Raw genomic sequence first — 55,411 nt, forward strand, 5'->3', positions numbered from 1 at the left:
GGGTTCTGCTGTTTCAGGATGTGGTCGCGGTGTTGTTGCTGACCCTGGTGCCGGTGTTCGCCGGCAGCAGCGAACAGGCCTGGTACTGGGCGCTGCCGCTGACGCTGGTGAAGACCGTGGTGCTGTTTTTCGGTCTGCTGCTGGCCAGCCGCTGGTTGTTGCCACGGTTGTTTCATGAAGTGGCGGCCTCGCGCTCGGCGGAATTGTTCGTCCTGCTGGCGCTGGTGATTGTGCTGCTGACCGCCTGGCTGACGCACCTGCTGGGCCTGTCCCCTGCCCTCGGCGCTTTTCTGGCCGGCATGCTGCTGGGCGAGAGCCACTATCGCCATCAGATCGAGGCCGATATCCGGCCGTTTCGCGACATCCTGCTCGGGGTGTTTTTCGTCAGCATCGGCATGCTGATCGATCTGCAATTGTTCGTCAGCCACAGCCTGTTGATTCTCGGCCTGACCCTCGGCCTGATGCTGATCAAAGGCACAATCGTCGCGCTTTTGGTGAAGTGGCGCGGCAGCGATCACGAAACTGCCTGGCGCAGCGGCCTGGCCCTGGCGCAAGGCGGGGAATTCTGCTTCGCGTTGATGGCGCAGATGCAGCAAAACCGCATGCTGCCTGACGAGCTGGGCGGTCTGCTGCTGGCGGCGACGTTCTGCTCGATGTTGCTGACCCCACTGTTGTTGCGCGGGGCACCGAAAATTGCCCTGCGCCTGCATCGCAAGCCGAATCAGGAGGCGCAACTCGAGGAGATCAGTGCGCTCAACGCCGACCTCGACCAGCATGTGGTGATTTGCGGCTACGGGCGGGTTGGCCAGTCCATCGGCCGTTTCATGCGCAATGCCAATCAACCTTACATCGCACTGGACAACGACCCGGTGCGAATCCAGGAAGCCTCCGTCAGCGAAAACAATGTGCATTACGGCGACTCGTCTCGCGCCGACTTGCTGATTGCCGTCGGACTGTTACGTGCGCGGCTGGTGGTGATCGCAGTGGATCAAAGCGAGGTTACCCTGCGAATCCTTGAAGAGGCACGCCGCCACAATGATCAGGTGCCGATTCTGGTGCGCACCCGCGACGATAGCCAACTGACGGAACTCAAAGCTGCCGGCGCCACCGAAGTGGTGCCGGAGCTATTGGAATCGAGCCTGATGCTCGGCTCTCACGCCTTGATCATGCTCGGTCTGCCAGCACGTCAGGTACAAGAGCGAGTCGATCAGGTGCGCAGTGACCGTTATCGTCTGCTGCACGGCTTGTACCGCGGCGCTGACGATGAGGAAACCTAATCCTGACTCACCGCGCCGATCTTGTGCAGCGACAGGTCGGCGCCGTAATACTCTTGTTCCTGACTCAGGCGCAGGCCGTGCAAGGCCTTGATCACGCCGTAGACGACAAGTCCGCCGATCAGCGCGACCACTACACCCAGCGCAGTGCCGATCAACTGACTGATCAGGCTGACACCGCCGAGCCCACCCAGCGCAGTCTGGCCGAAGATGCCGCAAGCAATCCCGCCCCACACCCCGCACAAACCGTGCAACGGCCACACACCGAGCACATCGTCGATGCGCCACTTGACCTGCGCGGCGGTAAAGCACCAGACAAACAGTGCACCGGCAATCGCGCCAGTCACCAGCGCACCCACCGGATGCATCAGGTCGGAACCGGCACAGATCGCCACCAGCCCGGCCAGCGGGCCGTTGTGCAGGAAGCCCGGGTCATTACGTCCGACAATCAACGCCGCCACCGTGCCGCCGACCATGGCCATCAGCGAGTTGACCGCCACCAGACCGCTGACGCCCTGCAAGGTCTGCGCGCTCATCACGTTGAAGCCGAACCAGCCGACAATCAGAATCCACGAGCCCAGCGCCAGAAACGGAATGCTCGACGGCGCGAACGCCACCAGCCGCCCTTCGCGGTAACGGCCGTTGCGCGGGCCGAGCAGCAATACCGCCGCCAGCGCCAGCCAGCCGCCCATGGCGTGCACCACCACCGATCCGGCGAAATCATGGAACGCCGCGCCAAAACGTGCCGTCAACCAGGCCTGCAGACCGAAGTTGCCGTTCCAGATCATGCCTTCGAAAAACGGGTAGATGAACGCCACGATCAGCGCCGTCGCACACAACTGAGGAACGAAGCGCGCGCGCTCGGCAATGCCGCCGGAGATGATCGCCGGAATCGCCGCAGCAAACGTCAGCAGGAAAAAAAACTTCACCAGACCGTAACCGTGATCGGCACTCAGCACCGCAGCCGGTTGCATGAAGGTCACCCCATAGGAGATCCAATAGCCTATAAAGAAATAGGCCAGCGTCGAAACGGCAAAGTCGCTGAGGATCTTCGCCAGTGCGTTGACCTGGTTTTTCTGGCGCACCGTGCCGACTTCGAGGAAGGCGAAACCGGCGTGCATCGCCAGCACCATCACCGCACCGATCAGAATGAACAACGTGTTGGAGCTGTGAACCAGCGTGTCCACAGCGCTTTGCAGATTTTCCATAAAGAGGCAGACCTGAAGGCTAAAAAGGCACCAAAGCGGTTCGCGCGAACAACTCATGCACCAAGTTGCGACCTGACGGCCTGCGCAGTGAAGCTGCGATGAACCGATTTGGCGCACAAGGTCGATGTCCTGACACGAACCAGGATTATTTGAGTTAAGGTTTTGCTGCATGTACGCCCGCCAACAGCGCACGACGGCAGCAGGACGCACCACGACATAGCAAAAGCTGTACCAGTCATTTGTACTGAACCTTCGCGCAAGGCTCATACTCGAACGCTTCAGACGTCACTTACGGAGATCCACCCATGGCCAGCATCAAGGCAAAGACTGCTCAAGAAATCCTGATGAACGACTTCCAGACCCTGGTCGCCGACACCGAACGGTTGCTCGAGCACACCGCGACTCTGGCGGGCGATCAGGCCGATGAGCTGCGCGAACAGATCCATGACAGCCTGCTGCGCGCCCGGGAAACCCTGAAACTGACCGAAGACACGCTGCGTGATCGTGGCCAGGCGGCGGTCACCGCCACCGAAGATTACGTATCGGCAAACCCTTGGCAGTCAGTGGGCATCGCCGCCGGCGTGGGCTTTCTGATTGGCCTGCTGGCCACTCGGCGCTGATCATGTCGATCGGCGAATCCGGCCTGGGGTCGGGCACCTCCTCTTCCACGCGGCGTCTGGGCGCCGCTGTTCTCGGCTTGCTGCACAGCCATGTCGAACTGTTCGGCATCGAATTGCAGGAGCAGAAAGCACGCACCGTCAGCCTGTTGCTGTTCGCAGGCCTGGCACTGGTGTTTGCCCTGCTGTTGCTGGTCGGTCTGTCGACGCTGGTACTGATCGTGTTCTGGGACACTTACCGTCTGGCAGCGATCATCGGTCTGTGCGTGTTCTACACCCTGGCGGCCGCTTTCTGCGGGTTGCGCCTCAAGGCAGCAGTCTTCGATGAATCCTCGCCCTTCCACGGTACGCTGGAAGAATTGGCCAACGATCGGGAGCGCCTGCTGCCATGAGCCTGCCTGAACTGCCACACAACAGCTCACGCCGGGAAATGCGCAAGGCGCTGATCCGCCTGCGCATGGAAATGCATCGCCAGGAAATCCGCCACGAAGCCGGGCAAGTGCTGCAACCCTTGCAGCGCATGCGCGGCATGACGCAAAGCCTGCAAGGCGGCTTCGGCATCAAGCACGCGCCGCTTTGGGGCGTGGCCGCCGTCACCCTGCTGGGTTTCATCACCGGCAAAGGCGCAAAAAGCGGCGGCGTCGGCGGGCTGACCCGGCTGATACGTCTGGGGACCAGCCTCGGGCCACTGATCAAACTGGTCATGCAGAGTTCGGGCAAACGCTAAGCCGGCGCATCTGGCTGCATTCTTGCAATATCCGCGGGATTGAACCTCTCCAACACGAGGTTCAATCCCGCGTGCCTACCCGGTCGGCGGGTTCATCCAGAACAAGAACGACTAAGGAGGCCCCGTGATCGACGGGCAACCGCTCGCCTGCTTTCAACCTTTCATCGATACCGCCACCGGGCGTATTGCAGGCGTCGAAGCACTGGGTCGCCTGCGCCAGCCTGACGGCCAACTGGCCTCGGTCGGGCCGTTGTTCGCCGACCCACGCACACCCGCCATCGCCCTGCGCCGCCTCGACCGGCAGATCCGCGACAACGCCCTGAGCCGACTGCATGAAGCCCCCGCCGAGTGGTTTCTCAGCCTGAACATGTCGCCGCGCTGGATCAGTCGCCTGCGCGCCGATCAACCGCTGCCCAGCCTCAAGCAGATGCTGCGCCACGGCGTCGATCCGCAACGCATCGTATTCGAGATCACTGAACTGGGCGGCAATGGTCAGCGCCTGGCCGAAGTGGTCGCGCGCTATCGCGAGGCCGGTGCACGCATCGCTATCGATGACTTCGGCGCCGGTTACTCGCAGCTCGATCGGGTGCTGGCCTTGCAGCCGGACATTCTCAAACTCGACATGCGCCTGTTTCAGGCTGCCGCACTGGGCGGGCCGAGCAGTGACGTGGTCAAGGCACTGGCGCAAATGGCCGAGAAGACCGGCTGCTGGATCATCGCCGAAGGCGTGGAAACCGAGGCCCAGCTCAATTTCGCCCTGGAATGCGGTTCGCGCTACGTTCAGGGTTTCCTGTTCGCTCGGGCGCAGGAAGCGTTCTATCCAACCGATGCCTTCGTGCAGCGCTTCGCCGAACTGCGCCAGCGTTACGTGCGGCAGAAACTGGCCGAACGCGGGCGCCTGATGCAGATGCGCCAGCAACTCGGCGAACTGATGGCGATCCTCCAGAGTTGGGCTCAGGCTCACGCCCCGCTCAGTGCGCTGCCGCAACTCGAAGCCTTCCCCTGGTTGCTGCGGTTCTACCAATGCGACCGTCACGGCACCCAACTCACGCCCAACCTCGAATGGCGCAACAACGGCTGGGTCGCCGATAACCGCTATCTGGGCCACAACTGGTCATGGCGTCCGTACTTTTATCATTTGCTCGCCGAGGGCTGGGAAGAGCGACGCCTGACCCTGTCCAGCACCTATCGCGATGCCACCAGCAACCAGTATTGCCTGACCGCCGGGCAGTTCTTCGATAACGGCGAGCGCCTGCTGCTGATCGATATCGATGCCGCAGGCCTGTAGTTCCGCTTGCAGGTGCGGGCCTGAACCGGGAAGCTAGGGCAACAGTCATCCCAGTCACCGACGGAGAGAACCAGCCTTGGATTGGCAGACCCTGCTCAACCGCGAACGCCTTGGAAAACCGCTGCACAGCCCGCAAGAGCTGGGCCGCAGCCCGTTCCACAAAGACCATGACCGCATCATCTTCTCCGGCGCCTTCCGCCGGTTGGGGCGCAAGACCCAGGTGCATCCGGTATCGAGTAACGACCACATCCACACCCGTCTGACCCACTCGCTGGAAGTCAGCTGCGTGGGCCGTTCGCTGGGCATGCGCGTCGGTGAAACCCTGCGCAGCGCCCTGCCCGACTGGTGCGACCCGAGCGATCTGGGCATGGTCGTGCAATCGGCCTGCCTGGCCCATGACATCGGCAACCCACCGTTCGGGCATTCCGGTGAAGACGCGATTCGTCACTGGTTCCAGCAAGCAGCCGGGCGTGGCTGGCTCGACGCAATGAGCGAAGCCGAGCGCGCTGACTTCCTCAATTTCGAGGGCAATGCGCAAGGTTTCCGCGTGCTGACTCAGCTTGAGTATCACCAGTTCGACGGCGGCACCCGCCTCACTTACGCGACCCTCGGCACCTATCTGAAGTATCCGTGGACCGCGCGCCACGCCGACTCGCTGGGCTACAAGAAACACAAGTTCGGCTGCTATCAGAGTGAGCTGCCGCTGCTGGAGCAGATCGCCCACAAGCTCGGCCTGCCGCAACTGGAAGACCAGCGCTGGGCGCGCCACCCATTGGTGTACCTGATGGAGGCCGCCGACGACATCTGCTATGCGCTGATCGACCTCGAAGACGGCCTGGAAATGGAGTTGCTGGAGTACGCGGAAGTCGAATCGCTGCTGCTCGGTCTGGTGGGAGACGATCTGCCGGAAACCTATCGCCAGCTCGGCCCGCAGGATTCGCGTCGACGCAAACTGGCAATTTTGCGCGGCAAGGCCATCGAGCACCTGACCAACGCCGCCGCCCGGGCATTCGTCGAGCAACAGGATGCGCTGCTGGCCGGCACGCTGCACGGCGACCTGGTGGAACACATGCACGGCCCGGCCAAACGCTGCGTACTGAACGCCAAGGACATCGCCCGCAAGAAGATCTTCCAGGACAAGCGCAAGACGCTGCATGAAATCGGCGCCTATACCACGCTGGAAATCCTCCTCAACGCATTCTGCGGCGCAGCGCTGGAGCAACATGGCGGTCGCACGCCATCGTTCAAGAGCCGCCGTATCCTCGACCTGCTGGGCAACAACGCGCCGGATCCCCATGGCCCGTTGCACACCTCGTTTCTGCGCATGATCGACTTTATCGCCGGGATGACCGACAGCTACGCCAGTGACATGGCGCTGGAAATGACCGGACGTTCCAGCCACTGACAGCAAACGTTGCTCAACCGGGTCGACAACTGCCCGGCTGAGCGATGCTCGATTGAACCGGTTCTTTGGTCTAAGGCGAATGGATCGACTGAAAGGTAAATCCGTTTAACAACCAACTGCGCAAACAAGAGCTTGTTTATTCAAGGCTCTACAAGCAACTTAAAACATTCAGATAAACAAAACAGCTCAACACTTCCTTACGCGACACAGAGTTTGATCGTAGTCAGTTTCCTTTTAGTGCGTAGGACTAATCCTATATTGCCGCAACAGCCACGGGAGTTCATGCGGCAGCTCATTTATCTGAGCTAAGGTGCGCCCTTTATTCGCGCACGTATGGGATTTGATTATGAACTCCGTTTTTATTGTCGATGATCACCCCGTCATCCGGCTTGCCGTTCGAATGCTGCTCGAGCATGAAGGTTACAAGGTCGTCGGCGAAATCGATAACGGGGTCGATGCCATGCAGATGGTCCGCGAATGCATGCCCGACCTGATCATCCTCGATATCAGCATACCCAAGCTCGACGGCCTGGAAGTTCTCGCCCGTTTCAACGCCATGGGCACCCCGCTCAAGACCCTGGTATTGACGGCGCAATGCCCGACGCTGTTCGGCATTCGCTGCATGCAGTCCGGCGCATCCGGTTATGTCTGCAAAGAGGAAGACTTGAGTGAACTGGTCAGTGCGATCAAGGCGGTACTTTCCGGTTACAACTATTTCCCCAGCCAGGCATTGAATCCGGTACGCATCGATGACGTACGTTATGCCGAACTGGAGTTATTCAAATCCGTCAATGACCGCGAGCTGATGGTCTTGCAATTATTTGCCCAGGGACGCACCAACAAGGAAATAGCCAAGGGCATGTTTCTCAGTAACAAGACAGTCAGTACCTACAAGAAGCGCCTGATGCAAAAACTCAAGGCCAGATCTCTGGTGGAACTGATCGAGATGGCCAAACGCAACGCGCTAGTGTGAGAGCCTGAATGCCCAGTCGTTTAAAGATCTATCTCGCCATATGTTGCGTCAGCCTGTGCCTGACGACTCAGGTGTCTGCCAGCTCCGTCACCGAGCAAGATTATGTGCTGCGCAGCCGCTCGGGCCACGAAGCGCCGTCCGTGTCCCTTGAACCCGCACAACGGCAATGGCTTGAGGCTCGCGGCGAACTGGTACTGGGCACTTCCGCACCGGACTATCCGCCGTTCGACATGACCGCCAGCGGTCGTGATTACGAAGGGTTCACTGCCGACTACGCCGGTCTGCTCGAACAGGCTGTCGGGTTGCCTATCCGGGTCAAGCGCTTTGCCTCGCGGGAAGCCGCCTTGCACGCGTTGATTGCAGGTCAGGTCGACATGCTCGGGACGGCCAACGGTTTCGAGGCCAGTAACGCGAACATCCTGCTTTCAACGCCTTACGCCATCGATCAGCCGGTCCTGGTTACCCGCGAAGGCGAGACCCGCTCACTGACTGAAGGCCTGGCCGGTCTGCGGCTGAGTATGGTCTATCACTATCTGCCCCAGGATGAGGTCAAGGCGCAGTATCCCAAAGCCATCCTGACGTCCTATCCCTCCTATCAAAACGCAATCAACGCGGTAGCTTTCGATCAGGCTGACGTGTTTCTGGGTGACACCATTTCCACCCACTACATGATCAACAAGGGCTATCTGAACAACATTCGCATGGCCAATTTCGGCAAACAGGAAGCCCACGGTTTCAGCTTTGCCGTTCACGCCGACAACCGACAGTTGCTGGCGATCATCAACACCGTGCTGCAAGCCATACCGGCCAGCGAACGGGACAACATCGCCAAGCGCTGGAGCGCCGGCAGCGACATTCTGCTGACCGACCAGAAGCTGCAATTGACCCACCATGAAGAACAGTGGCTCAAACAGCACCCGGTGCTGCGCGTCGTCGTCAACGAGGCGTTCGCGCCGCTGACATTCTTCGACAGCGACGGCAACCTGCGAGGCATCACCGCCGACCTGCTCGAACTGCTGCGCCTGCGCACCGGCCTGCGCTTCGAACTGGTCCGCAGCCGTAGTGACGGTGAAATGATCGAGCAGATCAATCAGCATCGGGCGGATCTGATCGCCGCATTGCTTCCCAGCCCCCAACGGGAAAAGACCCTGCAATTCAGCCGTCCCTATCTGGAAAACTCCTTCGTCCTGCTAACGCGCAAATCCGCTGACAGCCCGACACATCCCACCCAGCTCAAGGACCGATACCTGGCGATTGCCCAAGGCAGTCCCATGGCCGATTACCTGCGCCGCGAATTCCCCAACATCCACCTGATCGAAACCTCCGACACTTTCGGTGCCGCAACCTTGCTCGCCGAAGGCAAGGCCGATGGCGCCGTCGCCTCGCTGGTGATTGCCAATTATCTGATTTCGTCGCGGATCTTCGAACATCAGTTGCAGATCACCACCACCCTGGGCACACGTCAGGCGGCCTTTTCGCTGGCCAGCGCCCGTGACAATGCCGAGTTGGGGTCGATCATCGACAAGGCGCTGCTGAGCATCACACCGGAGGAACTGGGAGTCATCAACAGCCGCTGGCGCGGTTTCTCCAATGCGGCACAAAGCAACTGGCATCACTACAAACGCCTGTTTTACCAATTGATCGGCGCGGCCTGCCTGCTGCTGTTGCTGTCGCTGTTGTGGAACGCCTACATGCGTCGCCAGATCAAGCAACGCCAGGCCGCCGAACGGGCACTCAACGATCAGTTCGAATTCATGCGCTCACTGGTCAACGGCACCCCTCACCCGATCTACGTGCGCGACCGCCAGGGTCTGCTGCAAAGCTGTAACGACAGCTACCTCGAGGCCTTCAACGCCAAACGCGAAGACGTGATCGGCAAAAGTGTCATGCAGGGCACCCTGAGCAACGCATTCGAAGCCCAGGCATACCAGGCGGACTACCAGCGGGTGGTGGCCGAAGGCACGCCTCTGCTGCTCGATCGACCGCTGCACATCGGTGGCCGGCGTTTGACGATCTACCACTGGATCCTGCCGTACCGCGACTCCAGCGGCGATGTGCAAGGGATCATCGGTGGCTGGATCGACATCAGTGAACGTCGCCAGTTGTTCGATGAACTGCGCAGGGCCAAGGAGCAGGCGGACAACGCCAACCGCGCCAAAAGTACCTTTCTGGCCACCATGAGCCACGAAATCCGCACGCCGATGAATGCCATCATCGGCATGCTCGAACTGACGCTCGAACGCATGAACGATCAGGCTCCGGATCGCTCCTCCATCGAAACCGCCTACTGCTCGGCCAAGGACCTGCTGGGCCTGATCGGCGACATTCTCGATATCGCGCGGATCGAATCCGGGCACCTGAGTCTGAGCCCGGAACGGGTCAATCTGGTCGAAACAGTGGCATCGGTGGTCAGAATCTTTGACGGCCTCGCCCGCCAGAAAAACCTCCTCCTGCCGCTGATCATCAATCCGCCCGGGCTGCAGGTCGACGTGGAACTGGATCCGTTGCGCTTCAAGCAGATCCTGTCGAACCTGATCAGCAATGCCATCAAATTCACTGAGTCCGGGCAGGTGCGGATCAATCTGGATGTGCTGCCCAACGGGCCGGGCCAACGCTCGCTCGTTCAGTTGACGATCCAGGACACCGGGGTCGGCATCAGCATCGAAGATCAGCAACGCCTGTTCGAACCGTTCGCCCAGACCGACAGTGGCCGGCAGCAAGCTCGCAGCGGCGCAGGCCTGGGCCTGGTGATCTGCCGCAACCTGTGTGAAATGATGGGGGGGCAGTTGCAGTTGAGCAGCCAGCCGGGGATCGGCACCCAGGTCTGCCTGTCGCTGCCGCTGCAAACGCTGCCGTGCCTGGTGACCACGGCAAAAACCCAGCCTGTGCTGCAAACCTCTGCACCACTGAACATTCTGGTGGTCGACGATCATCCGGCCAATCGCCTGCTGATGTGCCAGCAACTGGAGTTTCTCGGGCACCGTTTTACCCTCGCCGAAGAGGGTCGGAGTGGATTCGAGAAATGGCAGACCGGTGCATTCGACCTGGTTATCGCTGACTGCAACATGCCGTTGATGAACGGCTACGAACTGACCGAGGCGATCCGCCAACAGGAACAACGCACTGGCCGCCCTCCGTGCACCGTGCTGGGTTTCACGGCCAACGCGCAGCCTGAAGAAGTACAGCGCTGCAAACAGGCCGGCATGAATGACTGCCTGTTCAAACCGTTGAGCCTCAGCGCACTGAGCAACTGGATCAATGGTTTGCAGCCCGCAGTGCTTGAGCCGGCGTTCAATCTTGACGGGTTGAGTCAGTTGACTGGCGGCAACCCGCTGCAAGTCCGGCGTCTGCTCACGCAATTGCTCAAGAGCAGCCGTCTCGATCGCGAGGAATTGTTAGCACTGGCCCCCTGCAATGATCGGCAGGCAGTGGCGCTGGTCGCCCACAAGATCAAGGGCGCGGCCCGGATCGCCCAAGCCTCGCGCCTGATCGCCTGTTGCGATGCGCTCGAACAGGCCTGCATGCAGACAACGCCCGCAGCGACCATCGTGCGCTGCGTCGAGGCCACCGACGCAGCCATGATCGAACTGGAACAGGCGTTGCGGCAACAACTGGAGCCGTTCGAAGAAAGCACAATGACCGAGCCTTAACTATGCTTGGACGCTGAGCAGTGTGTTTACTTCAATGGAGAGTCAGCAATGCCCTGCCCACTGCGCCCGGATCAACGCCGGTTCCCGTTGCACGTGCACATCAGCGTCATGTTCACCTTTCTGCTGTTGCTGACGGGCGTTGTGCTGGGGCTGTTCAACTATCGCCAGACCACCCGCATCATCCTGTCGAGCAGCGAAAACCTGTTCAATCGCATCGAACAGGACGTGCGCCTGGATCTGCATTCGACTTACGAACCGATCCGGCATCTGCTGAGCCTGCTGGCCCACAATCAGGCAGCCGGGGCGCCGAACCTGCAACAGCGTCTGGCGCTGCTCAAGCCGTTCAGTCAGGCGCTCAAGGACAACACCGATCTCGCCTCGCTGTATCTGGGCTACGGCAACGGCGACTTCTTCATGGTTCGACCCTTGCGCACCAGCGCGCTGAAAACCCTGCTCAAGGCGCCACCAACAGCGGCCTATCAGGTATGGAGCATCGAACACGATGCCGGCGGCGCTGCTTCGTCGCAGTCACTGTTCTTCGACCAGGCGCTGAGCCCCATCGGGCGTCAGGACAATCCCGACGACCGCTACGACCCGCGCACTCGCGCCTGGTACACCAACGCCCTGCAACAGGGCGACCAGATCACCACCGAACCCTATGTATTTTTCTCCACGCACAATGTGGGCACCACCCTGGCCCGACGCAGCAGCGCAACCAGCGTGATCGGTGCGGATCTGACTTTGGAGGCACTTTCGGCCACCTTGACCAAGCATGTGGTCACCCCGTCGACCGAAATCGTGCTGTTCGATGCCGATGGCAATGCGGTGGCCTATCCGGACAGCAGTCGGCTGATCGTCGACGGCAGCAGCGCACGCCTGGCCAAAGCGGCCGACCTCAGCCCGAATCTGCACGCGTTGCTGACCACGCAGCATAAGGACAAACGGCTCGATGTTGATGGGCGCCACTGGATCGTCGCCCGCAGCACCCTGCAGGAAGGCGGGCCGAAAGGTTTGCAGATGGCCCTGCTGGTGCCGGAGGACGAATTGCTCGCCGATGCCTACCGCATGCGCTGGCAAGGCGCGTTGATCACCCTGGCGACGCTGTTGCTGTGTCTGCCGCTGGGCTGGCTGATCTCGCGGATTCTGGTCAAACCACTGCATGCGCTGGTCAAGGAAGCCGACGCGATCCGCAGTTTCGATTTCAACTTTCCGGTCACCCGTCGCTCGCCGGTGCTGGAGGTTGACCAGTTGAGCCTGTCGATGGCGCGCATGAAGGACACGCTCGCCAGTTTCTTCCGCATCACCGACAGCCTCTGCGCCGAAACCCGCTTCGCCCCACTGCTGCAACGGGTGCTGTTCGAAACGGTGCAGATCGCCCAGGCCCAGGCAGGCTTGATCTATCTGCGCGAAAGCGATGGCAACCGTATGGAGCCTTACGGACTGGTCATTGATGGCGCCTCGCACGAGCCGGGCGAGTTCGCTGTGCTGGGCCGGGATCTTCTGGCCGATCAAGGGCCAGCGTGGTTTCAGCAACTGATCAACGCTGACAATGTGGTCAGCAGCCTTGGCTTCGAGCAGGCCGGGGACTTGCAGAAAGTCCTGTTGGCCATGCAGTCGCCGCGCATCCACCTGATCGGCATCCGCCTGCGTAATCGGCACAACGAAACCATCGGCCTGTTGATTCTGCTGATCAACGACAGCGGCAGCGCTCAGGATCTGGAAAAGCTGCGCCCGGACCGCATCGCCTTCCTGCAAGCCGTGTCCGGTGCGGCGGCGGTGAGTATCGAAAGTCAGCGCCTGCAAGCAAAGCAGAAGCAATTGCTCGACGCGTTCATCCAGTTGCTGGCCGGCGCCATCGACGCCAAGAGCCCCTACACCGGTGGCCACTGCCAGCGCGTGCCGGAACTGACCATGATGCTCGCGCAGGCCGCGGCCGCCAGCCAGGCGCCGGCGTTCCAGGGCTACCAGCCCAGCGAAGACGAATGGGAAGCCCTGCACATTGCGGCCTGGCTGCACGATTGCGGCAAGGTCACGACGCCGGAATATGTTGTCGACAAGGCAACCAAACTGGAAACTCTCAACGATCGCATCCACGAAATCCGCACCCGCTTCGAGGTGCTCAAGCGCGATGCCTGGATCAGTTACTGGCAGGCATTGGCGCTAGGCGGTAACGAGGCGCAATTGAGCGAACTGCGTGACGCCACACTGACGCAACTGGATGACGACTTTGCCTTTGTCGCCCGCTGCAATCTGGGCGGTGAGGCCATGGCGCCCGCCGATCTGCAGCGCCTTGAACGCATTGCCGAGCGGCGCTGGACGCGCACCCTCGATGATCGCCTGGGGGTGTCATGGGAGGAAAACCGCCGTCAGGCGCAAACGCCGGCGGCGAATCTGCCGGTCAGCGAGCCACTGCTGGCGGACAAGCCCGAACATCTGATCGAACGCGCCGACAGCGAATTGATTCCGGAAGACAATCCGTGGGGGTTCAAACTGGATGTGCCGCGTTACAAATACAATCGCGGCGAACTGTACAACCTGAGCATTGCCCGGGGCACGCTGACCCGCGAGGAGCGTTACATCATCAATCACCACATGGTGCAGACGATCCTGATGCTCAGCCACCTGCCCTTCCCCGGGCACCTGGACAGCGTCGCGGAAATCGCCGGTGGGCATCACGAAAAGATGGACGGCAGCGGCTACCCCAAACGCCTGAAACGCGACGACATGAGCCTTCCGGCGAGGATGATGGCGATTGCCGATATTTTCGAGGCGCTGACAGCGGCGGATCGGCCGTACAAGAAGGCCAAATCCTTGAGCGAAGCCTTGGGAATCATGGCCACCATGTCCCGCGAGGCGCACATCGACCCCGAGCTGTTTGCGCTATTCATCAACGACGGCGTGTACATGCAGTACGCCGCGCGGTTTCTCGATCCGCGCCAGATCGATGCGGTGGATCCGGCCAGCTTGCTGCGCAAGGCTGGCCTGAGCACCTGATCAGCAGTCGGTAAGACGCAGGAAGATCGCCGCCAGTTGTTCAATGCCGGCCTGATCGTCGGTGCCGAAACGCGCGAGTTTCGGGCTGTCGAGATCGAGCACGCCGATCAACCGACCGTCCTTGACCAGTGGCACCACCAGCTCGCTGTTCGAGGCGCTGTCGCAAGCGATGTGCCCGGGAAAGGCATGCACGTCTTCAACCCGCTGGGTCTGCCGACTGGCCGCTGCCGCACCGCACACACCGCGGCCGAACGGAATGCGCACGCAGGCGATCTGGCCCTGGAACGGGCCAAGCACCAGTTCTTCGTTGCGATTGAGGTAGAAACCGGCCCAGTTCAAATCGTCGAGCTGGTTGAACAGGAACGCCGAAAACTGCGCGGCGTTGGCGATGAAATCGCGCTCGTCCGCCAGCAGCGATTCCAGTTGTGCGGCCAACATGCCATAGCCTTCGAGGCCCTGGCCGCTTTGTTGCAAATCAATCATGCCTTGTGCTCCAGCAATTTCAGTCCCACCCAGTAACGGGCGAATTGGTACGCGCAACGTCCGTTGCGATTGCCGCGCCCGGTTGCCCAGCGCACGGCGAGGATCTCCAGCTCTTCATCGCGTTGCCAGCTCAAGCCGGCCTTGGCCGCCAACTGGCCGATCCAGTGTTCGACGACGTTGAGGAAGTGTTCCTGGGTAAACGGATAAAACGACAGCCACAGGCCGAAACGGTCCGACAAGGCAATCTTGTCTTCCACCGCTTCGCTCGGATGCAGCTCGCCGTCGACGCGTTTCCAGTTTTCGTTGTCGCTTTCCTTTTCCGGCACCAGATGGCGGCGGTTGGACGTGGCGTACAGCAAAACGTTGTCCGGGGCCTGTTCGAGCGAACCGTCGAGCACACTTTTCAGCACGCGGTAATCGCCTTCGCCGGATTCGAACGACAGGTCATCGCAGAACAGCACGAAGCGTTGCGGCAGTTTGGCGATCTGCTCGACCACGCGCGGCAGGTCGGCCAGATGGTCGCGTTCGATCTCGATCAGACGCAAGCCGGCCTTGGCGTGTTCGGCCAGCAGCGCGCGCACCAGCGAGGATTTACCGGTGCCGCGCGAGCCCCAGAGCAGCGCATGGTTGGCCGGCATGCCGTCGAGAAACTGTTGCGTGTTGCGGCCCAGCTGCTCCAACTGACGGTCGACACCGATCAGATCGGACAGGCGCATGTCGAGGCTGACTTCCAGCGGCAGCAAATAGCCGCTGCGCCCGTCACGCTGCCAGCGCGCGGCCAGGCAGGTTTCCCAGTCGATCAGCGGACGCGGCGCCGGCAGCAAGGGTTCGATCCGCGCCAGAACCGACTCGGCGCGTTCAAGAAAAGCATTCAATCGGGAATCCACGTCTTCTCCTCGGGCACGTTCACAGTGATGATGTCGATCCAGCGACGACAGACAGATCGCAATCCCCGTTCAAGCCTTGTTACAAGGCGCTTCGGGAACCTCGGTATCCATACATGATCGACTATGCTTGAGCAGCGAAGGGAAACGGAAGTGGTTCAACACCCCATGGATATCAAATTCACCCACCGGCTGTCATACAAGCAAGCCAGATTCACGGTGCTGGTCGGGTTCGTTCTGGGCACGCTGCTCAGCCTGCTGCAAATCGGCATCGATTATGCCAGTGAAGACGCCTCCATCAACCGTGAAATCCTGTCTTTGCTGGAAATCAGCCACAATCCGGCGTCGCGAATCGCCTACAACATCGATGCGGAACTGGCGCAGGAGCTGACCCTGGGCCTGTTGCGCTCGCCGGCGATCATCTCGGCGCAACTGACCGACAACAACGGCAACGTCCTGGCCAACGTCAGGCGCCCGGAGCTGCAAAGCGGTTATCGGGTGATCAGCGACTTCCTGTTCGGTGCCAAGCGCCAGTTCGAAGACCGTCTGTACCTCGACCACCTGCCCGAAGAATCACTGGGTACGCTGAGCCTGGAGGTCGATACCTACGCGTTCGGCAGCCGGTTTCTGCGCCGCGCCGAAGTCACCCTGCTCAACGGCTTTGCCCGCAGCCTGATTCTCACCGGGATCCTGTTGGCGCTGTTCTACGTGATGCTGACCAAGCCACTGGTGCGCCTGATCCGGGAACTCAGCGCACGTGACGCACGCAGTGCAGAGCCGACGACCCTGGAATGCCCGGCCGGCCACGCCAACGACGAGATCGGCGTACTGGTCAAAGTCGCCAACCAGCAGTTCGACAATATCGCCACGGAAATCCAGCAACGGCGCAACGCGGAAAACCGCCTGACCGACTACCTCGGGCAACTGGAGCACATCGTCTCGGCCCGCACCGCCGAGCTCAAGGCCATCAATACCCGGCTCAGCCAGTCCAACGAAGAACTGGAAGTCGCCCGCAGCACCGCACTGGACATGGCCGAAGCGCGCTCGGCATTTCTCGCCAACATGAGCCACGAGATCCGCACCCCGCTCAACGGCCTGCTGGGGATGATCGCCCTGTCCCTCGACGGGCCGCTGAATGCCGAGCAGCAGCAACAGCTGTCGATTGCCCATGACTCGGGCAAGGTGCTGGTGGAGCTGCTCAACGATATTCTCGACCTGTCCAAGTTCGATGCGGGGCAACTGGAGCTGGAACACATTCCGTTCGATCTCGGCTCACTGATCGAAGACACCGCCAATTTGCTGTCGCAGAACGCCGCGCCGAGCGTCGAGCTGACCTGCCTGATCGACCCGCACTTCCCCGCGCTGGTCCTGGGGGATCCGACCCGGGTACGGCAGATCGTCAGCAACCTGTTGTCCAATGCCCTGAAGTTCACCCGTTTCGGCCGGGTCGATGTGCGCCTGTCCGCCCACAAGGACGGGGTGCGCATCGAAGTCTGCGATACCGGCATCGGCATCGCCCAGGATGCCCAGGTGAAAATTTTCCAGCCGTTCACCCAGGCCGGTGCCGGCATCACCCGGCAGTACGGCGGCACCGGTCTCGGTCTGGCGTTGACCTACAACCTGTGCGAGGCCATGCAAGGCCGGCTGACCATCAGTTCCGAGGCCGGTTTCGGCAGTCAGTTCTGTGCCGATCTGCCACTGCCGTGTCACACCCGGGCGGTCATGCCGCCGCCTCTGCACGGCAAGGTACTGGCGATCACGGCCGCCAGCAGCGGGCTGGCGGAACTGCTCAAGACATTATTGCCGGTGTGGGGCGTGAGCTATGAGCAGCGCACCATGGATGACCCGTTGCTGGGCCTGTCACCCGATCTGCTGATCACCGATTGCCCGGAATGTCTGTTCAGTCTGCGCCCGACCATCAGCGCACCGATCCTCGTCGTAACCGCTTATGGCAGTTTCATGCCCGGCGAAGAAGCCGCCGCGCTGGCGCCATTGCAGCAACAAGCCCGACCGCTGGCACGCAACGCGCTGTATCAGATCCTGCGGCGCATCCTGCTGCCCGACATCGCCACAATCAACGATGCGCGCCTCGAGAGCCTGCCCGTCCAGCGCCGTGGACGGGTGCTGCTGGTGGAGGACAATCCGGTCAACCAGTTGGTGGCCAAAGGCATGCTCGGCAAGCTCGGTTGCGACGTGGTGGTCGCTGCCCACGGTGCCGAGGCGCTGGATCAACTGGAGCACGATGAGTTCGATCTGGTACTGATGGACTGCAACATGCCGGTGATGGACGGCTACGAAGCGAGCCGGCAGATCCGCCAGAGCGGGCGCTGGCCGAATTTGCCAATCGTCGCGCTCACCGCCAACGCCATGTCCGAGGAACGCGAGCGCTGTCGCGCCGCCGGCATGAGCGATTACCTGGCCAAGCCGTTCCGCCGCGAAGAGCTGGCGGCCCTGCTCGACCAGTGGATGCCGGCTACGTCAGCGCTTTGATCTGTCCCAGCAAGTGATCGAGGCCATTACGCAAATCGTTGAGCCGATCGAGATCCACCCCGCTGTCGCACAACAAGCGGGCCTTGAGCGGCCCGACCTGCTCGCGCAGCGCTCGGCCTTGCGCGGTCAGGCTCAGATGCACTTCACGCTCGTCGCGCGCCGAACGCTGGCGTTGCACCAACTGCAATTGTTCAAGACGCTTGAGCAACGGCGTCAGGGTGCCGGAATCCAGCGCCAGGCGCTCGCCCAACGCCTTGACCGTCGGTTGCTCCGGCGTGCTGTCCTGCCATTCCCAGAGCACCAGCATCGCCAGGTACTGCGGGTAGGTCAGGCCGAGCTGATCGAGCATCGGCTTGTAAGCGCGAATCACCGCCCGGGACGCGGCGTACAACTTGAAGCACAACTGACTGTCGAGCTTCAGCGAATCGACGGGCAGGCTGTTCATTTGAGCAGGGCTTCGATCTCGCCGCTCAGCTCCTGCGGTTTGGTGGTCGGGGCGAAACGCTTGACCAACTGACCATCCTTGCCGATCAGGAACTTGGTGAAGTTCCACTTGATGCCTTGGGAACCGAGCAAACCCGGAGCGCGCTTTTTCAACTGCACGAACAGCGGATGCGCGTCGCTGCCGTTGACGTCGATCTTCTTGAACAGCGGGAAACTCACGCCGTAGTTCAGCTCACAGAACTCGCTGATCGCCCCCTCGTTGCCCGGCTCCTGCTTGCCGAACTGATTGCACGGGAATCCCAATACCACCAGGCCCTGATCCTTGTAGGTCTGCCACAGCTCTTCCAGGCCTTTGTATTGCGGGGTGAAGCCACATTTGCTGGCGGTGTTGACCACCAACACCGCTTTGCCGGCGAAATCGGCCAGGGTCTTTTGCTCACCCTTGATGGTGGTGACAGGGATATTCAGCAGGTTGTCGCTCATGGGTCGGCTCCGCGGGTTATCGGGAAAGGCCAAACATAGCGAGCAATTAAATTGTGTGCAATTTAATTATCCGAAAGGCGACCCGCAGGTCGCCTGTCCGCTTACTCGCGTGGCTCGAGACTCAGGCACACCGAGTTGATGCAATAACGCAGGCCGGTCGGTGCCGGGCCATCGGGGAACACGTGGCCCAGATGCGCGTCGCAGCGGGCGCATTTGACCTCGGTGCGGATCATGCCGTGGCTGGTATCGCGGATCTCGGTCATGGCGCTTTCGCCGATCGGCGCGTAGAAGCTTGGCCAGCCGCAGCCGGAATCGAATTTGGTCGTGGAGTCGAACAGCGGCTCATTGCAGCAGACGCAGTGATAGACACCGTCGGTTTTGGTGTCGTTGTATTTGCCGGAAAACGGCCGTTCGGTCGCACTGAGACGGCACACGTTGTACTGCTCGGGGTCGAGCATCGCCCGCCATTCTTCCAGGGTTTTTTCCAACTTTTCCATCATCACACCTCAGCGGCTGAAAAAGCCCGATCTGTACCTTTTCCACGGATCGGGTGGCACGTATGATTGCGCCTCGTCACACGCCAGTCTGGCAGCCAGACCGGGCGCATTCAAACGGATTCTGGGCGCCATGGCGCAAGACTCCGCCTGTGCGAAGACGCAGGAATCCCAGTACGGTTGGCCATCCGCCGTCTGGATCGTTCATTTTCGGGATCACATCGCCATGCAGTTCAGCAAATCGAACAAGCTCGCCAACGTCTGCTACGACATTCGCGGCCCGGTGCTCAAGCACGCCAAACGTCTGGAGGAGGAAGGCCAGCGCATCCTCAAGCTGAACATCGGCAACCCGGCGCCATTTGGTTTCGAAGCGCCGGACGAAATTCTTCAGGATGTGATCCGCAACCTGCCGACCGCCCAAGGCTACAGCGACTCCAAAGGCCTGTTCAGTGCCCGTAAGGCGGTGATGCAGTACTACCAGCAGAAGAATGTCGAAGGTGTCGGCATCGAAGACATTTACCTGGGCAACGGCGTGTCCGAGCTGATCGTGATGTCGTTGCAGGCGCTGCTTAACAACGGTGACGAAGTGCTGGTGCCGGCCCCGGACTACCCGCTGTGGACCGCCGCCGTGAGCCTGGCCGGCGGTAACGCCGTGCATTATCTGTGCGACGAGGGCGCCGACTGGTTCCCTGATCTGGCCGACATCAAGGCCAAGATCACCCCGAACACCAAGGCCATGGTGATCATCAACCCGAACAACCCGACTGGCGCGGTGTATTCGAAGGAAGTGTTGCTGGGCATGCTGGAAATCGCCCGCGCGCACAACCTGGTGGTGTTTTCCGACGAGATCTACGACAAGATCCTTTACGACGACGCCGTGCACATCTGCACCGCTTCGCTGGCCCCGGACCTGCTGTGCCTGACCTTCAACGGTCTGTCGAAATCCTACCGCGTGGCGGGTTTCCGCTCCGGCTGGATCGCCATCTCCGGGCCGAAACACAATGCCCAGAGCTACATCGAAGGCATCGACATGCTGGCCAACATGCGCCTGTGTGCCAACGTGCCGAGCCAGCATGCGATCCAGACCGCCCTCGGCGGTTATCAGAGCATCAATGATCTGGTGCTGCCGCAAGGTCGCTTGCTGGAGCAGCGCAACCGTACCTGGGAATTGCTCAACGACATTCCGGGCGTCAGTTGCGTCAAGCCGATGGGCGCGCTGTATGCGTTCCCGCGGATCGACCCGAAAGTCTGCCCGATCCACAACGACGAGAAATTCGTTCTCGACCTGCTGCTCTCCGAGAAGCTGCTGGTGGTGCAAGGTACGGCCTTCAACTGGCCGTGGCCGGATCACTTCCGCGTGGTGACCCTGCCCCGCGTCGACGATCTCGAGATGGCCATCGGACGCATCGGCAACTTCCTCAAGTCCTACCGCCAGTAACCGGTCGACGGTGCGCAACGGCCCGAACGTTGCGCACTGTCTGATTCAGCAACACTTCTGCTCTCCCCGCCTCGCTGCGCCTTCTACACTTGCGATTCATATGGCCCACCCGCCTCTGGCGCAGTGGCGGCGGGTAGCGGCTGGCTGTAATCCCTTTCGGTTCAGGCCGTGGGCAATGACCTGCAGACTCGGGAATTCGCTGTAGGACACAGTTTGAAATAGTCACTCGGTTGAATCACCCGGTGCCGCACCTTATATACCCCGCAGTACGCTACATCTTTAGCTTGAGGAGATTTCTACAACCATGATGCGCATCCTGCTGTTTTTGGCCACTAACCTGGCGGTCGTGCTGATAGCCAGCATCACCCTGAGCCTGTTCGGCTTCAACGGGTTCATGGCGGCCAACGGGGTTGATCTCAACCTCAGTCAGCTGCTGGTTTTCTGTGCGGTCTTTGGTTTCGCCGGTTCGCTGTTCTCGCTGTTCATCTCCAAGTGGATGGCGAAGATGAGCACCAGCACCCAGATCATCAGCCAGCCACGTACCCGGCATGAGCAATGGCTGCTGCAAACCGTCGAGCAACTGTCCCGCGAAGCCGGGATCAAGATGCCCGAAGTCGGTATTTTCCCGGCCTACGAAGCAAACGCCTTCGCCACCGGCTGGAACAAGAACGACGCGCTGGTCGCGGTCAGTCAGGGCCTGCTCGAACGCTTTTCGCCAGATGAAGTGAAAGCCGTTCTGGCCCACGAAATCGGTCACGTGGCCAACGGTGACATGGTCACCCTGGCGCTGATCCAGGGCGTGGTGAACACCTTCGTGATGTTCTTCGCGCGGATCATCGGCAACTTCGTCGACAAGGTGATCTTCAAGAACGAAGAAGGCCAAGGCATCGCCTACTACGTGGCAACGATCTTCGCCGAGCTGGTACTGGGCATCCTCGCCAGCGCCATCGTCATGTGGTTCTCGCGCAAACGCGAATTCCGTGCCGACGAAGCCGGCGCACGTCTGGCGGGTACCAACGCGATGATCGGCGCCCTGCAACGCCTGCGCGCCGAACAGGGCCTGCCGGTGCACATGCCGGACACCCTGAACGCCTTCGGCATCAACGGTGGCATCAAGCAGGGCTTCGCCCGCATGTTCATGAGCCACCCGCCGCTGGAAGAGCGTATCGACGCTCTGCGTCGTCGCGGTTGATCGGTTTGGCGCAGTAACGAAAAGGCCCGCAGTGATGCGGGCCTTTTTTTGTGCGCGGGATTATGGGTCGGCTGTTCTGGCCTCTTCGGGAGCAAGCCCCCTCCCACAGTGTTTTCTGGTGTATTCGAGATTGCTATAACACCGACGCTCCCTATGGGAGCGGGCTTGCTCGCGAAGAGGCCGTTAATGCCGATACAAAACTATCGGCCAGAAACCCGATACACCCGCTCCTCCAACCGCGTTACCCCCGCCTGCAGGAACCTGACACTCTCCGCCAGCACATCCTGCTCCTCAAGCACCTGCACCTGCCAGACTTCGCCCAGCAAGCGCTGCACCTCATCATCGCTCACCGCAAACGGTGGCCCGGACATCTGCGCCTGATCGTAATCCAGGGTAATCAACAACCCTTGCACACTGTGCGGCAGGATCTGCTGCAAATGCGCCGCATAGCGCTCACGCATCTGAGCCGGCAAGGCAATCAGCGCTGCCCGGTCGTACAACGCCGCGCAATCCGCTACATCGTCGGCTGTCAGCGCAAAGAAATCACCGCACCACAACTCGATGGAATCGGCGCGATAGACCTTGAACGGCCCTTTGCCGCTGACGTGCGGCGTTACCTGATGCTCACTGAAAAAGTCCTCGATGGCCTTTTCCGACAGTTCGATCCCGAGCACCTGATGACCGCGCCCGGCCAGCCACGCCAGATCCAGACTTTTCCCACACAACGGCACGAGCACTCGCGCCGTTGCCGGTACCGCCCAGTGCCGCTGCAGATACGGGTTCACCTCAGGCAGATGAAAGCCGATCTGATTGGATTCCCACTTCTTGTGCCAAAACTCAGGCTGCATGCATCCCCCCAATAAATTCGATCAAAAGGCGTTAAAACTTATATTAGATTTAGATCAATGATCTGACTGAAGATGAGGCCATCTTACCGCTCAGGAACCTTTCCATGTTTCCCAGCCTGTTTATCTCCCACGGCTCACCGATGCTGGCTCTGGAGCCCGGTGCCAGTGGCCCGGCGCTGGCGCGTCTGGCGGCCGAACTGCCGCGGCCGAAAGCCATCGTGATCGTCTCTGCCCACTGGGAAAGCCAGGAGCTGCTGGTCAGCAGCAATCCTCGTCCGGAAACCTGGCACGATTTCGGCGGCTTCCCGCGTGCCCTTTTCGAAGTGCAGTACCCGGCACCGGGCGATCCGCAACTGGCGGCCGAAGTGGCTGAATTGCTTGACGCCGCGCATCTGCCAGCACGCCTCGACCCGCAACGCCCGTTCGATCACGGCGTGTGGGTGCCGCTGTCGCTGATGTATCCGCGAGCGGATATACCGGTGGTGCAGGTGTCACTGCCAAGTCGCGATGGCCCGGTGCTGCAAACTCGTGTCGGGCAGGCGCTGGCGAGTCTGCGCGAGCAGGGTATTTTGCTGATCGGCTCCGGCAGCATCACCCACAACCTGCGCGAACTGGACTGGCATGCCGGCCCGGAAAGCGTCGAGCCGTGGGCACAGGACTTCCGCGACTGGATGATCGACAAGCTGGCGGTCGACGATGAGGCGGCACTGCATGATTATCGTCAGCACGCGCCCAATGCGGTACGCAGCCATCCGAGTGATGAGCATTTGTTGCCGCTGTATTTTGCGCGGGGTGCGGGAGGTGAGTTCCGCGTAGCGCATAAAGGCTTCACGATGGGTGCACTGGGTATGGATATCTATCGTTTCGGGTGACGTCTTCGCGAGCAAGCTCGCTCCCACAAAGGCAAAAAGCAGGCAAAAAAAATCCCCGAACCAGTCGGGGATTTTTCATGTTCGATCAATCAGCCCAAGGGCGGATCAATCTTCGCGGTAGCGACGCAGTTTCAGCTGCTTGCCAGCGACGCGAGTGTCCTTCAGTTTGGTCAGGAGTTTGTCCAGACCATCTTCCGGCAGCTCGACGAGGCTGAAGCTGTCACGCACCTGGATGCGACCAATTGCTTCGCGAGCCAGACCACCTTCGTTGAGGATGGCGCCCAGCAGGTTCTTGGCGGCGATACCGTCACGCGCACCCAGCGCGGTACGGCAACGGGCACGACCTTCGCCCAGAGGCATTGGCGCGCGACGCTCGCGGTCACCACGCTCAGGACGATCACCGGAACGCTCAGGACGGTCGCCACGCGGTGCATTGTTCGGCACCAGTGGACGCTCCTTCTCGATCGCAGCCAGGTTCAGCGCTTGACCGTTGGTCGCCTTGCGCAGCAGAGCTGCAGCCAGAGCACGCGGCGTGCAACCGATGTCGGCAGTCAGACGATCCAGCAGATCGCCGTGAGTCGATTCGGCATCAGCGACCAGCGGCGACAGGCTGTTGGTCAGTTTCTTGATGCGTGCATCGAGAACAGCCTGAGCGTCCGGCAGACGCACTTCGGCAACCTTCTGACCGGTGACACGCTCGATCACTTGCAGCATGCGGCGCTCACGAGGAGTCACCAGCAGCAGTGCGCGACCTTCGCGACCGGCACGGCCGGTACGGCCGATACGGTGCACGTAGGATTCCGGGTCGTACGGCATGTCCACGTTGAATACGTGGGTGATGCGCGGAACGTCCAGACCACGGGCAGCCACGTCGGTCGCGACAACGATGTCCAGGCGGCCATCTTTCAGCGAGTCGATGACGCGCTCACGCTGGTTCTGGGCGATGTCACCGTTCAGCGCAGCGGCCTTGTAGCCTTTGGCGTCGAGGGCACTGGCCAGATCCAGGGTCGCTTGCTTGGTGCGCACGAACATGATCAGCGCGTCGAAGTCTTCCACTTCCAGCAAGCTGAGAACGGCAGAGGTCTTCTGGTCAGCGTGAACCAACAGGTGAGCCTGTTCGATCGCGGTAACGGTCTGGGTCTTGCTCTGGATCTTCACATGCTTCGGATCGCGCAGGTGGCGCTCGGCGATGGCACGGATCGACTGCGGCAGGGTTGCCGAGAACAATACGGTCTGACGGGTTTCCGGCATGGCCTTGAAGATCACTTCCAGGTCATCCATGAAACCGAGTTTGAGCATTTCGTCTGCTTCGTCCAGAACCAGGTGGTTCACGGTAGCGAGGACTTTTTCGTCGCGACGCAGGTGGTCGCACAGACGGCCCGGAGTGGCGACAACGATCTGTGCGCCATTACGGATTGCTTTCAATTGTGGGCCCATCGGCGCGCCGCCGTAGACAGCCACAACAGTTACGCCCGGCATTTGCTTGGCGTAGGTTTCGAAAGCGGTTGCAACTTGTAGCGCCAACTCACGAGTTGGGGCCAGGATCAGAGCTTGCGGCTCGCGCTTGGACGGATCAATGCGGTGCAGGATAGGCAGGGCAAAGGCAGCGGTTTTACCGGTACCGGTTTGCGCCTGACCAATCATATCGTGACCGGCGAGGATGATCGGGATCGACTGCTGCTGAATGGCCGAAGGCTCTTCATAGCCGGTAGCGACTACTGCAGCGACAATATTGGGATGAAGTTCAAGAGCGGCGAAGCCGCCGATTTCCTGGGTCATGGGTCTGCCTCTAAGTGCATCCGCAAAGACCCATGCTCCAAAGCTGCACATGCCGTGTTGAGACTCAAGAGTCGCCCTGGCAGCTTTGTCGGCGGGGATTTGCGAAAACGTATGAATGAAAAAGAATCGTCAAGGAAGAGCCCGCAGTGCGGACGTGCAGCCGAAGCTGACTTCGGGGAATTGCGCTACCTAAACGCGGCCCGGTTAAAGGCCGGCGCGCACTATACCGGAATTTGCCCAAAAAGGGAGCTTTTTTTATCGCCTGAATCGGTGTGTCACCGCTGTGTAACGGGGTTTTGCGGATAATCGTGCAAAGGTCTATTTTGCAAAGGCCCGGCCCTGCGGGTGATGACGCTTAAACGATTCATCGATGTGCGGCATACCGTCGCTGCACCCGCCCTTCCCGCCCGAGGATTTCTTCATGAATCAGTCCTGCCCCGGCCGCGTCAGCCGTGAACGTCGAGGTCATATCCACTTGATCGGCCTCGACCGGGCCGCCAAACGCAACGCCTTCGACCTCGATCTGCTCAACGATTTGAGCCTGGCCTACGGCGAGTTCGAGGCCGATAGCGAGGCGCGGGTGGCGGTGGTGTTCGGGCATGGCGAGCACTTTACCGCCGGTCTGGATCTGCTCAACGCCAGCGCCGCCCTCGCCGAAGGCTGGCAGGTTCCGACCGGCGGTTGCGACCCATGGGGTGTTTTTGTCGGGCCGCGAGTGAGCAAACCGGTGATTGTTGCCGCGCAGGGCTACTGCCTGACCATCGGTATCGAGTTGATGCTGGCCGCAGACATCAACCTGTGCGCGAGCAATACCCGCTTCGCGCAAATGGAAGTGCAGCGGGGGATCTTTCCGTTTGGTGGCGCGACGTTACGTTTTCATCAGGTGGCCGGCTGGGGTAACGCGATGCGCTGGTTGCTGACCGGCGATGAGTTTGATGCCCACGATGCGTTGCATCTGGGTTTGGTCCAGGAAGTGATGGCCAGTGAGGACCTGCTGCCGCGGGCTATTGAGTTGGCCGAACGGATCGCCCGGCAGGCACCGTTGGGGGTGCAGGCGACACTGATGTCGGCGCGCCAGGCGCGCTATGAAGGTGAGACGGCGGCGGCGCAGGGGTTGCCGGCGCTGGTGAAAAAGTTACTGGGGAGTGAGGATGCCAAGGAGGGGGTGCGGTCGCTGGTGGAGCGGCGCCCTGGAGTCTTCAAAGGGATCTGAGAAAACGGGTGTTCTTCAGGCCCTATTCGCGAGCAAGCTCGCTCCCACATTTGGAATGCACTTCAAGTGTGGGAGCGGGCTTGCTCGCGAAGGGGCCATCACTGGCAACTCATGTCGCCGGGCGAATCGCCTTGATCAACGACTGCAGCGAATAACCCAGCCGTGGCGCCAGCACTTCGGCGCGGGCGGTCAGCGCCTGCATGTCCAGCTCCTGATCGAGATCTGCAGGCACAATCAGAATCACATTGCCCTCCTTCACCGGCAGCTCCCAGTAATGCCGGTGATACAGCCCGCGCAACAACGCCGCGCCCAACGGTTTGCCATCATCGGTGGCCCACTGATTGATCACCAGCCAGCCGCCTGGATTCAGGCGTTTCTGACAGTCGCCGAGGAAACTCCAGGCCAGATGCCCGACACCCGGGCCGACGTCGGTGTACAAGTCGACAAAGATCAGATCCGCAGGCTCGGCCGTTGGCAGCAGTTCCAGTGCATCGCCGACCCGAATGTAAAGGCGCGGGTCGTCATCCAGGCCGAGATACTCGATCGCCAGACGCGGCACGTCCGGGCGCAGTTCGATAGCTTCGACGTCTTCCAGCGGAAGGAACTTGAGGCAGGCCTGGGTCAGTGTGCCGGCACCGAGGCCGAGAAACAGCGCACTTTCCGGGTGTTCGTGGCACAACGCGCCAATCAGCATCGCCCGGGTGTAGTCGTATTCCAGCCAGCTCGGATCGGCGGTGAACACGCAGCTCTGCTCGATGGCATCGCCGAACTCCAGAAAGCGGTAGTCGGCCACTTCCAGCACGCGAATCACGCCGAACTCATCCTGTACCTCGGCGAGCAACAGCTCGACGCGCTCCTCAGTCATTTCGTCTCCTGATGGTCACCGGGCGCGGTGACGCGATGGCACCGCTCCGGCGCCGTGGCAAAGCGGCGATTGTCGGTGATGGGGCGGGAGCAGGTCACGCACTAATTGCTGCTACCATGGGCTTCCCGTGCGTAGAACCAATTAGAGACCGTGATGAGCCAACCGTGGAGCCCTGACAGCTGGCGCGCCCTGCCGATCCAGCAACAACCCCAATACCCTGACGCGGCGCATCTGCGCCAGGTCGAGCAGACCCTGGCCAGCTATCCGCCGCTGGTGTTTGCCGGCGAAGCGCGCGAGCTGCGCCGGCAGTTTGCCGAAGTGACTCAGGGCCGGGCTTTCCTGCTGCAGGGCGGCGATTGCGCGGAAAGCTTCGCCGAATTCTCCGCCGCAAAGATTCGCGACACTTTTAAAGTGCTGCTGCAAATGGCGATCGTCATGACCTTCGCCGCCGGTTGCCCGGTGGTCAAGGTCGGGCGCATGGCCGGCCAGTTCGCCAAGCCGCGTTCGGCCAACGATGAAACCATCGACGGCGTGACCCTGCCGGCCTACCGGGGCGACATCGTCAACGGCATCGGTTTCGACGAAAAGAGCCGGGTGCCGGATCCGGAGCGCCTGCTGCAGTCGTACCACCAGTCCACCGCCACCCTGAACCTGTTGCGCGCCTTCGCCCAGGGCGGTTTTGCCGACCTGCATCAGGTGCACAAGTGGAACCTGGACTTCATCGCCAACTCGGCGCTGGCCGAAAAATACAGCCACCTCGCCGATCGCATCGATGAAACCCTGGCGTTCATGCGCGCCTGCGGCATGGACAGTTCGCCGCAACTGCGCGAAACCAGTTTCTTCACTGCCCACGAAGCGCTGCTGCTGAACTACGAAGAAGCCTTCGTGCGTCGCGACAGCCTGACCAACGATTACTACGATTGCTCGGCGCACATGCTGTGGATCGGCGACCGCACCCGTCAGCTCGACGGCGCTCACGTCGAATTCCTGCGTGGGGTGAACAACCCGATCGGGGTGAAAGTCGGCCCGAGCATGAACCCGGACGACCTGATCCGCCTGATCGACGTGCTCAACCCGGACAACGATCCGGGCCGTCTGAACCTGATTGCGCGGATGGGCGCGAACAAGGTCGGCGATCACCTGCCGGCGCTGATCCGCGCGGTGCAGCGTGAAGGCAAGCAGGTGCTGTGGAGCTCCGACCCGATGCACGGCAACACCATCAAGGCCAGCAGCGGCTACAAGACCCGCGACTTCGCGCAGATCCTTGGCGAAGTGAAGCAGTTTTTCCAGGTGCACGAAGCCGAAGGCACTTATGCCGGCGGGATTCACATCGAGATGACCGGGCAGAACGTCACCGAGTGCATCGGTGGTGCACGGCCGATCACTGAAGATGGGCTGTCGGATCGTTATCACACCCACTGTGATCCGCGGATGAATGCCGATCAGTCGCTGGAACTCGCGTTTTTGATTGCCGAAACTCTGAAACAGGTTCGCCGCTGAATCAGTCAGATTTTTAGCGTCGGGCAGGCCGCCTTCGCGAGCAAGCCCGCTCCCACATGGGTTTTGTGTACGACACAGATCCAGTGTGGGAGCGGGCTTGCTCGCGAAGAGGCCAGCTCAGTCACTACAGATTTCAGCCAATGCCAGCCGCAACCGCCCCGCACTCTCACGCTGACAATTCAGTTGCACCCGCCCAAGCCCCAGCCAATCGGCCATCTGCCGCAAATTCGACGCCAGCGCCAACATCCCCTCGTCATCCAGCCCCGGCTCTTCCTCGTGCACCGCATGCACCGCCAAGCGCCCCGACGCTCGCTCGGCGCGCAGATCGACCCGCGCGGCAATCCGCTCGTTGTGCAGAAACGGCAACACGTAATAGCCGTAGACCCGCTTGTCCTGCGGCGTATAGATCTCCAGCCGATAGCGAAAATCGAACAAGCGCTCGGTGCGACTGCGCTCCCAGATCAGCGAGTCGAACGGTGACAACAGCGCACTGGCGACAACTTTGCGCGGCACTTTCGACTGCGGCAGGCAGTAGGCGATCTGTCGCCAGCCAGCGACTTCGCAGGTCTGCAATTGCCCGTCCTCGACCAGATCCGCCAGACGCGGTCGCGCATCGGCCGGGCTCAAGCGGAAATAATCCCGCAGATCCTTTTCCGTGCCGACGCCGAGCGCCTGAGCCGCGTGCAGCAGCAAACCGCGTTGCGCTTCGGCCTCATCCGGCAGCGGCTGCTGCAGAATCGACTTCGGGATCACCCGCTCCGGCAAATCATACAAACGCTCAAAACCGCGGCGTCCGGCGACGGTCACTTCACCGGCGGCGAACAACCACTCCAGCGCATGCTTTTCCGCGCTCCAGTCCCACCATTGCCCGGCCTTGTCCTCGCGGGTCGACAGGCTGCCAGCACCCAATGCGCCCCGCTCCTCAACCGCGCTTAAAACCCGGCGCACAACGTCCTGCTGCTCAAGACCAAACTTCGCCAGTTGCTGATAAATGTCTCTGCCATTTCTGGCGCGCTGCATCCGCCAGCCCATCAGCGGATACATCGCCAGCGGCAGCAACGACGCTTCATGGCCCCAGTATTCGAACAGCGTGCGCCGACGCCCCGAACTCCAGGCAGCCTGGTCGAGCAGATCAGAAGAATAGGAACCCAGACGGGAAAACAGCGGCAGGTAGTGCGAGCGCACCACGGCATTGACAGAATCGATCTGCAACAGGCCCAGCCGTTCGATCAGCCGGTTGAGCTGCGGCGCACGGACCGTTGGCGGCTGGCGCCCGTTGAACCCTTGGGCAGCCAGCGCCAGTCGTCGCGCCTGTTTGAGGGAAAAGGCCAGAGTCGCGGGCATGAGCATCTCCTTGTCTGCTCGCAACCTACCTCACCTGAAAGTGGTTTGTGTAGTAAGGCCCTGATCATTTATGCATCGGATCGTCCCAGAACGGCCGGATGGCCTCGTGTTCGACATCGGCACGGCTGACCCCGATGTCCTTCAACGCTTCGTCGCTCAGACTGGCGAGCATCTCGCGTTCACGGTGCAGTTCATACCAGCGGCTAAACTTGTGCAGCAGATCGGAAACGATATGGCCGTGGCCGGAAAATCTTGTGTCGTCTACATACTCTCTTTGACCTTTCATCGTGTTGCCCTCCTTGTGGATGGCTCAAGTCTCGCGCTGGCGCTAAGATCAATCCAACGAATGTTTCTGATGGCATTCATCACGGAGATTCATCAATTGTCGGCCTACCCCAGTATTGATACCGATGTCCTGCGCACCTTCGTCGCGATTGCCGATCAGGGCGGGTTCACTCGCGCCGGCGAGATGGTCAATCGCACGCAATCGGCCGTAAGCATGCAGATGAAGCGGCTGGAAGAAGATGTGCTGCAACGCCAACTGTTCGAACGTGACGGCCGCCAGGTACGCCTGACCGCCGAGGGCCAAGTGCTGCTGGGTTATGCGCGGCGCATCCTGAAATTGCACAGCGAAGTGTTCAACACCCTGCGCGAGCCGCACATGGTCGGCACTGTGCGCATCGGTACGCCGGACGATTACGTGATGCGGTTTCTGCCGGGGATCCTGTCGCGGTTCGCTCAGTTCTACCCGTTGATCCAGATCGAGGTGCATTGCGAGTCCAGCAAGCAGCTGTTGCAGCGCACCGACCTTGATCTGTCGATCGTCACCCGCGAGCCGGGCAACGAGATCGGTCAGTTGCTGCGCAAGGAGCGTTTCGTCTGGGCCGAGGCGCAGAACTTCAGCGCCCACGAGCAGACGCCGTTGCCGCTGGCGATGTTCAACAGTGATTGCTTCTGCCGTTTGTGGGCGTGCAATGCGCTGGACGCGATGGGCCGCGACTACCGCATCGCCTACAACAGCACCAGCCTGTCGGCGCTGATGGCGGTGGTGAGCGCGGGTCTGGCGATCACCGCGCAACTGGAGAGCCTGATCACCCCGGACATGCGCATTCTCGGCGCCGCCGAGGATCTGCCGCTGTTGCCCGAGGCCAGCATCATGCTGATCCGCAACCTGAACAATCCGTCGCCGATCACCGAATGCCTGGCCGAGCACATCGTCGAAGGCTTCAAACTTTAAACGCGAGCATCACCGCGCACAGCACCAGAAAGCCGCAGAACAGCCCGCGCAAGAGCTTTTCCGGCATGGCGTGGGCGACCTTCACGCCCCAACTGATGCTGGCCAGACCGCCAATGGCCAGCGGCAGGCCGATCATCCAGTCCACTTCGTGATGCACCGCGTAGGTCACCAGGGTTACGCCGGTGCTTGGCAATGCCAACGCCAGCGACAAGCCCTGGGCAACCACCTGGCTGGTGCCGAACAGGCTGGTCAGCACCGGCGTTGCCACCACGGCCCCGCCGACACCGAACAGACCACCCATGGTTCCGGACGCTGCGCCCAGCACACCGAGCCATGGCCATGAGTAACGCATCTCGGAGGTCACGGCGGTTTTCTTGCCGAACATCTTCAGCAGGTTGTACGCCGAGAGCACCACGAGGAACGCGACAAAGCCGATACGCATGGTTTGCGCATCGATGCCCACCGCCCAGATCGAACCGATCCACGCAAAGCAAAAACCCATCACAGCCAACGGCAGCGCATGACGCAGCTCGATGCGATTACGCTGGTGATAGCGCCACAGCGCCAGCATCACGTTGGGCACCACCATCACCAGCGCCGTGCCTTGGGCGATCTGCTGATCGAGGCCAAACCACACGCCCAGCAGCGGAATGGCGATCAAACCACCGCCAATGCCGAAGATCCCGCCCAGGGTTCCAAGGGCGGCGCCAAACAGCAGGTACAACAAAAACTCGATCACAGCGATGTCCTCATCCGTCAGGCGACTCATCGTACGCAGTCGAGGCTGGCGGGGAAACGCACAGCAACGCACAATGGCTATGCCAAGTTCGCACAAGCACTGAACACTTATGAACCCCAATCAATTGACCGATCAGCTCGGGCTGTTTCTCGATGTGCTGGAAAGCGGCAGTTTTTCTGCGGCGTCCCGTCGTCATCCGCTGACGCCCTCTGCCGTGGCGCGGCGCATTGACAGCCTGGAAAGTGCAGTCGGCAGCCAGTTGTTTATTCGCAGCACCCACGCGGTGCGGGCGACCCCGGCGGGTCTGGCGTTTGCCGAGCGGGCACGGCGCATTGTCAGCGAGTTGCAATTGGCCCGTGCCGAAGCGGTGTCGTTGAGCAGTGCGCCGGAAGGCTTGATCCGCATCGATGCTCCCGCCGCTTTTGGTCGCCGGCATCTCGCGCCGGTCATCGCTGACTTTCTGGTGCTGTACCCGGGCCTCGACGTGCAGTTGCACCTGATCGACAGCTTCATCGATATGCACGGCTCGAATCTGGGCAAAGTCGATCTGGTGCTGCGCGCCGGGCAAATGGCCGATACGCGACTGGTCGCCACGCCACTGGCGAGCATGGTGCGCATTGCCTGTGCCAGCCCCGACTATCTCAAGCGCCGTGGCGCACCGAGCCATCCTGCGCAGCTGAGTGAACATGACGGGCTGGATTGGGAAGGCCTCGCCCCGCCCTTCGCCTGGCGCTTCGAACAGGACGGGCAGATGCAACTGCATCGCCCCGCGCGCATCCGCATGAGCGCCAACAATGCCGAGGCGCTGGTGTGCGGTGCACTCGCCGGGTTGGGCATCGCGCATTTGCCGACTTGGCTGGCCAGTGAGTACCTGCTGCGCGGCGAGCTGTTGCCGCTGTTCTGCGAGAGCGGTCTGCCACAACCGGAGAGCACCGGCATTTATGCATTGCGCATGGAACAGCAAACCAATTCGCGCAGCCGCTTGCTCCTGGAATACCTCAAAACCCGCTTCAGCCCGGTGCCGCCGTGGGATCTGGCGCTACAGCGCGAGCTGGGCCGGCACTAGATTCTGGATAATTATCTGGCGCATTAAACATTCGGGCGCTAGATTCAAGCCCATCACCGAACAAGGCTTTGCCATGACTACCGAACGCGATACCTGCGACGACCTGCTGCTCGACAATCAGGCGTGCTTCGCCCTGCATTCCACTTCACTGATGATGACCAAGGTCTACAAGCCACTCTTACAAGCGCTGGGCCTGACCTATCCGCAGTATCTGGCGATGATGGTGCTGTGGGAAAAGGATGGTTTGACCGTCGGCGAAATCAGCACGCGGTTGTTGACCGATCCTGGCTCGCTGACCCCGCTGCTCAAAAGGCTGGAAGGTGAAGGCTTGCTCAGCCGCACGCGCAGTCGTGAAGATGAGCGTGTGGTGATTGTCGAGTTGACCGAGCAAGGTCGAGCACTGCGCGACAAGGCGCAAACCATTCCGCAATGCATCCTCGGCGCCAGTGGTTTCACCCTCGAACGCCTGCAGAATCTTCAATCTGAGTTGCAAGCCCTGCGCAACCATCTGCAAAACAGTTTGGCCTGAGCCCGCCACTGTAGGAGTGAGCCCGCTCGCGATAGCGGTGAACGCGCCGCCATCGTGTTGACTGCTGCACCGCTATCGCGAGCAGGCTCACTCCTACAGGTAATCTCATTGTCTGAAAAATATTTTTCCACGCCTGACCTTCCCGCCATCCTCTCTAAACCGCGCCTTCCAGGCTAACCAAACGAACCAGTCCTTCGTCGAAGCGCATATTTTTCAGAAAATTATCTTGCGCACTAAACATTAGCGAGCTACATTCACCTCGCACTTACTTAGCGCGCAAACAATTAGCGCAAAAACAGACACTCAACGAGGCTCACACCATGCAAACTCTCTACACCGCAATCGCAACCTCCACTGGCGGCCGTGACGGTCGTGCGATCTCCAGCGACAACATCCTCGATGTCAAACTCGCCACTCCGAAAGAACTCGGCGGTGCCGGCGGCGCAGCGACCAACCCTGAGCAACTGTTCGCTGCCGGTTACTCGGCCTGCTTCATCGGCGCACTGAAATTCGTCGCCAGCCAGACCAAACGCAAAATTCCCGACGATGCCTCGATCACCGCTCATGTCGGTATCGGCCAGATCCCTGGCGGCTTCGGTCTGGACATTGACCTGCACATCAGTCTCCCGGGTCTGGAACAAGCCGACGCGCAGACACTGGTCGACGCGGCGCACCAGGTCTGCCCGTACTCCAACGCCACCCGTGGCAACGTTGACGTACGTCTGCACGTCACCGTTTAAGCACTGACGCCCCAGGCCCGAACAGGAAATGAACATGAACACTTTCAGCAAAGTCTTGACCGGTACCCTTCTCGCCCTGTCCATCCACAGTGCGTTCGCCGGTGATGTCGAACACAACACTCAGGCCTTTCTCGATGTGTTGAATGCCGGCACCGGCAAGCCGATAGAACAGCTGACACCCAAAGACGCCCGCGCCGTGCTGGTCGGCGCGCAGTCGGGGGTCAAGCTGACGCTGCCCAAAGCAGACGTCAGCGAGAAGACCATTCAGGTCAATGGCCAACCGTTGCAGCTGACCATCGTCCGGCCGGCCGGGGTCAAGGGCGAGCTGCCGGTGTTCATGTTCTTCCATGGTGGCGGCTGGGTGCTGGGCGATTTCCCGACCCACGAACGGCTGGTGCGCGATCTGGTGGTCGGTTCGGGCGCGGCGGCAGTCTTCGTCAATTACACGCCGTCTCCGGAAGCGCATTACCCGGTGGCGATCAACCAGGCCTACGCCGCGACAAAGTGGGTCGCCGAGCACGGTAAAGAGATCAATGTCGACGGCCAGCGTCTGGCCGTGGCGGGCAACAGTGTCGGCGGTAACATGGCGGCCGTGGTGGCGCTGATGGCCAAAGACCAAGGCACCCCGGCGATCAGATTCCAGGTACTGCTGTGGCCTGTGACGGACGCCAGTTTCGACACGGGCTCGTATAACCAGTACGCCGAAGGGCACTTCCTCACACGCAACATGATGAAGTGGTTCTGGGACAACTACACCACCGATGCCAAACAGCGTAACGAGATCTATGCCTCGCCGTTGCGAGCAACCACCGCGCAATTGAAGGGCCTGCCACCAGCGCTGGTGCAGACCGCCAGCGCCGATGTATTGCGTGATGAAGGTGAAGCGTACGCACGCAAACTTGACGAAGCGGGTGTAGCGGTAACGTCGGTACGGTACAACGGCATGATTCACGATTACGGCCTGCTCAACGTAGTCAGCCAGGTGCCGGCGGTGCGTTCGGCGATGTTGCAGGCGTCTGAGGAACTCAAGCAACACTTGAAGTAACCACCATCCCATTGTGGGAGCGAGCCTGCTCGCGAAAGCGGTGTGTCATCCAGTTATGTGCTGACTGACAGAACGCATTCGCGAGCAGGCTCGCTCCCACAGGGGACAGGCGTGAAGCGCAAAACGCAGACACAAAAAAGCCCGACTCGATGGTCGGGCTTTTTCTTTCCACGAAACGCAGTGCTTATTTGGCACGGCCTTTGTAGGAACCGCCTTCGCGGGTGTCGATTTCGATCTTGTCACCGATTTCGATGAAGTCAGCAACTTGCAGCTCAGTACCGTTGGCCAGCTTGGCTGGCTTCATGACTTTGCCGGAAGTGTCGCCACGAGCCGAACCTTCGGTGTAGTCAACTACGCGCACGATGGTGGTCGGCAGCTCTACGGAAACCAGACGCTCTTCGAAGAAGATCGCTTCGCAAACATCGGTCATGCCTTCTTCAACGAAAGGCAGAACAGCTTCGATGTCTTCAGCGTTCAGCTCGTACATGGTGTAGTCAGTGGTGTCCATGAACGTGTAGGTGTCGCCGCTGATGAAGGACAGGGTCGCTTCTTTGCGGTCGAGGATTACGTCGTCCAGTTTGTCGTCAGCGCTGTAAACGATCTCGGTCTTGTAACCGGTCAGCAGGTTTTTCAGCTTGGTCTTCATGATCGCGCTGTTACGGCCCGACTTGGTGAATTCAGCTTTCTGAACCAGCCAAGGATCGTTCTCGAGACGGATCACGGTACCGGGTTTCAGTTCTTTACCAGTTTTCATTGCGAATATCCGAATTTGGATGGGATTTACAAAAATCTAGGCCGCGTATCATATCCAATTTAGGTAAAACTGTACCAGCGCCGTGGCAAGATCCGCCTGCAAGCCTTGTTCCAGACACCATTGCTCGGCGTTTTCCTGCAGTTCTGGCCAGTGTTTACGGACCTGGAGCCAGTGCTCGCCGATCGGTTTCCCGGCACTCCAGGCCCGCCACAGACCGTTCATCGCCTCGGCAGCGGCCGGTGAAAGCCCTTTCGTGTAGAGCGCGAGAAAGGCATCGAGCTTGTCGAGGTGAATGTCTTCGTCCTGCTGATAGATGTGCCAGAGCATCGGTCGCCCGGCCCACTGTGCACGGACGAACGAGTCTTCACCGCGCACCGCGTTGAAATCGCAGCACCACAGCAACTGATCGTATTGATCCTGACGGACGAACGGCAGCACCTGCACCGTCAGCGCCTGACGCACGTCCAGATCGCCGACAGCCAATGCATCGACTCCGAGCCAGCGCGCAACATCACCGAGAATCCGCCCCTCCGGCACCAGCAGATGGGTCGGCGTGCTATCGGCCGCCAACACATCCAGCCAACTGGCCAGCCCGGCATTTTCGTAGGCAAACAACGAGATCAGCTGTGCGTCCGCTGCTCGATCGACGCCCAGGCCTTGCAGGAATTGTCGCTGCGCAACTGCATCCTGCTGAAATTGCCGACGCCGCTCAAGCAGACCGCTTTCACGGAGCAAGCCGCCCGTCCCCGGCAGAAATCCAGGAAAGAAAAAGAATTTCTGTACCGACTTGTACTTCACCGACGGCAAACCGTGACAGCCGGTGACCCAGTCTTCGGCGCTGAGGTAATCGAGGTTCATCCACAGCGGCGGCTGTTGCCGCTCGGCCATGGCGTCCATATAGGCGTTTGGCAACTGACAAGCGAACGCGGCGATCACCACGTCCGCCGCTTCTGTCTGCGGCCAGTCGCTCGGCCAGTGCCGCACCTCGACCCCCTGCTGCGATTGTTGCGCAAGGTTGATGTCGATCTCGGGGCAGATACGTTCGAAGGCGCGCAGGTCATCGACCCACAGGCGCACCGCCAGCCCGTGTTCGGCCACCAGTTGCCGGGCCAGACGCCAGGTCACGCCGATGTCGCCATAATTGTCGACCACGGTGCAAAAAATATCCCAGCGGGTTTTCGGTACCGGCATGCAAAGACTCCCGTTGGCAAAAGCGCTGATTGTCCGCATAAATGACCTCGCGCAGAAGAGCCGACGGCGATTAATCTTCGTGCGACAATCGCCACTTGCCCGCAATCATCCGCCAGGAGGCAGCCATGCCCTATCGTCCCAACCCGCGTCGTCCTTTGCCAGTTCAGCTTAGCGCGCTGCAACTGACCGGCAGCATTGCCCTGGGCATGTGGCTGGGCTTTCTGGCCATCGCCCTGACCTGCTGGCTGCTCTCGCGCCTGGTATTCACCGAGCAACTGGCGCCTGTCGCTCAGGCGGTGCAGCAACTGGCCAAGCCGCCAGCGGCCGTCCAGGTACAACCGGACATTCCGCCACAGAGTCCGCTGTTCGAGCAGTACGAAGAGAACCTGCGCAAGAACGAGCAGCAGGCACGTCTGGATCAGGCTCGCGGCAGCAGTCGCAACCAGTCGAATCCCAAGTGCCAGTTCTGGCTGCAACAGGACCAGACCGCGCCGAGCGAAAAGAGCCGCGCCAACGTTTTGCAATTCTGCGATTGATCATGAACAAGCACACCGTCCACCAACTGATCCTCGACAAACTGCGCGGCGATCTCGACATCGCCGAGCGCGCCGCGCAGACCGCTTATGAAACCGCGACCCACGAAGAGAACATTGCCGAGAACAAGTACGACACGCTCGGGCTTGAGGCGTCTTATCTTGCGGCGGGTCAGGCGAAACGGGTCGAGGAAATCCGTCAGTCACTGGCGCTGTGCCAGAACCTGACGCTGCGCGCCTACGACGAAAATCGCGGCATCGAGATCGGCGCCCTGCTCGGTCTGGAAAACGAAAAGGGGCGCGAGCAATGGCTGTTTCTGGCGCCGGATGCGGCGGGCCTGAAAGTCGATGTGGTGGGTCAGCCGATTACCGTCATCACCCCGCGCTCGCCGCTGGGCAAAAGCCTGCTGGGCAAGTTCGAAGGCGATGAGGTAGAGATTCTGGTGGCGGGCACCCGGCAACAGTTTGCTGTCACCGAGGTGCTTTGAGGCAGGGTTTTAGTGGACCGGCAGTTCGACACCGTCGAACAGCTCTTCCAGTTCCTGCTTGTTGTGGCACTGGATGGCCTTGGCCATCACTTCGCGGGTCAGGTGCGGGGCGAACTTCTCGATGAAGTCACACATGAAACCACGCAGGAAAGTGCCGCGACGGAAACCGATCTTGGTGATGCTCGACTCGAACAGCTCGCTGGCATCCAGCACCACCAGGTCGTTATCGAGTTTGGTGTCGACCGCCATCTTGGCGACGATGCCCACACCCAGGCCCAGACGCACGTAGGTTTTGATCACGTCGGCGTCGGCCGCGGTGAACACCACTTTCGGCGTCAGACCACGATGGCTGAAGGCTTCGTCGAGTTTCGAACGGCCAGTGAAACCGAATACATAAGTCACGATCGGGTATTCGGCCAGCGCTTCGAGGGTCAGCTTCGGCAGCTTGGTCAGCGGGTGGCCCTGGGGCACGACCACGCAGCGGTTCCAGCGATAGCACGGCATCATCACCAGATCACCGAACAGCTCCAGCGCTTCGGTGGCGATGGCGAAATCGACGGTGCCGTCAGCGGCCATCTCGGCGATCTGCATTGGCGAACCCTGGTGCATGTGCAGCGCCACGTCCGGGTATTGTTTGATGAAATTGCTGATCACCGGCGGCAATGCATAACGCGCCTGGGTGTGGGTGGTGGCGATCGACAGGGTGCCTTTTTTCTCGTTGGAGAATTCCTGGGCAATCTGCTTGATGCTTTCGACCTTGCGCAGGATTTCGCCTGCGGTGGTGATGATGCGCTCGCCGGCCGGGGTGACGCGGGTCAGGTGCTTGCCGCTGCGGGCAAACACTTCAACGCCAAGTTCGTCTTCCAGCAGGCGGATCTGTTTACTGATACCCGGTTGCGAGGTGTAAAGGCTTTGGGCGGTAGCGGAAACGTTGAGGTCGTGGTGCGCCACTTCCCAGATGTAGCGCAGTTGTTGAAGCTTCATATGTATCCCTCAAAGCAGGTAGACGCCACGGGCATCAGCGACGGTATATAACTATATTAATGGTTTGATGAATAAATCTAGAACTTTTTTATCAAAAGGCCATTATTCCCGCTTCAGCGATCCCCCCGGCGCCGGCGCTCCACCAATGGCACCAGATAAACCGGCACCTTGGCCAATTGCAGGACCCGAGTCGCCGTGCGCCCCAAAGGCGTTTCCGCCCCTACGCCGTGGCTGTGAGTGCCTACGATCAGCAAATCCACAGAGAGTTTCTGCACCTGGTCGAGAATCACCTGCGCCGGATCGCCCTGCACTACCCGAACCGCGCAAATCCGCTGCAGATCCTGCTCGCCTTCGTCGCCCAGCTCTTCGCGAAAACTGTCCAGTACCCGTTGCTCGATATTGGCGATGACTGTTTTCAGACCCTGACTGTGAAATTCGTTCAATGCCTGCTCGTCGAGATAACTCTGCAACACCGACTCGGCAAACAGCCCCATGGGTTCCACTGCATGCACCACATACAAGTCGGCATTGAATGTCCGCGCCAGCGCCAGGGCATGCTGCATCACTAAAGGTGCGTACAGACCGAGGTCAGTGGCATACAGCATCGAACGAATCATATGACCTCCTCGCGTGCCAACATGGCGGAGATTTGATTCAGCTTAGCAGTGCCTTGGCGAGTACGACGTGCGACGCAACGTCTTGAAGCACTGGGGCTTTAGATCGACGGTTCGTTACTGATGCCATGCGGTACGTGACCGGTGGCAACCACTTCGCGGGCGGCCTCGCAGTGGCCGGTCTGATCGTCGAAGAACACATCGGCAGCGAAGGCTTCGAGAAACGCCGATTTGGTCAGCCCGCCGAGAAACAGCGACTCGTCGAGACGGATATCCCACTCACGCAAGGTACGGATCACCCGCTCATGGGCCGGCGCCGAACGCGCGGTGACCAGCGCCGTGCGGATCGGGCAGTCGTCTTCGGGAAACTCGCGTTGCAGCGCATTGAGTGCCGCCAGAAAACCCTTGAACGGCCCACCGCGCAATGGCTCGCGCGCCGACTCCCGTTCCTTGGCCTGAAACGCCAGCAGCCCGCCGGCCTGATAAACGCGCTCGGATTCATCGGAAAACAGCACCGCGTCGCCGTCGAAGGCGATGCGCAACTCATCACTGGCGGCACGACTGGCGCCGCCGGAGAGAATCGTCGCCGCGGCAAACCCGGCGTCCAGCGCGGCGCGCACATCCTCGGCATGGGTGGACAGAAACAAGTCACAGCCAAACGCTTTGAGATAGGGATACGGACTGCGCCCGCCGACGAAGGCCGCCCGCGAGATGTCCAGCCCATAATGATCGATCGAGTTGAACGCGCGCAGACCGGTGTCGGCGCTGTTGCGCGAGACCAGAATCACCTCGACCCGGGCGCGGTCGAGACGACTGTTGAGGCTCAGGAGTTTTTCCACCAGCGGGAACGCATCGCCGGGCGCGAGAATCTCGTCTTCGTGTTCGATCTGGTATTGCCGGTAGGCTTCGACGCCGCTCGCCAGATAGACCTTGTGGCTTTCGCTCAGGTCGAACAAGGCGCGAGACGAAATCGCCAGCACCAGTTTGTCATCGATGTTCTTGGCCATGCCTTCCCCCCACTTCCCCAGAAAACCGACTCAGGTGTTGCGTCGGTCGATGAAACTCAAGGTGCGATAAAGCGCTTCGATACGCGGCAGTTCGCACCCTGCCGCTTTGGCTGCGGCCAAGGGCCGAGCGTAAATCGCTTCCAGTTCCAGCGGCCGCTTGTGCAGGAAATCGTGGTACATGCTAGGCCTGTAGTCGGGCATTTTCTCGGTCATCATGAACAGGTACTCGGCATATCCGGGCGGTATATCGTGACCACAGGCCCTGGCGCCCTGCACCACTTCGGCCATCAACGCCTGGATCAGCGCGCGACTGTCCGCGTCGGCCATCAGCGGCGTGGTGCCGGCGCCGAGCAACACCGAGAGACCGTTGTAGGGAATATTCCACACCAGTTTCTGCCAGCGTGCCTGATGCAGATTGGGCATCGCCTGCGAATCGATGCCAGCGGCGCGGAACAGACCGGCGCCCTCCTCGACAATCGCCATGCGCGCCGCGTCGTCCGCTGTCGGGCCACTGTGATAGCCGACATTCACCGCCCCCAAGGCCTGATGGGTGATGTGTCCAGGACCTTGGCGATGCACGCAGATCAGGCACAGACCACCAAGCAAATGCAGGGAATCGGGCAGTAATTCACGCAAGCTGTCTTCAACGTCCAGACCGTTTTGCAGCACCAGCACTTTCGCGCCGGGCTTGGCCGCGGCAATGATCGCCGGGGCCAGACCTGCGCTGCTGGTGGTCTTGGCGCCGACCAGCAACCAGTCGCAGGCCGGCATGTCCTCGGCCTTCGCATACGCCTGCACCGGGTTCAGCGTCAGCGTGCCATGCACGGCACTGCCCACCTGTAAACCACGTTCGGCCACTGCGGCGAATTCACTGCGCAGTAAAAAGTGCACATCGAAACCGGCGCGCGCCAGCATCAACCCGTAAAACCCGCCAATGGCCCCAGTGCCGATAATCCCGATCACCGGTTTGCTGTCTGCTCCCACCATCTATGGCAACTCCTCTGCAATTCGACCCAGCGCCTGCGCCACGGCCGCGTTCAGCGCAGCGGCGGTCAGGCGCGTGTGCAATGCCCCAAAGAACTCGCCGTCGCGCACCACGAACAGCGCCGGCAAATGAAAAACCTGATAACGCTCCACCAGCCCGCCGTTGTTGCCGGCATCGATCCAGCACAGGCGATCGACCGCCAGCTCGAACCCGGGCAAAACCTCTCTGGCATAGCGACAGCTGGAACAGCCGACGCTGGTGAAAATCACCAGCGAAACGCCGCTCATCGCCAGCAACCGCTGGTCGGCGTCGAAATCGGTCAGCTCGGATTCGACCACTATACTGGGGGAAACAATGTCAAATGGCCGACACAGGGAGTCTGTGCTCATGGGACGTTTCATTCCTCATCCGGACGAAGTGCCGGTTGAATTAACCTTGCTCAAGCCCGAGTGTATTTCCAGGCAACAGCTGCACACTATCAGCCTCGGCGGGATCGCTTGCAATTATCACCGCGCCTGGCGCCACGGCACGGCGTTGCAAGTGCGCATGCCGACACTCAACGCCGATATCTGTTATCCGGGCTATGTGGCGTGGTGCCTGCGGCGCAAAAAGGGCTATCTGCTGGGGATCGCATTCACCGATGAGCAGACACTGTTCATCGCCCGGATGGGCGAACAGGTGTGCCAGATCGAACGTTATTGCCGCATGAACGAGGCCCACGACGATCTGCACGATATTCAGGCGCTGGCCCTGCAATGGGTCGAACAACACGCCGACGAGTTCTCCCACGACAGCGTGCGCAAGGCTTTTGCCCAGCCAGTGCTGGATTAAAGCGGCGTTTGCCCATTGTCGAGCCGCGTCTGACGCGCTAAGGTTCGGCTCCCCGACGCGCTTAAATCTGCTGTGCTCCGCCGCGCGGGGATCGCTGGCGGCCGGCACCCGTGACCTGACGAGTAAACGATGGCTGATTTACCGATCAACGACCTAAACGTCGCCTCTAACGAGACCCTGATCACTCCCGATCAGCTCAAGCGTGATATCCCTCTGAGCGATGCTGCGCTGCGCACCGTCACCAAGGGCCGCGAAGTCATTCGCAACATTCTTGATGGCACCGACCACCGTCTGTTCGTAGTGATCGGCCCGTGCTCGATCCACGATATCAAGGCTGCCCACGAATACGCCGATCGCCTCAAGGTGCTGGCGGCGGAAGTCTCCGACACCCTGTACCTGGTCATGCGCGTGTATTTCGAGAAGCCACGGACCACCGTCGGCTGGAAAGGCCTGATCAACGATCCGTACCTGGATGACTCGTTCAAGATTCAGGACGGCCTGCACATCGGTCGCCAGTTGCTGCTGGACCTGGCCGAGAAAGGCCTGCCGACGGCTACTGAAGCCCTCGACCCGATCTCCCCGCAGTATCTGCAGGACCTGATCAGCTGGTCGGCCATCGGCGCACGTACCACCGAATCCCAGACGCACCGTGAAATGGCGTCCGGCCTGTCCTCGGCGGTCGGCTTCAAGAACGGCACCGACGGTGGCCTGACCGTGGCGATCAACGCCTTGCAGTCGGTGTCCAGCCCGCACCGTTTTCTCGGTATCAACCAGGAAGGTGGCGTGTCGATCGTCACTACCAAGGGCAACGCCTACGGTCACGTGGTGCTGCGTGGCGGCAACGGCAAGCCGAACTACGATTCGGTCAGCGTCGCCCTGTGCGAGCAGGCGCTGAACAAGGCGAAGATCAAGCCGAACATCATGGTCGATTGCAGCCACGCTAACTCCAACAAGGATCCGGCCCTGCAACCGCTGGTGATGGAAAACGTCGCCAACCAGATCCTCGAAGGCAACCAGTCGATCATCGGCCTGATGGTCGAGAGCCATCTGAACTGGGGCTGCCAGGCCATCCCGAAAGACCTCGCCGACCTGCAATACGGCGTGTCGATCACCGATGCCTGCATCGACTGGTCCGCCACCGAGAACACCCTGCGCAGCATGCACGCCAAGCTCAAGGATGTTCTGCCGAAACGTCAGCGCAGCTGATCAACGTTTCACAGGCATAAAAAAACGCCGGGCAATGCCCGGCGTTTTTGTGTGTGCGATTCAGATCTTGGCGGCGCGGCGCTGATGACGTTCCATATAGCGCTCGACGTAGGAGCACGACGGGATCACCGTATAACCCATTTCTTCGGCGTATTGCAGCGCGCTTTCGGTCAGCGCTGCGGCAATGCCACGGCCGCGCAGGGCGTTGGGCACGAAGGTGCGATAGATATCCAGGGTCTGTTTCCCCAGATCCATATAGGTCAGGTAGGCACGATGACCGTCCACATTGGTCTCGAACTGATGACCAGCCTGGTCATGGTGGATGGACAACGCCTCGCTCATCACTACTCCTCGCGGGTCTTGAATTCTGACCCCTACCTTACCGATGTTTTTCCGGCGAAGGAACATCTACGCCACCCTGTGCCTGATGGACACCGAGAAAAACCACACCGGTCTCGCGCAATCGAGCACGTCATAAATAGTAGGCACCATTGGCGAAAATGCTCAAGGTGCGCTCGTCATCATGCTCGTTGAACGGGTAACTCCGATGGGCGTAGTGGCAGGCGCGGGGACGATATTCCCCAGGCGCTCGCCTGAACATTGCCGGATGTCGAGACTTAAGACGCAGCCTCTTCTTTAAAGTCACCTCAAGAGCGACAAAGATATGTGAGGTGTAATGCAAAATTGGAACAAAAGTGTAGACGAATGCATCTAGGCAGACTTGGTGCAAGACGCAGAAACAGCACCGGACAACGGGAACTTTTTCTCATTAACACGCTCAAGCCGGGGCCTGTAGCTGGATATTTTTTATACAGCCCGGTTAAAAGTTGCTCGAAAAAGAATCAACGCCTACAATTTTTTTTGCTTCTTGCGCTCCGTCAGTTTACTTACTACAAGTAATGGGTAGTATGTACGCCGGCTATTTCCTCAATCGGAGGAGAAAGCCACTTAATTGAAAGTCCTTGAAGGGGAACACGATGAACAACGTTCTGAAATTCTCTGCTCTGGCTCTGGCCGCAGTTCTGGCTACCGGTTGCAGCAGCGCATCGAAAGAAACCGAAGCACGTCTGACCGCTACTGAAGACGCAGCTGCTCGCGCTCAAGCTCGTGCAGACGAAGCATACCGTAAAGCTGATGAAGCTCTGGCTGCTGCTCAAAAAGCACAGCAGACTGCTGACGAAGCTAACGAGCGTGCTCTGCGTATGCTGGACAAAGCTAGCCGCAAGTAATAATCCCTCGGGATTGTTATCAAGCCGACCCGGTTTCTGGGTCGGCTTTTTTGTGCCCGAAGCTTTTTCCCGGGCCATAAAAAACCCGCCGATGCTTCACACATCGGCGGGTCCGGATCGATCTTATTGCTGCAAGTCGATCGGCGCACTCGAGACAATCGGTGCCGAAGTGCTCGGCGTGCCGATTTCAGTTGGCAAGCCATCTTCGGCCGCTACCACATCACGCACGACATCCCAGTTCACGCGCAGATTGTTGGTGACATCTTCGCGCTTGAGCATCGCATTGATCACTGCCGTGTGCTTGTCGACCACCGACGGGTTGCCCTTGTCGTCGATCGGCGTGTGCGCTTCCAGATAGACCTTGCCGCCACTGCTGCCGAACTTGTACGCGTCGTTGAGGATGCGCACCGAAGTGCCGACCGGCACCATGGCCGCCATTTCCAGCACGTTGTTGTTGAACATGCGGAAGCAGCCGTGGCTGGTACGCATGCCGATGCCGAACTTCTTGTTCGAACCATGGATCAGGTAGCCCGGGGTGCCCAGAGTGAACTTGAACGGCCCCAGCGGGTTGTCCGGGCCGGCCGGCACCACGTTCGGCAACGGATCACCGTCGGCGGCGTGCTCGGCCTTAATCGACGCTGGAGGGGTCCAGGTCGGGTTCGGGGTCTTGGCGATGATTGAGGTGTGCGCAATCGGCGACCCCCAACCTTCACGCCCGATACCCAGCGGGAAGGTGTACACCACGTTCCGGCCTTTCGGGAAGTAGTAGAGGCGGTATTCAGCAAGGTTGATCACAATGCCTTCACGCGGACCCGGCGGCAGAATGAACCGAGTCGGCAGAACGATTTCAGTACCGGCGCCCGGCAGCCAGGCATCGACACCCGGGTTGGCCGCGACCATTTCCGAATAGCCCAGGTCGTACTTGGTTCCCAGGTCAGCGAAGGTATCTTCGTATTTGGCCTTGATCACCTGCACCTGGCCGATGATGTCCTCACCGGGTGGTGGCAGGGGAAACTCCAATGCAGCAACGGGACCGGCCACACACAGGGCGGCAAGTGACAGGCAGCGGGTGACGGCAGGAAAGCGCGGCAACATCCGGAAAATCCTTCGCATGATCAACAAGGGTATAAGGGCGCGATTGTACACCGCACCTCGGGAATTCGGGGAGATGCGCCGATGGGCAGCCAGAAGTCTTCATGTAGGAGCTGCCGCAGGCTGCGATCTTTTGGTCCTAAAGCTCGAATCGCAACTCGGGCCAGATCGGCGAGGTACCGCGCTTCTGCGACTCAAGAATCGCCCGACACAACGAACACAGACGCTGATCCTGAAACACCCGACGATCCACACTCGACCAACGCGGTTGTGCCGGCAGCAGACTGCCACACAACGTGCGGTCTGCCGAGCCACCGAGTTCGAGCTGACGGGTCACCAGATGCACCCGCACTTCCTGGCAGGCGAACAGATCCAGCTGTTCGTCAGGCTCGATCAGTTGGTAGGCGAACAGGGACCAGGCAGGACGCGGCATCGGGGGCTCCAAATAAGGGGGCGCCACATTAGCCGAAAGCCTGCCACTAGAAAAGCCTCATAACAGCGGTTTTAGCGTCGGCCAGACATTTTCCAGCAACTTGCCCTGAGCCCCGGCTGCCGGGTGCAGACCATCGGCCTGCATCAGATCGGGATGCCCGCCCACGCCGTCGAGGAAAAACGGCACCAGCGGAATCTTTTTCTCGTCCGCAAGCTTGCCGTAGACCTCGGCGAAGGCATCGGTGTAACGCTTGCCGTAGTTGGGCGGCAGTTGCATGCCGAGCAACAGGACCTTGGCACCACTCTGGCGGGAGCTGTCGATCATCGCCGCAAGGTTTTGTTGCAATTGCGTTGGCGGCATTCCGCGCAGGCCGTCGTTGCCCCCCAATTCGAGGATCACCAGTTCCGGCTTGTGCTCTGCAAGCAGCGCCGGCAGGCGCGCCTGGCCTCCGGCACTGGTGTCGCCGCTGATCGAGGCATTGACCACTTTGTCGTCAAAACCCTCCTGTTTGAGCCGTTGCTCGAGCAGCGATACCCACCCCAGGCGGGTATCCAGTCCGAAACCGGCGCTGATACTATCGCCAACGATCAGGACAGTACCCGCCGCTGCGTTCTGGGCCATGCACATCAAGGCCAGGCCAGCACTCAAAAACCACACACGCATCGGATTCTCCATGGGCGCAAGCATTCTCACCGCGAAGAACCTCAGCAAAGTGGTTCCCAGCGCGGAAGGTGAACTGACTATCCTGCACGAACTCAGCCTGGAACTGAACCAGGGCGACAGCCTGGCCATCGTCGGCGCGTCCGGTTCCGGCAAATCCACCCTGCTCGGCCTGCTCGCCGGCCTTGACCTGCCGAGCAGCGGCGAAGTCATTCTCGCCGGGCAATCTTTGGGTAATCTCGACGAAGACCAGCGCGCGCGCATCCGTGCCGAACACGTGGGTTTCGTCTTTCAGTCATTCCAGCTGCTCGACAGCCTCAACGCGCTGGAAAACGTCATGCTGCCGCTGGAACTCGATGGCCGCAAAGACGCTCGCGAACGCGCCACCGAACTGCTGCAACGAGTCGGTCTCGGCCAGCGCCTGACGCACTCGCCGCGCCAGCTCTCCGGCGGCGAACAACAGCGCGTGGCGATTGCCCGGGCCTTCGCTGCCGAGCCGGACGTGTTGTTCGCCGACGAACCTACCGGCAATCTCGACAGCCACACCGGCGAGCGCATCAGTGACTTGCTGTTCGAGCTGAACAAGGAACGCGGCACCACCCTGGTGCTGGTGACTCACGACGAACGCCTGGCCCATCGCTGCCGGCGCCTGATCCGACTTGAAGCCGGGCTGCTGGTCGCCCCTCTGGAGCCTTGATGGCACGTCTGCCGCTGTTGCGCCTGTTCAGTCTCGCCATCCGCCAGTTACTGCGCGATGCCCGCGCCGGTGAATTGCGCGTGCTTTTCTTCGCCTTGCTGGTGGCGGTGGCCGCGAGTACCGCCATCGGCTACTTTGGCGCCCGCCTCAACGGCGCGATGATGCTGCGTGCCACCGAGTTCCTCGGCGCCGACCTGGTGCTTGAAGGCAGTTCACCGGCGCGGGAGGAACAGATCAGGAGCGGCACCGAGTTGCGCCTGAATCATGCGCAGGTGGTGGAGTTTTCCAGCGTCATCGCCACCGACAACGGCATTCAGTTATCGAGCATCAAAGCCGTCGACCGCGCCTATCCACTGCGCGGCGAACTGAAAAGTGCCGCCGCCCCGTTTGCAAGTGAAACCGCTGGCGGCGAACCGCAACCCGGTGAAGCGTGGGTCGAAGCTCGTCTGCTGACTGCGCTGGATCTGAAGATCGGCGACAGCATCGACGTCGGCATGAAAACCCTGAAGCTGACCCGCGTGCTGACTTACGAGCCGGATCGCGCCGGCAACTTCTACAGCCTCACGCCTCGGGTGATGATCAACCTCGATGACCTCGCCGCCACCGGCGTAGTGCAACCCGGCAGCCGCGTGAGTTATCGCGAACTGTGGCGCGGCGAACCGCAGGCACTGGAAACCTATCGACAACTGATCAAACCCGGCCTGGCCGCCAATCAGCGCATTCAGGATGCGCGCGACGGTAACCGGCAGATTGGCGGTGCACTGGGCAAGGCCGAGCGTTATCTGAACATGGCCAGTCTGGTCGCGGTGCTGTTGGCCGGTGTAGCCGTGGCGCTGTCGGCCAATCGCTTCGCCAGTCGCCGCTTCGATGCCAGTGCCTTGCTGCGCTGCCTCGGTTTGTCGCGTCGGGAAACCATGCTGTTGTTCAGCATTCAACTGACCGTGCTGGGGCTGTTTGCCGCGCTCAGCGGTGCAGTGCTCGGCTGGCTGGCACAACTGGGACTGTTCGCTCTTTTGCATGATCTTCTGCCTGCCGATGTGCCAGCGGGCGGTCTGTTCCCGGCGCTCGCCGGGATCGGCACCGGGCTGGTGGCGCTCGCCGGCTTCGCTCTGCCACCACTTGCCGCGCTGGGTCGCGTACCGCCGCTGCGGGTACTGCGCCGCGACATGCTGCCGATTCCGTCGAGTACCTGGATGGTCTATGGCGCGGCACTGGGCGCTCTCGGGTTGATCATGTGGCGCCTGAGTCTAGATCTGCTGCTGACCTTCGCCCTGCTCGGCGGTGGCGTGGTCGCGGCGCTGGTGCTGGGTGGCTTGCTGCTGTTGTTGCTCAACAGCCTGCGGAGGATGCTCGCCCGCGCGCCGCTGCCGTGGCGCCTCGGTCTGGGCCAGCTGTTGCGTCATCCGCTGGCGGCGGCCGGGCAAGCGCTGGCGTTCGGTCTGATCCTGCTGTCGATGGCGTTGATCGCCCTGCTGCGTGGCGAATTGCTGGACACCTGGCAAAACCAGTTGCCGAAAAATGCTCCGAACTACTTTGCCCTGAACATCCTGCCGGGGGACAAGCAAGCCTTCGCCGATCATTTGATCAAGGTGTCCGCACAAGCAGCGCCACTGTACCCTGTAGTGCCAGGACGGCTGATCAGCATCAACGGCGACCCGGTGCAGCAGATCGTCAGCAAGGATTCGGCCGGCGACCGCGCGGTGCAACGCGACTTGAGCCTGACCTGGGCCGCCGACCTCCCGGCTGGCAACAAGCTCACCGCCGGTACGTGGTGGACCGGGCAACCCTCGGAGGACGTACCGGGTGTATCGGTTGAAGGCAAAGTCGCCGACAGCCTCAAGCTCAAACTCGGCGATCACATGGTGTTCAGCGTGGGCGGGGTCAATCGTGAAGCCAAGGTCACCAGCCTGCGCGAGATCAACTGGGATAACTTCCAGCCGAACTTCTTCATGATCTTCCAGCCCGGCACCCTCAAGGATCTGCCGGCCACCTACCTGACCAGTTTCTATCTGGCCCCCGGTCACGATCAGCAGATCGTCGAGCTGTCGCGAGCCTTCCCGGCGGTGACCATCCTTCAGGTCGAAGCCTTGCTCGAACAACTGCGCAGCATCCTCGCCCAGGTCACCCTGGCGGTGGAATACGTGTTGTTGTTCGTGTTGGCGGCGGGGATGGCGGTGCTGTTCTCCGGCTTGCAGGCAACCCTGGACGAACGCATTCGCCAAGGCGCGCTGTTACGCGCGCTGGGCGCGCAACGGCAATTGCTGGTCAAGGCCCGGCGCATCGAGTTCGGCTTGCTCGGTGCGGTCAGCGGTTTGCTCGCGGCCATCGGTTCGGAAGTGGTGAGTCTGGTGTTGTATCGCTTTGCCTTCGATCTACCTTGGCATCCGCATCCGTGGTTGCTGGTGCTGCCATTGATTGGTGCCGCACTGATTGGTGGTGCCGGCGTGTTCGGCACGCGTCGGGCATTGAATGCGAGCCCGCTGACAGTCTTGCGCGAGGGTTGATAGACTCCAGCCTTCGTCACCACAAGAAGTTTCCATGAGCCGTTATCGCCCTCCCCGCACCGCCGGCACCGCGCTGATCACCCCTGAAGGTGAAGCGCGGATGCGCGCCGAATTCCATGAGCTGTGGCATGTGCGCCGCCCGCAAGTGACGCAAGCGGTCAGCGAGGCAGCGGCGCAGGGTGATCGCTCGGAAAACGCCGAGTACACCTACGGCAAGAAAATGCTGCGCGAGATCGACAGCCGCGTGCGATTTCTCACCAAGCGTCTCGAAGCACTGAAGGTCGTCAGCGAAAAACCCAGCGATCCGAACAAGGTCTACTTCGGCGCCTGGGTCACCATCGAGGACGAAGACGGCAAGCAGTCGCGCTACCGCATCGTCGGCCCGGATGAACTGGATCTGAAACTGGGCCTGATCAGCATCGACTCACCGCTGGCCCGCGCCTTGATCGGCAAGGCGCTGGACGCCGAAGTCCGGGTACAGACGCCAACCGGTGAGCAGTTTGTCTATATCGTGGCGATCGAATATCCCTGAGCGTTTCAGCGGCGGGTGATCAAACCCTGCCGCGCAACACGCACCAATTGCTTGATCATTTCCGGGGCGTCTTCAGCGCTCGGCGCCTGAATCACCGCCAGGTCAAAACTGTCACTGGCAAACCGCGCCAGCGACTCGCCGTCTTCAACGAACTGGATCAGGAACGCGGCAGGACCGCCGCTGCGACGTGGCCAGCCATCGAGATAACGCAACAGCGTCGGCTGATGTTTGCCGCCAAGCAGGATTTTCGGGTTGCGCTGGGTGATATGTGCCGTGATCGGCGCGGGACGTGCTGGAGGGCGTAGTGCATTCATCGTGTCGTGTCTCTGCCTCAAAAGTCTGCATGGCAGGTGAGAGGCAACACCGAACCAGCGCTTTAGCGGTATTTCGAAGCCCTGTTCCGGCTTCTGACGGCAACTGTCTGAGTCACCTGGCGCCCCGCAAGTAGCTGTTTAAATCGGCGCATGAGCAACATCCTAGATAACGTGACCGATGAGTGTCAAGAATCGGCCGCAACAAAAAAGGCCCGCACAATGCGGGCCTTTTGCTTGATCCAGAGCGTTCAACCGGCGATGGCGCGATCCACCGACAGCTTGCCGGCGCCTTCGATCATCACCGCGAGGCTGCCGCCGAGCAGCGCCAGAGCGAACTCGTAACCGTTGTTGGCCATGAACAGACCGTTGCTGATGTGCACGGTGAAGATCGCCACCAGCGACAGAAAGGTAAGCCCCAGCGCCGCCGGGCGCGCCAGCAGGCCGATGATCAGCGCCAGACCGGCGAAGAACTCGGTACCGCCGGCCAGCGTGGCCATCAGGTAACCCGGGTGCAGACCGATGCTGTCCATGTACTGCGCGGTGCCCGCCAGACCGTAACCACCGAACATACCGAAGAGCTTTTGCGAACCGTGGGCAGCGAAGATCACGCCGACCGCAATGCGCAGAATGGTCAGGCCATAACCGGCGCGGGTGAACAGAACTTTGTTGATCAGAGAACTCATGGGGCATTCCTTGTTTTGCGAGAAGTGTGTTGGGATTGGTCGCTATATTAATCAGTTAAATTCATGTTAAAAGCGCAATTATTCCGCCATAACAATCAAATTATTAGATCATTTCCGTGAGGCGACTTTCTGGCCCCGGGGCTCCAGTGATTCCCGCTCCCGATCGAACGCCAGGTAGTACTTGTTCACGCTATTAACATAGCTGACGGGCCCCATGCCCACCTGCTCCATAGCGATGCGCTCGACCTGAAAGAACCACTGGTTCGGATTCAGCCCGCGCCGCCGTGCCTCGGCGCGCATGCCCTGCACACGCTCCGGGCCGATGTTGTAGGCCGCCAGGGTGAACGCCATGCGCTCGCGCTCATTGAGTTTCGGACTGTTGAAAAACTTGCGGCGAATCATCGCCAGGTACTTGGCCCCGGCCTGCACATTCGCATCGAGATTCTGAATGTTGTTCACCCCGACCCGCTGCGCCGCAGACGGGGTGATCTGCATCAGCCCGGTCGGGCCGCTACCGCTGCGCGCATTGGGTTGCAGCGCCGATTCCTTGAACGCCAGCGCCGCCAGATTCAGCCAGTCCATGCTTTGCGCGTCGGCGTGTTTTTGCAGGGTCGGGCGCAGTTTCTCCAGACGCTGACGGTCAGCCTTGGCCAACGGATAATGCACTTTGTAGAGCCGTCGATAGATCCGCAGAAACTCCGCATCCTCGTTCGACGGTTTCTTGTAGCCGACCAGGAAGCGATCGATGCTCGCCCGCAGCATCGAGGCATCCCGGCGTACAAACCAGTACTCCTCACCCGGCTCGCTGATCACCAATTGCCGGTCGAAACGCAGCTTGGGCAGGATCTTGCCCCAGCGCTCGGCGATCGGTTGCTCAACGATAGTCAGGTGGAAAATCCCGCCCTGCACCATCTCCAGCACGTCCTCGACCGCCAGCGTCGGATCGACCCATTCGATCTTGATCGGCGCCAGTTTGTGCAACGCCAGTTTCTGATTGAGCTGGCTGACCGCCTCCCCCGCCGCACTGCCGGTCGGCAACGCCAGGGTCTTGCCTGAAAGCTGTTCTACTTTGGTGTAACGGCGCTCGCCCTTGATGCCGACGAGCACCAGCGGCACGTTGCTGGCGATCGGCTCGCTACTGGCCACCGCGCGGCCGGGTTGCAGCTCAAGCAATTCGCCCGGCGCGACCAGATCACCTTCGCCGCGCTGCAAGGCACCGAGCAGTTGATCCTTGGCTTTGGGAATAATCTTGAGGGTGATTTCCTGACCATCGCGGGCGTGGCCATTGAGGTATTGCTCGAAGGCGCGCAGGCGATGGTATTCGACGCCGATGGCCTGACCCTGGACTTCACCGGAGCTGTTGCGGCTCTGGTTGACCAGCACGCGCAACACGCGACTGCTGCGAATCTCCGACAGGTCGCGAACCTTGGCGGCCGGCATGGCTTGCTGTGGCCCGGGCAGGCGCGCAACCGCCGTTATCGGCAGCAGCAGCGACGCACACAACAGGAGCAAAACCGAGGGACGATGCATCCACTCTCCGGAAAGAATACGGGGTGGTTTCACCGCTGAACGGTCGAAATCACCGACGAAAACAGAGCGCCTGGAGCGCTGGCAAAGTGCGAGAGACTGGCACAGTGATGGCTTTTCTGCCAACCCGGGCTGCGTCGCGGCATCAAAAGACAGCTATAACTCGTTGTAGTTCTTGGCTTTTCTTATAAATCTACAGCTCTGGTATGCTTTCCGGCCTTCGGCCCGAGGTAGAACCATGCAACTCATCGATATCGGCGTCAACCTGACCAACCCCAGTTTCGCCGAAAAACATCAGGCCGTACTCGACCGCGCCTACGCGGCCGGGGTCTGCCAACTGGTGCTGACCGGCACCAGCGTCGAGGGTAGCGAACAGGCACTGGAGCTGTGCCGGCAACTGGATGAAAACGGCCAGCAGCTGTTTGCCACCGCTGGTATTCACCCGCATTCGGCCAGTGACTGGAACGCTGACAGCGCGCGCCGTTTGCGCAGCCTTCTGCAAGAGCAGAATGTAGTCGCCGTGGGCGAATGCGGGCTGGATTTCAACCGTGATTTCTCGCCACGCCCGCAACAGGAAAAAGTCCTCGAAGAACATCTGGCGCTGGCGGTAGAACTGCAGTTGCCGGTGTTCCTGCACGAACGTGATGCCAGTCAGCGTCTGCTGGAAATCCTCAGGGACTTCCGCGATCAACTGCCCGCCGCCGTGGTGCACTGCTTTACCGGCGAGCAGAAAGCCTTATTCAGTTACCTCGATCTGGACCTGCACATCGGCATCACCGGCTGGATCTGCGACGAGCGCCGGGGCACGCATCTGCATCCACTGGTCAAGGAGATCAAGCGCGGCCGGCTGATGCTCGAAAGCGACGCGCCCTATCTGCTGCCTCGCACCCTGCGACCGAAACCCAAAAACGGCCGTAATGAACCGGCGTATCTGACCGAGGTGCTGCGCGAAGTGGCGTTGCATCGCGGCGAGACCGAGGCAGATCTGGCTGCGCACACAACGGCGTGCGCCCGCGCGTTCTTCAACCTCCCCGCCCTGCCCTGACACACCAGAGTCCCCCTGTGGGAGCGGGCTTGCTCGCGAAAGCAGTGTGTCAGGCAGAAATAAGCTGGATGACACAGCGCATTCGCGAGCACGCCCGCTCCCACAAGGGGCTCAGCGTAGAACCTGTTGACCCATATCAAGATCCGCAGATCTGCATAGCGGCACAATGCTGGCACCTTGCCAAAACTGTTTCCGCTATCAGAGAAGACCTCCATGGGTGCCTGGCTTAGCAATATCTCGCTGAAATACAAATTCTGGGCGGTCAATGCGGTCGCTTTCGT

Annotated in this window: 56 protein-coding genes (2 of these 56 cut by a window edge); 30 read left to right on the plus strand and 26 right to left on the minus strand. The window is 60.7% G+C overall.

Annotated elements, in window-relative coordinates:
• Window positions 1–1,277 carry the 3' portion of a cation:proton antiporter gene (locus tag ACS4NR_RS12985; RefSeq protein ID WP_456020305.1) on the plus strand. It extends 436 nt beyond the left edge of the window, so 1,277 of the gene's 1,713 nt are visible here — the last part of the coding sequence; its start codon lies off the left edge, out of view; its stop codon occupies window positions 1,275–1,277.
• Here ACS4NR_RS12985 and ACS4NR_RS12990 read toward each other — a convergent pair.
• On the minus strand, window positions 1,274–2,482 hold the full coding sequence (locus tag ACS4NR_RS12990; RefSeq protein WP_253149453.1) for an ammonium transporter: 1,209 nt from the start codon (window positions 2,480–2,482) through the stop codon (window positions 1,274–1,276). The two genes, ACS4NR_RS12985 and ACS4NR_RS12990, sit on opposite strands and share 4 nt — an antisense overlap.
• A 305-nt stretch (window positions 2,483–2,787) precedes the next feature.
• Between ACS4NR_RS12990 and ACS4NR_RS12995 the strand changes: the two genes are divergently transcribed.
• The 8 genes from ACS4NR_RS12995 (at window position 2,788) to ACS4NR_RS13030 (ending at window position 14,136) form a co-directional block, all read left to right on the plus strand.
• Window positions 2,788–3,102: a DUF883 family protein gene (locus ACS4NR_RS12995; RefSeq protein ID WP_025113166.1), complete on the plus strand. Its 315-nt coding sequence runs from the start codon at window positions 2,788–2,790 to the stop codon at window positions 3,100–3,102.
• A 2-nt stretch (window positions 3,103–3,104) separates the two neighbouring features.
• Complete coding sequence (locus ACS4NR_RS13000; protein WP_041069617.1) at window positions 3,105–3,491, plus strand: phage holin family protein; 387 nt, start codon at window positions 3,105–3,107, stop codon at window positions 3,489–3,491.
• A complete protein-coding gene (locus ACS4NR_RS13005; protein ID WP_047599863.1) occupies window positions 3,488–3,826 on the plus strand; it encodes a hypothetical protein in 339 nt (112 codons plus the stop codon). The genes ACS4NR_RS13000 and ACS4NR_RS13005 overlap by 4 nt, the downstream gene beginning before the upstream one ends.
• 124 nt (window positions 3,827–3,950) lie before the next feature.
• Complete coding sequence (locus ACS4NR_RS13010) at window positions 3,951–5,114, plus strand: EAL domain-containing protein (protein WP_096794968.1); 1,164 nt, start codon at window positions 3,951–3,953, stop codon at window positions 5,112–5,114.
• A gap of 76 nt (window positions 5,115–5,190) precedes the next feature.
• Window positions 5,191–6,519, plus strand: a complete 1,329-nt coding sequence (locus ACS4NR_RS13015; protein ID WP_095137318.1) for a deoxyguanosinetriphosphate triphosphohydrolase — start codon at window positions 5,191–5,193, stop codon at window positions 6,517–6,519.
• Between the two features lie 346 nt (window positions 6,520–6,865).
• Window positions 6,866–7,492 (plus strand): response regulator, encoded by a 627-nt coding sequence (locus ACS4NR_RS13020; protein WP_456020306.1) that lies wholly within the window; start codon window positions 6,866–6,868, stop codon window positions 7,490–7,492.
• An 8-nt stretch (window positions 7,493–7,500) separates the two neighbouring features.
• Window positions 7,501–11,142 (plus strand): transporter substrate-binding domain-containing protein, encoded by a 3,642-nt coding sequence (locus tag ACS4NR_RS13025; protein WP_456020307.1) that lies wholly within the window; start codon window positions 7,501–7,503, stop codon window positions 11,140–11,142.
• A 48-nt stretch (window positions 11,143–11,190) separates the two neighbouring features.
• The gene (locus tag ACS4NR_RS13030; protein WP_456020308.1) at window positions 11,191–14,136 is read left to right on the plus strand and encodes an HD domain-containing phosphohydrolase; all 2,946 of its coding nucleotides are present in this window, start codon (window positions 11,191–11,193) and stop codon (window positions 14,134–14,136) included.
• Here the strand turns inward: ACS4NR_RS13030 and ACS4NR_RS13035 are convergent, their stop codons facing one another.
• On the minus strand, window positions 14,137–14,619 hold the full coding sequence (locus ACS4NR_RS13035) for a GAF domain-containing protein (protein ID WP_007969095.1): 483 nt from the start codon (window positions 14,617–14,619) through the stop codon (window positions 14,137–14,139).
• Complete coding sequence (locus tag ACS4NR_RS13040) at window positions 14,616–15,506, minus strand: DUF815 domain-containing protein (protein WP_115983997.1); 891 nt, start codon at window positions 15,504–15,506, stop codon at window positions 14,616–14,618. The genes ACS4NR_RS13035 and ACS4NR_RS13040 overlap by 4 nt, the downstream gene beginning before the upstream one ends.
• A gap of 165 nt (window positions 15,507–15,671) precedes the next feature.
• On the opposite strand from ACS4NR_RS13040, the gene ACS4NR_RS13045 reads away from it, so the two are divergent.
• Window positions 15,672–17,993: a hybrid sensor histidine kinase/response regulator gene (locus ACS4NR_RS13045; RefSeq protein ID WP_115983998.1), complete on the plus strand. Its 2,322-nt coding sequence runs from the start codon at window positions 15,672–15,674 to the stop codon at window positions 17,991–17,993.
• On the opposite strand, the gene ACS4NR_RS13050 is transcribed toward ACS4NR_RS13045, so the two are convergent.
• The 3 genes from ACS4NR_RS13050 to msrB all read right to left on the minus strand — a co-directional run bounded on the left by ACS4NR_RS13050 (window position 17,977) and on the right by msrB (window position 19,417).
• Entirely contained in the window at window positions 17,977–18,438 is a 462-nt protein-coding gene (locus tag ACS4NR_RS13050) for a MarR family winged helix-turn-helix transcriptional regulator (RefSeq protein WP_456020309.1), read from the minus strand. The genes ACS4NR_RS13045 and ACS4NR_RS13050 overlap by 17 nt on opposite strands.
• Window positions 18,435–18,920, minus strand: a complete 486-nt coding sequence (locus ACS4NR_RS13055; RefSeq protein WP_095137311.1) for a glutathione peroxidase — start codon at window positions 18,918–18,920, stop codon at window positions 18,435–18,437. Before ACS4NR_RS13055 ends, ACS4NR_RS13050 begins: the two co-directional genes overlap by 4 nt.
• Before the next feature lie 101 nt (window positions 18,921–19,021).
• Window positions 19,022–19,417: a peptide-methionine (R)-S-oxide reductase MsrB gene (gene msrB / locus ACS4NR_RS13060; RefSeq protein ID WP_456020310.1), complete on the minus strand. Its 396-nt coding sequence runs from the start codon at window positions 19,415–19,417 to the stop codon at window positions 19,022–19,024.
• Between the two features lie 223 nt (window positions 19,418–19,640).
• Here msrB and ACS4NR_RS13065 point away from each other — a divergent pair, with 223 nt between their 5' ends.
• Entirely contained in the window at window positions 19,641–20,852 is a 1,212-nt protein-coding gene (locus tag ACS4NR_RS13065; protein ID WP_003226761.1) for a pyridoxal phosphate-dependent aminotransferase, read from the plus strand.
• 304 nt (window positions 20,853–21,156) lie between these two features.
• On the plus strand, window positions 21,157–22,044 hold the full coding sequence (htpX, locus tag ACS4NR_RS13070) for a protease HtpX (RefSeq protein ID WP_007964827.1): 888 nt from the start codon (window positions 21,157–21,159) through the stop codon (window positions 22,042–22,044).
• A gap of 200 nt (window positions 22,045–22,244) precedes the next feature.
• Here the strand turns inward: htpX and ACS4NR_RS13075 are convergent, their stop codons facing one another.
• Window positions 22,245–22,892, minus strand: a complete 648-nt coding sequence (locus ACS4NR_RS13075) for a thiopurine S-methyltransferase (RefSeq protein ID WP_253149441.1) — start codon at window positions 22,890–22,892, stop codon at window positions 22,245–22,247.
• A 104-nt stretch (window positions 22,893–22,996) separates the two neighbouring features.
• Between ACS4NR_RS13075 and ACS4NR_RS13080 the strand changes: the two genes are divergently transcribed.
• Entirely contained in the window at window positions 22,997–23,764 is a 768-nt protein-coding gene (locus tag ACS4NR_RS13080) for a DODA-type extradiol aromatic ring-opening family dioxygenase (protein ID WP_456020311.1), read from the plus strand.
• A 105-nt stretch (window positions 23,765–23,869) separates the two neighbouring features.
• Here the strand turns inward: ACS4NR_RS13080 and ACS4NR_RS13085 are convergent, their stop codons facing one another.
• Complete coding sequence (locus tag ACS4NR_RS13085; RefSeq protein WP_204895217.1) at window positions 23,870–25,543, minus strand: DEAD/DEAH box helicase; 1,674 nt, start codon at window positions 25,541–25,543, stop codon at window positions 23,870–23,872.
• A gap of 421 nt (window positions 25,544–25,964) precedes the next feature.
• Between ACS4NR_RS13085 and ACS4NR_RS13090 the strand changes: the two genes are divergently transcribed.
• Window positions 25,965–26,756, plus strand: coding sequence for a crotonase/enoyl-CoA hydratase family protein (locus tag ACS4NR_RS13090; RefSeq protein ID WP_456020312.1), 792 nt, complete (start codon window positions 25,965–25,967; stop codon window positions 26,754–26,756).
• Between the two features lie 109 nt (window positions 26,757–26,865).
• On the opposite strand, the gene ACS4NR_RS13095 is transcribed toward ACS4NR_RS13090, so the two are convergent.
• Window positions 26,866–27,621, minus strand: a complete 756-nt coding sequence (locus ACS4NR_RS13095; RefSeq protein ID WP_095137306.1) for a spermidine synthase — start codon at window positions 27,619–27,621, stop codon at window positions 26,866–26,868.
• Window positions 27,622–27,774: 153 nt separating this feature from the next.
• On the opposite strand from ACS4NR_RS13095, the gene ACS4NR_RS13100 reads away from it, so the two are divergent.
• Window positions 27,775–29,121 (plus strand): class II 3-deoxy-7-phosphoheptulonate synthase, encoded by a 1,347-nt coding sequence (locus tag ACS4NR_RS13100; protein ID WP_007964815.1) that lies wholly within the window; start codon window positions 27,775–27,777, stop codon window positions 29,119–29,121.
• A gap of 117 nt (window positions 29,122–29,238) precedes the next feature.
• Here ACS4NR_RS13100 and ACS4NR_RS13105 read toward each other — a convergent pair whose 3' ends face one another.
• Together ACS4NR_RS13105 and ACS4NR_RS13110 are read right to left on the minus strand one after the other, a co-directional pair.
• Window positions 29,239–30,465 (minus strand): winged helix-turn-helix domain-containing protein, encoded by a 1,227-nt coding sequence (locus ACS4NR_RS13105; RefSeq protein WP_456020313.1) that lies wholly within the window; start codon window positions 30,463–30,465, stop codon window positions 29,239–29,241.
• Window positions 30,466–30,529: 64 nt separating this feature from the next.
• Entirely contained in the window at window positions 30,530–30,751 is a 222-nt protein-coding gene (locus ACS4NR_RS13110; RefSeq protein WP_095137304.1) for a DUF1127 domain-containing protein, read from the minus strand.
• Between the two features lie 96 nt (window positions 30,752–30,847).
• On the opposite strand from ACS4NR_RS13110, the gene ACS4NR_RS13115 reads away from it, so the two are divergent.
• Complete coding sequence (locus ACS4NR_RS13115) at window positions 30,848–31,702, plus strand: LysR substrate-binding domain-containing protein (protein WP_025113145.1); 855 nt, start codon at window positions 30,848–30,850, stop codon at window positions 31,700–31,702.
• On the opposite strand, the gene ACS4NR_RS13120 is transcribed toward ACS4NR_RS13115, so the two are convergent.
• Window positions 31,692–32,441, minus strand: coding sequence for a sulfite exporter TauE/SafE family protein (locus tag ACS4NR_RS13120; RefSeq protein ID WP_177439994.1), 750 nt, complete (start codon window positions 32,439–32,441; stop codon window positions 31,692–31,694). The two genes, ACS4NR_RS13115 and ACS4NR_RS13120, sit on opposite strands and share 11 nt — an antisense overlap.
• 109 nt (window positions 32,442–32,550) lie before the next feature.
• Between ACS4NR_RS13120 and ACS4NR_RS13125 the strand changes: the two genes are divergently transcribed.
• The 4 genes from ACS4NR_RS13125 to ACS4NR_RS13140 all read left to right on the plus strand — a co-directional run bounded on the left by ACS4NR_RS13125 (window position 32,551) and on the right by ACS4NR_RS13140 (window position 35,821).
• Window positions 32,551–33,507 (plus strand): LysR family transcriptional regulator, encoded by a 957-nt coding sequence (locus ACS4NR_RS13125; RefSeq protein ID WP_115984007.1) that lies wholly within the window; start codon window positions 32,551–32,553, stop codon window positions 33,505–33,507.
• Between the two features lie 73 nt (window positions 33,508–33,580).
• Entirely contained in the window at window positions 33,581–34,036 is a 456-nt protein-coding gene (locus ACS4NR_RS13130) for a MarR family winged helix-turn-helix transcriptional regulator (RefSeq protein WP_443533827.1), read from the plus strand.
• A gap of 320 nt (window positions 34,037–34,356) precedes the next feature.
• A complete protein-coding gene (locus ACS4NR_RS13135; RefSeq protein ID WP_027613448.1) occupies window positions 34,357–34,776 on the plus strand; it encodes an organic hydroperoxide resistance protein in 420 nt (139 codons plus the stop codon).
• Between the two features lie 34 nt (window positions 34,777–34,810).
• On the plus strand, window positions 34,811–35,821 hold the full coding sequence (locus ACS4NR_RS13140) for an alpha/beta hydrolase (RefSeq protein WP_095137300.1): 1,011 nt from the start codon (window positions 34,811–34,813) through the stop codon (window positions 35,819–35,821).
• Between the two features lie 184 nt (window positions 35,822–36,005).
• On the opposite strand, the gene ACS4NR_RS13145 is transcribed toward ACS4NR_RS13140, so the two are convergent.
• Together ACS4NR_RS13145 and earP are read right to left on the minus strand one after the other, a co-directional pair.
• A complete protein-coding gene (locus ACS4NR_RS13145) occupies window positions 36,006–36,575 on the minus strand; it encodes an elongation factor P (RefSeq protein WP_007908599.1) in 570 nt (189 codons plus the stop codon).
• A gap of 48 nt (window positions 36,576–36,623) precedes the next feature.
• Window positions 36,624–37,766, minus strand: a complete 1,143-nt coding sequence (gene earP, locus ACS4NR_RS13150; protein WP_456020314.1) for an elongation factor P maturation arginine rhamnosyltransferase EarP — start codon at window positions 37,764–37,766, stop codon at window positions 36,624–36,626.
• Window positions 37,767–37,891: 125 nt separating this feature from the next.
• On the opposite strand from earP, the gene ACS4NR_RS13155 reads away from it, so the two are divergent.
• Both ACS4NR_RS13155 and ACS4NR_RS13160 read left to right on the plus strand, forming a co-directional pair.
• On the plus strand, window positions 37,892–38,302 hold the full coding sequence (locus tag ACS4NR_RS13155; protein ID WP_115984010.1) for a hypothetical protein: 411 nt from the start codon (window positions 37,892–37,894) through the stop codon (window positions 38,300–38,302).
• Between the two features lie 2 nt (window positions 38,303–38,304).
• Complete coding sequence (locus ACS4NR_RS13160) at window positions 38,305–38,787, plus strand: GreA/GreB family elongation factor (RefSeq protein ID WP_456020315.1); 483 nt, start codon at window positions 38,305–38,307, stop codon at window positions 38,785–38,787.
• Between the two features lie 9 nt (window positions 38,788–38,796).
• Here the strand turns inward: ACS4NR_RS13160 and cysB are convergent, their stop codons facing one another.
• The 5 genes from cysB to ACS4NR_RS13185 all read right to left on the minus strand — a co-directional run bounded on the left by cysB (window position 38,797) and on the right by ACS4NR_RS13185 (window position 42,766).
• Entirely contained in the window at window positions 38,797–39,771 is a 975-nt protein-coding gene (gene cysB, locus ACS4NR_RS13165; protein ID WP_007908591.1) for an HTH-type transcriptional regulator CysB, read from the minus strand.
• Between the two features lie 113 nt (window positions 39,772–39,884).
• Window positions 39,885–40,388, minus strand: coding sequence for a universal stress protein (locus tag ACS4NR_RS13170; protein ID WP_027613453.1), 504 nt, complete (start codon window positions 40,386–40,388; stop codon window positions 39,885–39,887).
• Window positions 40,389–40,486: 98 nt separating this feature from the next.
• Complete coding sequence (locus tag ACS4NR_RS13175; RefSeq protein ID WP_027613454.1) at window positions 40,487–41,392, minus strand: 5'-nucleotidase; 906 nt, start codon at window positions 41,390–41,392, stop codon at window positions 40,487–40,489.
• A gap of 30 nt (window positions 41,393–41,422) precedes the next feature.
• The gene (locus ACS4NR_RS13180) at window positions 41,423–42,379 is read right to left on the minus strand and encodes a putative 2-dehydropantoate 2-reductase (protein ID WP_456020316.1); all 957 of its coding nucleotides are present in this window, start codon (window positions 42,377–42,379) and stop codon (window positions 41,423–41,425) included.
• Window positions 42,380–42,766, minus strand: a complete 387-nt coding sequence (locus tag ACS4NR_RS13185) for a thioredoxin family protein (RefSeq protein WP_097088312.1) — start codon at window positions 42,764–42,766, stop codon at window positions 42,380–42,382.
• Here ACS4NR_RS13185 and ACS4NR_RS13190 point away from each other — a divergent pair.
• Together ACS4NR_RS13190 and ACS4NR_RS13195 are read left to right on the plus strand one after the other, a co-directional pair.
• Complete coding sequence (locus tag ACS4NR_RS13190) at window positions 42,765–43,208, plus strand: PilZ domain-containing protein (protein ID WP_115984012.1); 444 nt, start codon at window positions 42,765–42,767, stop codon at window positions 43,206–43,208. The two genes, ACS4NR_RS13185 and ACS4NR_RS13190, sit on opposite strands and share 2 nt — an antisense overlap.
• A gap of 129 nt (window positions 43,209–43,337) precedes the next feature.
• The gene (locus ACS4NR_RS13195; RefSeq protein ID WP_007908583.1) at window positions 43,338–44,414 is read left to right on the plus strand and encodes a 3-deoxy-7-phosphoheptulonate synthase; all 1,077 of its coding nucleotides are present in this window, start codon (window positions 43,338–43,340) and stop codon (window positions 44,412–44,414) included.
• Window positions 44,415–44,474: 60 nt separating this feature from the next.
• Here ACS4NR_RS13195 and ACS4NR_RS13200 read toward each other — a convergent pair whose 3' ends face one another.
• On the minus strand, window positions 44,475–44,756 hold the full coding sequence (locus ACS4NR_RS13200; RefSeq protein WP_003226804.1) for a GNAT family N-acetyltransferase: 282 nt from the start codon (window positions 44,754–44,756) through the stop codon (window positions 44,475–44,477).
• Between the two features lie 635 nt (window positions 44,757–45,391).
• Between ACS4NR_RS13200 and oprI the strand changes: the two genes are divergently transcribed.
• Window positions 45,392–45,643 (plus strand): outer membrane lipoprotei OprI, encoded by a 252-nt coding sequence (oprI, locus tag ACS4NR_RS13205; RefSeq protein WP_025113130.1) that lies wholly within the window; start codon window positions 45,392–45,394, stop codon window positions 45,641–45,643.
• A 123-nt stretch (window positions 45,644–45,766) separates the two neighbouring features.
• Here the strand turns inward: oprI and ACS4NR_RS13210 are convergent, their stop codons facing one another.
• The 3 genes from ACS4NR_RS13210 to ACS4NR_RS13220 all read right to left on the minus strand — a co-directional run bounded on the left by ACS4NR_RS13210 (window position 45,767) and on the right by ACS4NR_RS13220 (window position 47,831).
• Window positions 45,767–46,738, minus strand: coding sequence for a L,D-transpeptidase family protein (locus ACS4NR_RS13210; RefSeq protein ID WP_095137294.1), 972 nt, complete (start codon window positions 46,736–46,738; stop codon window positions 45,767–45,769).
• A 136-nt stretch (window positions 46,739–46,874) separates the two neighbouring features.
• Window positions 46,875–47,168 (minus strand): hypothetical protein, encoded by a 294-nt coding sequence (locus tag ACS4NR_RS13215; RefSeq protein WP_003226812.1) that lies wholly within the window; start codon window positions 47,166–47,168, stop codon window positions 46,875–46,877.
• 57 nt (window positions 47,169–47,225) lie between these two features.
• Window positions 47,226–47,831: an arylesterase gene (locus ACS4NR_RS13220; RefSeq protein WP_166496840.1), complete on the minus strand. Its 606-nt coding sequence runs from the start codon at window positions 47,829–47,831 to the stop codon at window positions 47,226–47,228.
• A gap of 10 nt (window positions 47,832–47,841) precedes the next feature.
• Here ACS4NR_RS13220 and ACS4NR_RS13225 point away from each other — a divergent pair, with 10 nt between their 5' ends.
• From ACS4NR_RS13225 to greB, 3 genes are read left to right on the plus strand one after another with little or no spacing between them, the layout of a single operon-like run.
• Complete coding sequence (locus ACS4NR_RS13225; protein WP_003226816.1) at window positions 47,842–48,525, plus strand: ABC transporter ATP-binding protein; 684 nt, start codon at window positions 47,842–47,844, stop codon at window positions 48,523–48,525.
• Entirely contained in the window at window positions 48,525–51,029 is a 2,505-nt protein-coding gene (locus ACS4NR_RS13230) for an ABC transporter permease (RefSeq protein ID WP_456020317.1), read from the plus strand. Before ACS4NR_RS13225 ends, ACS4NR_RS13230 begins: the two co-directional genes overlap by 1 nt.
• A 34-nt stretch (window positions 51,030–51,063) precedes the next feature.
• A complete protein-coding gene (greB, locus tag ACS4NR_RS13235; protein WP_016770885.1) occupies window positions 51,064–51,561 on the plus strand; it encodes a transcription elongation factor GreB in 498 nt (165 codons plus the stop codon).
• Between the two features lie 5 nt (window positions 51,562–51,566).
• On the opposite strand, the gene ACS4NR_RS13240 is transcribed toward greB, so the two are convergent.
• From ACS4NR_RS13240 to ACS4NR_RS13250, 3 genes are all read right to left on the minus strand, one after another.
• Complete coding sequence (locus ACS4NR_RS13240) at window positions 51,567–51,875, minus strand: hypothetical protein (RefSeq protein ID WP_016985510.1); 309 nt, start codon at window positions 51,873–51,875, stop codon at window positions 51,567–51,569.
• 248 nt (window positions 51,876–52,123) lie between these two features.
• Entirely contained in the window at window positions 52,124–52,558 is a 435-nt protein-coding gene (locus ACS4NR_RS13245) for a DoxX family protein (protein ID WP_115984016.1), read from the minus strand.
• A 108-nt stretch (window positions 52,559–52,666) separates the two neighbouring features.
• Entirely contained in the window at window positions 52,667–54,088 is a 1,422-nt protein-coding gene (locus ACS4NR_RS13250; RefSeq protein WP_456020318.1) for a transglycosylase SLT domain-containing protein, read from the minus strand.
• 235 nt (window positions 54,089–54,323) lie between these two features.
• Here ACS4NR_RS13250 and ACS4NR_RS13255 point away from each other — a divergent pair, with 235 nt between their 5' ends.
• Together ACS4NR_RS13255 and ACS4NR_RS13260 are read left to right on the plus strand one after the other, a co-directional pair.
• Window positions 54,324–55,130 carry a TatD family hydrolase gene (locus tag ACS4NR_RS13255; RefSeq protein WP_456020319.1) on the plus strand — a complete coding sequence of 269 codons (807 nt, stop codon included), beginning with the start codon at window positions 54,324–54,326 and terminating at the stop codon, window positions 55,128–55,130.
• Window positions 55,131–55,343: 213 nt separating this feature from the next.
• On the plus strand, window positions 55,344–55,411 hold the beginning of the coding sequence (locus ACS4NR_RS13260) for a methyl-accepting chemotaxis protein (protein ID WP_456020320.1). Its footprint extends 1,414 nt past the window's final position; the window shows 68 of its 1,482 coding nt (coding positions 1–68); the start codon lies at window positions 55,344–55,346; its stop codon lies off the right edge, out of view.

The organism is Pseudomonas sp. JQ36, assembly GCF_053851495.1.

What these genes read in the sequence shown, in the direction of transcription:
- ACS4NR_RS13090 (WP_456020312.1), top strand. Translation starts at nt 25,965, where the DNA reads ATGAATCAGTCCTGCCCCGGCCGCGTCAGCCGTGAACGTCGAGGTCAT.
- ACS4NR_RS13020 (WP_456020306.1), top strand. Translation starts at nt 6,866, where the DNA reads ATGAACTCCGTTTTTATTGTCGATGATCACCCCGTCATCCGGCTTGCC.
- ACS4NR_RS13005 (WP_047599863.1), top strand. Translation starts at nt 3,488, where the DNA reads ATGAGCCTGCCTGAACTGCCACACAACAGCTCACGCCGGGAAATGCGC.
- ACS4NR_RS13105 (WP_456020313.1), bottom strand. Translation starts at nt 30,465, where the DNA reads ATGCCCGCGACTCTGGCCTTTTCCCTCAAACAGGCGCGACGACTGGCG.
- ACS4NR_RS13195 (WP_007908583.1), top strand. Translation starts at nt 43,338, where the DNA reads ATGGCTGATTTACCGATCAACGACCTAAACGTCGCCTCTAACGAGACC.
- ACS4NR_RS13110 (WP_095137304.1), bottom strand. Translation starts at nt 30,751, where the DNA reads ATGAAAGGTCAAAGAGAGTATGTAGACGACACAAGATTTTCCGGCCAC.
- ACS4NR_RS13245 (WP_115984016.1), bottom strand. Translation starts at nt 52,558, where the DNA reads ATGAGTTCTCTGATCAACAAAGTTCTGTTCACCCGCGCCGGTTATGGC.
- ACS4NR_RS13210 (WP_095137294.1), bottom strand. Translation starts at nt 46,738, where the DNA reads ATGTTGCCGCGCTTTCCTGCCGTCACCCGCTGCCTGTCACTTGCCGCC.
- ACS4NR_RS13180 (WP_456020316.1), bottom strand. Translation starts at nt 42,379, where the DNA reads ATGGTGGGAGCAGACAGCAAACCGGTGATCGGGATTATCGGCACTGGG.
- ACS4NR_RS13035 (WP_007969095.1), bottom strand. Translation starts at nt 14,619, where the DNA reads ATGATTGATTTGCAACAAAGCGGCCAGGGCCTCGAAGGCTATGGCATG.
- earP (WP_456020314.1), bottom strand. Translation starts at nt 37,766, where the DNA reads ATGCCGGTACCGAAAACCCGCTGGGATATTTTTTGCACCGTGGTCGAC.
- ACS4NR_RS13200 (WP_003226804.1), bottom strand. Translation starts at nt 44,756, where the DNA reads ATGAGCGAGGCGTTGTCCATCCACCATGACCAGGCTGGTCATCAGTTC.
- ACS4NR_RS13175 (WP_027613454.1), bottom strand. Translation starts at nt 41,392, where the DNA reads ATGGCCAAGAACATCGATGACAAACTGGTGCTGGCGATTTCGTCTCGC.
- ACS4NR_RS13080 (WP_456020311.1), top strand. Translation starts at nt 22,997, where the DNA reads ATGTTTCCCAGCCTGTTTATCTCCCACGGCTCACCGATGCTGGCTCTG.
- ACS4NR_RS13215 (WP_003226812.1), bottom strand. Translation starts at nt 47,168, where the DNA reads ATGCCGCGTCCTGCCTGGTCCCTGTTCGCCTACCAACTGATCGAGCCT.
- ACS4NR_RS12990 (WP_253149453.1), bottom strand. Translation starts at nt 2,482, where the DNA reads ATGGAAAATCTGCAAAGCGCTGTGGACACGCTGGTTCACAGCTCCAAC.
- ACS4NR_RS13135 (WP_027613448.1), top strand. Translation starts at nt 34,357, where the DNA reads ATGCAAACTCTCTACACCGCAATCGCAACCTCCACTGGCGGCCGTGAC.
- ACS4NR_RS13100 (WP_007964815.1), top strand. Translation starts at nt 27,775, where the DNA reads ATGAGCCAACCGTGGAGCCCTGACAGCTGGCGCGCCCTGCCGATCCAG.
- ACS4NR_RS13050 (WP_456020309.1), bottom strand. Translation starts at nt 18,438, where the DNA reads ATGAACAGCCTGCCCGTCGATTCGCTGAAGCTCGACAGTCAGTTGTGC.
- ACS4NR_RS13045 (WP_115983998.1), top strand. Translation starts at nt 15,672, where the DNA reads ATGGATATCAAATTCACCCACCGGCTGTCATACAAGCAAGCCAGATTC.
- ACS4NR_RS13160 (WP_456020315.1), top strand. Translation starts at nt 38,305, where the DNA reads ATGAACAAGCACACCGTCCACCAACTGATCCTCGACAAACTGCGCGGC.
- ACS4NR_RS13000 (WP_041069617.1), top strand. Translation starts at nt 3,105, where the DNA reads ATGTCGATCGGCGAATCCGGCCTGGGGTCGGGCACCTCCTCTTCCACG.
- ACS4NR_RS13225 (WP_003226816.1), top strand. Translation starts at nt 47,842, where the DNA reads ATGGGCGCAAGCATTCTCACCGCGAAGAACCTCAGCAAAGTGGTTCCC.
- ACS4NR_RS13030 (WP_456020308.1), top strand. Translation starts at nt 11,191, where the DNA reads ATGCCCTGCCCACTGCGCCCGGATCAACGCCGGTTCCCGTTGCACGTG.
- ACS4NR_RS13130 (WP_443533827.1), top strand. Translation starts at nt 33,581, where the DNA reads ATGACTACCGAACGCGATACCTGCGACGACCTGCTGCTCGACAATCAG.
- cysB (WP_007908591.1), bottom strand. Translation starts at nt 39,771, where the DNA reads ATGAAGCTTCAACAACTGCGCTACATCTGGGAAGTGGCGCACCACGAC.
- ACS4NR_RS13170 (WP_027613453.1), bottom strand. Translation starts at nt 40,388, where the DNA reads ATGATTCGTTCGATGCTGTATGCCACTGACCTCGGTCTGTACGCACCT.
- ACS4NR_RS13220 (WP_166496840.1), bottom strand. Translation starts at nt 47,831, where the DNA reads ATGCGTGTGTGGTTTTTGAGTGCTGGCCTGGCCTTGATGTGCATGGCC.
- ACS4NR_RS13095 (WP_095137306.1), bottom strand. Translation starts at nt 27,621, where the DNA reads ATGACTGAGGAGCGCGTCGAGCTGTTGCTCGCCGAGGTACAGGATGAG.
- msrB (WP_456020310.1), bottom strand. Translation starts at nt 19,417, where the DNA reads ATGGAAAAGTTGGAAAAAACCCTGGAAGAATGGCGGGCGATGCTCGAC.
- ACS4NR_RS13250 (WP_456020318.1), bottom strand. Translation starts at nt 54,088, where the DNA reads ATGCATCGTCCCTCGGTTTTGCTCCTGTTGTGTGCGTCGCTGCTGCTG.
- ACS4NR_RS13145 (WP_007908599.1), bottom strand. Translation starts at nt 36,575, where the DNA reads ATGAAAACTGGTAAAGAACTGAAACCCGGTACCGTGATCCGTCTCGAG.
- ACS4NR_RS13190 (WP_115984012.1), top strand. Translation starts at nt 42,765, where the DNA reads ATGGGACGTTTCATTCCTCATCCGGACGAAGTGCCGGTTGAATTAACC.
- ACS4NR_RS13085 (WP_204895217.1), bottom strand. Translation starts at nt 25,543, where the DNA reads ATGACCCAGGAAATCGGCGGCTTCGCCGCTCTTGAACTTCATCCCAAT.
- greB (WP_016770885.1), top strand. Translation starts at nt 51,064, where the DNA reads ATGAGCCGTTATCGCCCTCCCCGCACCGCCGGCACCGCGCTGATCACC.
- ACS4NR_RS13140 (WP_095137300.1), top strand. Translation starts at nt 34,811, where the DNA reads ATGAACACTTTCAGCAAAGTCTTGACCGGTACCCTTCTCGCCCTGTCC.
- ACS4NR_RS13240 (WP_016985510.1), bottom strand. Translation starts at nt 51,875, where the DNA reads ATGAATGCACTACGCCCTCCAGCACGTCCCGCGCCGATCACGGCACAT.
- ACS4NR_RS12995 (WP_025113166.1), top strand. Translation starts at nt 2,788, where the DNA reads ATGGCCAGCATCAAGGCAAAGACTGCTCAAGAAATCCTGATGAACGAC.
- ACS4NR_RS13025 (WP_456020307.1), top strand. Translation starts at nt 7,501, where the DNA reads ATGCCCAGTCGTTTAAAGATCTATCTCGCCATATGTTGCGTCAGCCTG.
- ACS4NR_RS13055 (WP_095137311.1), bottom strand. Translation starts at nt 18,920, where the DNA reads ATGAGCGACAACCTGCTGAATATCCCTGTCACCACCATCAAGGGTGAG.
- oprI (WP_025113130.1), top strand. Translation starts at nt 45,392, where the DNA reads ATGAACAACGTTCTGAAATTCTCTGCTCTGGCTCTGGCCGCAGTTCTG.
- ACS4NR_RS13255 (WP_456020319.1), top strand. Translation starts at nt 54,324, where the DNA reads ATGCAACTCATCGATATCGGCGTCAACCTGACCAACCCCAGTTTCGCC.
- ACS4NR_RS13075 (WP_253149441.1), bottom strand. Translation starts at nt 22,892, where the DNA reads ATGCAGCCTGAGTTTTGGCACAAGAAGTGGGAATCCAATCAGATCGGC.
- ACS4NR_RS13155 (WP_115984010.1), top strand. Translation starts at nt 37,892, where the DNA reads ATGCCCTATCGTCCCAACCCGCGTCGTCCTTTGCCAGTTCAGCTTAGC.
- ACS4NR_RS13125 (WP_115984007.1), top strand. Translation starts at nt 32,551, where the DNA reads ATGAACCCCAATCAATTGACCGATCAGCTCGGGCTGTTTCTCGATGTG.
- ACS4NR_RS13230 (WP_456020317.1), top strand. Translation starts at nt 48,525, where the DNA reads ATGGCACGTCTGCCGCTGTTGCGCCTGTTCAGTCTCGCCATCCGCCAG.
- ACS4NR_RS13185 (WP_097088312.1), bottom strand. Translation starts at nt 42,766, where the DNA reads ATGAGCACAGACTCCCTGTGTCGGCCATTTGACATTGTTTCCCCCAGT.
- ACS4NR_RS13065 (WP_003226761.1), top strand. Translation starts at nt 19,641, where the DNA reads ATGCAGTTCAGCAAATCGAACAAGCTCGCCAACGTCTGCTACGACATT.
- htpX (WP_007964827.1), top strand. Translation starts at nt 21,157, where the DNA reads ATGATGCGCATCCTGCTGTTTTTGGCCACTAACCTGGCGGTCGTGCTG.